The organism is Kitasatospora sp. NPDC056181 (assembly GCF_042266225.1).
Taxonomy (GTDB): Bacteria; Actinomycetota; Actinomycetes; order Streptomycetales; family Streptomycetaceae; genus Kitasatospora.
The window spans coordinates 1-55,944 of sequence record NZ_JBHJUK010000041.1; the positions used below are offsets into that span (position 1 = coordinate 1).

54 protein-coding genes (1 of these 54 only partly in view) are annotated in these 55,944 nt (G+C 72.8%); 31 read left to right on the plus strand and 23 right to left on the minus strand.

From position 1 onward, the window contains the following. Nucleotides 1-291, plus strand: a 291-nt coding sequence (locus tag ACFC1F_RS17590; protein WP_376159254.1) for an acetyl-CoA carboxylase biotin carboxyl carrier protein subunit, incomplete at its 5' end; no start/stop codon positions are given. A gap of 87 nt (nucleotides 292-378) precedes the next feature. Here the strand turns inward: ACFC1F_RS17590 and ACFC1F_RS17595 are convergent. Together ACFC1F_RS17595 and ACFC1F_RS17600 are read right to left on the minus strand one after the other, a co-directional pair. Further along, nucleotides 379-1,341: a DeoR/GlpR family DNA-binding transcription regulator gene (locus ACFC1F_RS17595; protein ID WP_376159321.1), complete on the minus strand. Its 963-nt coding sequence runs from the start codon at nucleotides 1,339-1,341 to the stop codon at nucleotides 379-381. A gap of 236 nt (nucleotides 1,342-1,577) precedes the next feature. Further along, nucleotides 1,578-3,032 (minus strand): NAD(P)H-quinone dehydrogenase, encoded by a 1,455-nt coding sequence (locus tag ACFC1F_RS17600; protein ID WP_209416739.1) that lies wholly within the window; start codon nucleotides 3,030-3,032, stop codon nucleotides 1,578-1,580. Nucleotides 3,033-3,110: 78 nt separating this feature from the next. Between ACFC1F_RS17600 and ACFC1F_RS17605 the strand changes: the two genes are divergently transcribed. Continuing rightward, nucleotides 3,111-3,548, plus strand: coding sequence for a gamma-glutamylcyclotransferase (locus ACFC1F_RS17605; protein WP_209416740.1), 438 nt, complete (start codon nucleotides 3,111-3,113; stop codon nucleotides 3,546-3,548). Between the two features lie 6 nt (nucleotides 3,549-3,554). On the opposite strand, the gene ACFC1F_RS17610 is transcribed toward ACFC1F_RS17605, so the two are convergent. Continuing rightward, nucleotides 3,555-4,526: a hypothetical protein gene (locus ACFC1F_RS17610; protein ID WP_376159257.1), complete on the minus strand. Its 972-nt coding sequence runs from the start codon at nucleotides 4,524-4,526 to the stop codon at nucleotides 3,555-3,557. A gap of 224 nt (nucleotides 4,527-4,750) precedes the next feature. On the opposite strand from ACFC1F_RS17610, the gene ACFC1F_RS17615 reads away from it, so the two are divergent. The 6 genes from ACFC1F_RS17615 to ACFC1F_RS17640 all read left to right on the plus strand — a co-directional run bounded on the left by ACFC1F_RS17615 (nucleotide 4,751) and on the right by ACFC1F_RS17640 (nucleotide 12,935). Continuing rightward, nucleotides 4,751-6,997, plus strand: a complete 2,247-nt coding sequence (locus ACFC1F_RS17615; protein WP_376159259.1) for a HAMP domain-containing protein — start codon at nucleotides 4,751-4,753, stop codon at nucleotides 6,995-6,997. Between the two features lie 13 nt (nucleotides 6,998-7,010). Then, on the plus strand, nucleotides 7,011-8,486 hold the full coding sequence (pgsB, locus tag ACFC1F_RS17620; protein WP_376159261.1) for a poly-gamma-glutamate synthase PgsB: 1,476 nt from the start codon (nucleotides 7,011-7,013) through the stop codon (nucleotides 8,484-8,486). Continuing rightward, nucleotides 8,483-8,965: a poly-gamma-glutamate biosynthesis protein PgsC/CapC gene (locus ACFC1F_RS17625; protein WP_063349074.1), complete on the plus strand. Its 483-nt coding sequence runs from the start codon at nucleotides 8,483-8,485 to the stop codon at nucleotides 8,963-8,965. Before pgsB ends, ACFC1F_RS17625 begins: the two co-directional genes overlap by 4 nt. A gap of 68 nt (nucleotides 8,966-9,033) precedes the next feature. After that, complete coding sequence (locus tag ACFC1F_RS17630) at nucleotides 9,034-10,131, plus strand: NlpC/P60 family protein (RefSeq protein ID WP_376159263.1); 1,098 nt, start codon at nucleotides 9,034-9,036, stop codon at nucleotides 10,129-10,131. A 127-nt stretch (nucleotides 10,132-10,258) separates the two neighbouring features. After that, entirely contained in the window at nucleotides 10,259-11,080 is an 822-nt protein-coding gene (locus ACFC1F_RS17635; protein WP_376159265.1) for a purine-nucleoside phosphorylase, read from the plus strand. A 130-nt stretch (nucleotides 11,081-11,210) separates the two neighbouring features. After that, nucleotides 11,211-12,935, plus strand: a complete 1,725-nt coding sequence (locus ACFC1F_RS17640; RefSeq protein WP_376159267.1) for a phospho-sugar mutase — start codon at nucleotides 11,211-11,213, stop codon at nucleotides 12,933-12,935. A gap of 79 nt (nucleotides 12,936-13,014) precedes the next feature. On the opposite strand, the gene ACFC1F_RS17645 is transcribed toward ACFC1F_RS17640, so the two are convergent. Continuing rightward, entirely contained in the window at nucleotides 13,015-13,692 is a 678-nt protein-coding gene (locus ACFC1F_RS17645) for a PH domain-containing protein (protein ID WP_209416745.1), read from the minus strand. 140 nt (nucleotides 13,693-13,832) lie between these two features. Here ACFC1F_RS17645 and deoC point away from each other — a divergent pair, with 140 nt between their 5' ends. The 5 genes from deoC to ACFC1F_RS17670 all read left to right on the plus strand — a co-directional run bounded on the left by deoC (nucleotide 13,833) and on the right by ACFC1F_RS17670 (nucleotide 18,513). Beyond that, nucleotides 13,833-14,819, plus strand: a complete 987-nt coding sequence (gene deoC, locus ACFC1F_RS17650; protein WP_209416746.1) for a deoxyribose-phosphate aldolase — start codon at nucleotides 13,833-13,835, stop codon at nucleotides 14,817-14,819. A gap of 5 nt (nucleotides 14,820-14,824) precedes the next feature. Next, the gene (locus ACFC1F_RS17655) at nucleotides 14,825-16,306 is read left to right on the plus strand and encodes an aldehyde dehydrogenase family protein (protein ID WP_209416747.1); all 1,482 of its coding nucleotides are present in this window, start codon (nucleotides 14,825-14,827) and stop codon (nucleotides 16,304-16,306) included. Continuing rightward, nucleotides 16,299-17,201 (plus strand): aldehyde dehydrogenase family protein, encoded by a 903-nt coding sequence (locus ACFC1F_RS17660; protein WP_376159269.1) that lies wholly within the window; start codon nucleotides 16,299-16,301, stop codon nucleotides 17,199-17,201. Before ACFC1F_RS17655 ends, ACFC1F_RS17660 begins: the two co-directional genes overlap by 8 nt. 218 nt (nucleotides 17,202-17,419) lie before the next feature. Beyond that, a complete protein-coding gene (locus ACFC1F_RS17665; protein WP_376159271.1) occupies nucleotides 17,420-17,830 on the plus strand; it encodes a hypothetical protein in 411 nt (136 codons plus the stop codon). A 47-nt stretch (nucleotides 17,831-17,877) separates the two neighbouring features. Further along, nucleotides 17,878-18,513, plus strand: coding sequence for an ATP-binding protein (locus ACFC1F_RS17670; RefSeq protein ID WP_376159273.1), 636 nt, complete (start codon nucleotides 17,878-17,880; stop codon nucleotides 18,511-18,513). A 247-nt stretch (nucleotides 18,514-18,760) separates the two neighbouring features. Here the strand turns inward: ACFC1F_RS17670 and ACFC1F_RS17675 are convergent, their stop codons facing one another. Beyond that, on the minus strand, nucleotides 18,761-19,744 hold the full coding sequence (locus ACFC1F_RS17675; RefSeq protein WP_374106187.1) for a SigE family RNA polymerase sigma factor: 984 nt from the start codon (nucleotides 19,742-19,744) through the stop codon (nucleotides 18,761-18,763). A 291-nt stretch (nucleotides 19,745-20,035) separates the two neighbouring features. On the opposite strand from ACFC1F_RS17675, the gene ACFC1F_RS17680 reads away from it, so the two are divergent. The 4 genes from ACFC1F_RS17680 (at nucleotide 20,036) to ACFC1F_RS17695 (ending at nucleotide 23,304) form a co-directional block, all read left to right on the plus strand. Then, the gene (locus ACFC1F_RS17680) at nucleotides 20,036-20,713 is read left to right on the plus strand and encodes a response regulator transcription factor (RefSeq protein WP_148644494.1); all 678 of its coding nucleotides are present in this window, start codon (nucleotides 20,036-20,038) and stop codon (nucleotides 20,711-20,713) included. 82 nt (nucleotides 20,714-20,795) lie between these two features. After that, the gene (locus tag ACFC1F_RS17685) at nucleotides 20,796-22,307 is read left to right on the plus strand and encodes a HAMP domain-containing sensor histidine kinase (RefSeq protein WP_209416751.1); all 1,512 of its coding nucleotides are present in this window, start codon (nucleotides 20,796-20,798) and stop codon (nucleotides 22,305-22,307) included. Further along, a complete protein-coding gene (locus tag ACFC1F_RS17690) occupies nucleotides 22,304-22,636 on the plus strand; it encodes a hypothetical protein (RefSeq protein WP_376159276.1) in 333 nt (110 codons plus the stop codon). The genes ACFC1F_RS17685 and ACFC1F_RS17690 overlap by 4 nt, the downstream gene beginning before the upstream one ends. A gap of 128 nt (nucleotides 22,637-22,764) precedes the next feature. After that, the gene (locus tag ACFC1F_RS17695; RefSeq protein ID WP_376159278.1) at nucleotides 22,765-23,304 is read left to right on the plus strand and encodes a VanZ family protein; all 540 of its coding nucleotides are present in this window, start codon (nucleotides 22,765-22,767) and stop codon (nucleotides 23,302-23,304) included. Nucleotides 23,305-23,397: 93 nt separating this feature from the next. Here ACFC1F_RS17695 and ACFC1F_RS17700 read toward each other — a convergent pair whose 3' ends face one another. The 3 genes from ACFC1F_RS17700 to ACFC1F_RS17710 all read right to left on the minus strand — a co-directional run bounded on the left by ACFC1F_RS17700 (nucleotide 23,398) and on the right by ACFC1F_RS17710 (nucleotide 26,131). Continuing rightward, on the minus strand, nucleotides 23,398-23,772 hold the full coding sequence (locus tag ACFC1F_RS17700; protein ID WP_376159280.1) for a ribosomal protein L7/L12: 375 nt from the start codon (nucleotides 23,770-23,772) through the stop codon (nucleotides 23,398-23,400). 55 nt (nucleotides 23,773-23,827) lie between these two features. Next, the gene (locus tag ACFC1F_RS17705) at nucleotides 23,828-25,270 is read right to left on the minus strand and encodes a hypothetical protein (protein ID WP_376159282.1); all 1,443 of its coding nucleotides are present in this window, start codon (nucleotides 25,268-25,270) and stop codon (nucleotides 23,828-23,830) included. 216 nt (nucleotides 25,271-25,486) lie between these two features. Beyond that, nucleotides 25,487-26,131: a PhzF family phenazine biosynthesis protein gene (locus ACFC1F_RS17710; RefSeq protein ID WP_376159284.1), complete on the minus strand. Its 645-nt coding sequence runs from the start codon at nucleotides 26,129-26,131 to the stop codon at nucleotides 25,487-25,489. A 148-nt stretch (nucleotides 26,132-26,279) separates the two neighbouring features. Here ACFC1F_RS17710 and ACFC1F_RS17715 point away from each other — a divergent pair, with 148 nt between their 5' ends. After that, nucleotides 26,280-26,798: a hypothetical protein gene (locus ACFC1F_RS17715; protein WP_376159286.1), complete on the plus strand. Its 519-nt coding sequence runs from the start codon at nucleotides 26,280-26,282 to the stop codon at nucleotides 26,796-26,798. Between the two features lie 144 nt (nucleotides 26,799-26,942). Here the strand turns inward: ACFC1F_RS17715 and aspS are convergent, their stop codons facing one another. Further along, nucleotides 26,943-28,223, minus strand: a complete 1,281-nt coding sequence (gene aspS / locus ACFC1F_RS17720; RefSeq protein WP_376159288.1) for an aspartate--tRNA(Asn) ligase — start codon at nucleotides 28,221-28,223, stop codon at nucleotides 26,943-26,945. Nucleotides 28,224-28,764: 541 nt separating this feature from the next. Here aspS and ACFC1F_RS17725 point away from each other — a divergent pair. After that, a complete protein-coding gene (locus ACFC1F_RS17725; RefSeq protein ID WP_376159290.1) occupies nucleotides 28,765-29,007 on the plus strand; it encodes an NAD-dependent epimerase/dehydratase family protein in 243 nt (80 codons plus the stop codon). A gap of 108 nt (nucleotides 29,008-29,115) precedes the next feature. Here ACFC1F_RS17725 and ACFC1F_RS17730 read toward each other — a convergent pair whose 3' ends face one another. Then, nucleotides 29,116-29,949, minus strand: a complete 834-nt coding sequence (locus tag ACFC1F_RS17730; protein ID WP_376159292.1) for a MerR family transcriptional regulator — start codon at nucleotides 29,947-29,949, stop codon at nucleotides 29,116-29,118. Nucleotides 29,950-30,266: 317 nt separating this feature from the next. Between ACFC1F_RS17730 and ACFC1F_RS17735 the strand changes: the two genes are divergently transcribed. Further along, nucleotides 30,267-30,449: a PspC domain-containing protein gene (locus ACFC1F_RS17735; protein WP_209416762.1), complete on the plus strand. Its 183-nt coding sequence runs from the start codon at nucleotides 30,267-30,269 to the stop codon at nucleotides 30,447-30,449. A gap of 126 nt (nucleotides 30,450-30,575) precedes the next feature. Here ACFC1F_RS17735 and ACFC1F_RS17740 read toward each other — a convergent pair whose 3' ends face one another. The 3 genes from ACFC1F_RS17740 to ACFC1F_RS17750 form a co-directional block, all read right to left on the minus strand. Further along, a complete protein-coding gene (locus ACFC1F_RS17740) occupies nucleotides 30,576-30,929 on the minus strand; it encodes a hypothetical protein (protein ID WP_376159294.1) in 354 nt (117 codons plus the stop codon). Between the two features lie 203 nt (nucleotides 30,930-31,132). Continuing rightward, a complete protein-coding gene (locus ACFC1F_RS17745) occupies nucleotides 31,133-32,281 on the minus strand; it encodes an adenosine deaminase (protein WP_209416764.1) in 1,149 nt (382 codons plus the stop codon). Between the two features lie 110 nt (nucleotides 32,282-32,391). Further along, a complete protein-coding gene (locus tag ACFC1F_RS17750; protein ID WP_148644483.1) occupies nucleotides 32,392-33,345 on the minus strand; it encodes a LysR family transcriptional regulator in 954 nt (317 codons plus the stop codon). 119 nt (nucleotides 33,346-33,464) lie between these two features. Between ACFC1F_RS17750 and ACFC1F_RS17755 the strand changes: the two genes are divergently transcribed. The 3 genes from ACFC1F_RS17755 to ACFC1F_RS17765 all read left to right on the plus strand — a co-directional run bounded on the left by ACFC1F_RS17755 (nucleotide 33,465) and on the right by ACFC1F_RS17765 (nucleotide 36,116). After that, on the plus strand, nucleotides 33,465-34,754 hold the full coding sequence (locus ACFC1F_RS17755) for an MFS transporter (protein WP_376159297.1): 1,290 nt from the start codon (nucleotides 33,465-33,467) through the stop codon (nucleotides 34,752-34,754). 90 nt (nucleotides 34,755-34,844) lie between these two features. Beyond that, nucleotides 34,845-35,519 (plus strand): alpha/beta fold hydrolase, encoded by a 675-nt coding sequence (locus ACFC1F_RS17760; RefSeq protein ID WP_209416766.1) that lies wholly within the window; start codon nucleotides 34,845-34,847, stop codon nucleotides 35,517-35,519. Between the two features lie 42 nt (nucleotides 35,520-35,561). Next, entirely contained in the window at nucleotides 35,562-36,116 is a 555-nt protein-coding gene (locus ACFC1F_RS17765; protein ID WP_376159299.1) for a Uma2 family endonuclease, read from the plus strand. A gap of 27 nt (nucleotides 36,117-36,143) precedes the next feature. Here the strand turns inward: ACFC1F_RS17765 and ACFC1F_RS17770 are convergent, their stop codons facing one another. The 8 genes from ACFC1F_RS17770 to ACFC1F_RS17805 form a co-directional block, all read right to left on the minus strand. Then, on the minus strand, nucleotides 36,144-37,421 hold the full coding sequence (locus ACFC1F_RS17770) for a thymidine phosphorylase (RefSeq protein ID WP_209416767.1): 1,278 nt from the start codon (nucleotides 37,419-37,421) through the stop codon (nucleotides 36,144-36,146). Nucleotides 37,422-37,549: 128 nt separating this feature from the next. Beyond that, nucleotides 37,550-37,945 (minus strand): cytidine deaminase, encoded by a 396-nt coding sequence (locus ACFC1F_RS17775; RefSeq protein ID WP_376159301.1) that lies wholly within the window; start codon nucleotides 37,943-37,945, stop codon nucleotides 37,550-37,552. Continuing rightward, nucleotides 37,942-39,207, minus strand: coding sequence for an ABC transporter permease (locus tag ACFC1F_RS17780; RefSeq protein ID WP_209416769.1), 1,266 nt, complete (start codon nucleotides 39,205-39,207; stop codon nucleotides 37,942-37,944). The genes ACFC1F_RS17775 and ACFC1F_RS17780 overlap by 4 nt, the downstream gene beginning before the upstream one ends. Beyond that, complete coding sequence (locus ACFC1F_RS17785; protein ID WP_376159304.1) at nucleotides 39,204-40,367, minus strand: ABC transporter permease; 1,164 nt, start codon at nucleotides 40,365-40,367, stop codon at nucleotides 39,204-39,206. Before ACFC1F_RS17785 ends, ACFC1F_RS17780 begins: the two co-directional genes overlap by 4 nt. 4 nt (nucleotides 40,368-40,371) lie before the next feature. Then, nucleotides 40,372-41,964 (minus strand): ABC transporter ATP-binding protein, encoded by a 1,593-nt coding sequence (locus tag ACFC1F_RS17790; protein ID WP_376159324.1) that lies wholly within the window; start codon nucleotides 41,962-41,964, stop codon nucleotides 40,372-40,374. A 284-nt stretch (nucleotides 41,965-42,248) separates the two neighbouring features. Then, on the minus strand, nucleotides 42,249-43,307 hold the full coding sequence (locus ACFC1F_RS17795) for a BMP family protein (protein ID WP_209416771.1): 1,059 nt from the start codon (nucleotides 43,305-43,307) through the stop codon (nucleotides 42,249-42,251). Between the two features lie 233 nt (nucleotides 43,308-43,540). Then, nucleotides 43,541-44,815: an amidohydrolase gene (locus ACFC1F_RS17800; protein WP_376159306.1), complete on the minus strand. Its 1,275-nt coding sequence runs from the start codon at nucleotides 44,813-44,815 to the stop codon at nucleotides 43,541-43,543. 191 nt (nucleotides 44,816-45,006) lie between these two features. Next, nucleotides 45,007-46,596 (minus strand): methylmalonyl-CoA mutase, encoded by a 1,590-nt coding sequence (locus tag ACFC1F_RS17805; RefSeq protein WP_376159308.1) that lies wholly within the window; start codon nucleotides 46,594-46,596, stop codon nucleotides 45,007-45,009. Between the two features lie 135 nt (nucleotides 46,597-46,731). Here ACFC1F_RS17805 and ACFC1F_RS17810 point away from each other — a divergent pair, with 135 nt between their 5' ends. From ACFC1F_RS17810 to ACFC1F_RS17820, 3 genes are all read left to right on the plus strand, one after another. Beyond that, entirely contained in the window at nucleotides 46,732-47,472 is a 741-nt protein-coding gene (locus tag ACFC1F_RS17810; protein ID WP_376159310.1) for an SDR family oxidoreductase, read from the plus strand. Between the two features lie 68 nt (nucleotides 47,473-47,540). Continuing rightward, nucleotides 47,541-49,190: an alpha/beta hydrolase gene (locus ACFC1F_RS17815; protein WP_209416775.1), complete on the plus strand. Its 1,650-nt coding sequence runs from the start codon at nucleotides 47,541-47,543 to the stop codon at nucleotides 49,188-49,190. Nucleotides 49,191-49,532: 342 nt separating this feature from the next. Next, on the plus strand, nucleotides 49,533-49,970 hold the full coding sequence (locus ACFC1F_RS17820; protein ID WP_374106189.1) for a 2-oxo-4-hydroxy-4-carboxy-5-ureidoimidazoline decarboxylase: 438 nt from the start codon (nucleotides 49,533-49,535) through the stop codon (nucleotides 49,968-49,970). Between the two features lie 7 nt (nucleotides 49,971-49,977). On the opposite strand, the gene ACFC1F_RS17825 is transcribed toward ACFC1F_RS17820, so the two are convergent. Beyond that, the gene (locus ACFC1F_RS17825) at nucleotides 49,978-50,742 is read right to left on the minus strand and encodes a hypothetical protein (RefSeq protein ID WP_376159312.1); all 765 of its coding nucleotides are present in this window, start codon (nucleotides 50,740-50,742) and stop codon (nucleotides 49,978-49,980) included. Nucleotides 50,743-50,995: 253 nt separating this feature from the next. Between ACFC1F_RS17825 and sdhC the strand changes: the two genes are divergently transcribed. The 4 genes from sdhC to ACFC1F_RS17845 are packed head-to-tail and all read left to right on the plus strand — an operon-like array spanning nucleotide 50,996 to nucleotide 54,445. Next, nucleotides 50,996-51,376, plus strand: a complete 381-nt coding sequence (gene sdhC, locus ACFC1F_RS17830; protein ID WP_148644469.1) for a succinate dehydrogenase, cytochrome b556 subunit — start codon at nucleotides 50,996-50,998, stop codon at nucleotides 51,374-51,376. Between the two features lie 8 nt (nucleotides 51,377-51,384). Then, the gene (locus tag ACFC1F_RS17835; RefSeq protein ID WP_148644468.1) at nucleotides 51,385-51,876 is read left to right on the plus strand and encodes a succinate dehydrogenase hydrophobic membrane anchor subunit; all 492 of its coding nucleotides are present in this window, start codon (nucleotides 51,385-51,387) and stop codon (nucleotides 51,874-51,876) included. 53 nt (nucleotides 51,877-51,929) lie between these two features. Next, nucleotides 51,930-53,672, plus strand: a complete 1,743-nt coding sequence (gene sdhA, locus ACFC1F_RS17840) for a succinate dehydrogenase flavoprotein subunit (RefSeq protein ID WP_209416778.1) — start codon at nucleotides 51,930-51,932, stop codon at nucleotides 53,670-53,672. Further along, nucleotides 53,672-54,445, plus strand: a complete 774-nt coding sequence (locus tag ACFC1F_RS17845; protein WP_209416779.1) for a succinate dehydrogenase iron-sulfur subunit — start codon at nucleotides 53,672-53,674, stop codon at nucleotides 54,443-54,445. The genes sdhA and ACFC1F_RS17845 overlap by 1 nt, the downstream gene beginning before the upstream one ends. A 73-nt stretch (nucleotides 54,446-54,518) precedes the next feature. Here the strand turns inward: ACFC1F_RS17845 and ACFC1F_RS17850 are convergent, their stop codons facing one another. Further along, a complete protein-coding gene (locus tag ACFC1F_RS17850) occupies nucleotides 54,519-54,776 on the minus strand; it encodes an SCO4848 family membrane protein (protein ID WP_209416780.1) in 258 nt (85 codons plus the stop codon). A 144-nt stretch (nucleotides 54,777-54,920) separates the two neighbouring features. Between ACFC1F_RS17850 and ACFC1F_RS17855 the strand changes: the two genes are divergently transcribed. Further along, nucleotides 54,921-55,944: the 5' portion of a D-alanyl-D-alanine carboxypeptidase family protein gene (locus ACFC1F_RS17855; RefSeq protein ID WP_376159315.1), read on the plus strand. The gene runs 203 nt beyond the window's last position; 1,024 of the gene's 1,227 nt are visible here — the first part of the coding sequence; it begins with the start codon at nucleotides 54,921-54,923; its stop codon lies off the right edge, out of view.

A 55,944-nucleotide genomic window follows, 5' to 3' on the forward strand; every position in this document is an offset into this window, starting at 1 on the left:
CCGGCGGCCGGCACGGGCGGCGCGGCCAAGGCCAAGCGCCGCGTCGGCACCAAGAAGGCCGGCTCCGCGGTCAGCGGCGACACCCTCGCCTCGCCGATGCAGGGCACCATCGTCAAGGTCGCCGTCGAGGAGGGCCAGGTCGTCGCCGAGGGCGAGCTGATCGTCGTCCTGGAGGCCATGAAGATGGAACAGCCCCTCAACGCCCACAAGGCCGGCACCATCGTCGGCCTCAAGGCCGAGGTCGGCGCCAGCGTCTCCAGCGGCGCCGCACTCTGCGAGATCAAGGACTGACGCAGTCCGCCCACCGGACCGGTCCGTACACCCACGGGGTGTGCGGACCGGTTCCGTTTCCGGCCCGGGGCCGCCGCGGCGGGCCGGCTACCGCACGCGCGGGATGGCGCCCAGCTCGGCGAGCCGGGCCGGCAGCGGGCCGCCGGGGCCCGCGGGGCCGCCGTGCGCGCCCGGGCGGCGCTGGCCGGGCAGCGGCGCGCCCCCGGGCGGCGGGGCGGCCCGGCGGGCCATCGGGCCGGGCTGGGTCTGGTGGACCGGCCCGCTGCCGGTGCCGTGCACCGGGGCGTCCCCGGCGGGGGCGGCGCCGAGCGGCGCGAGGTCGATCTGCACGCCGCAGTCGGCGAGCGCGTCCAGCTCGCGCGCGGTGCCGTCCTCGGAGGTGGCCTGCTCGTCCGTGACCAGCCGGGTGATGGTCTCGGTCGGCACGGTCTGGAACATGGTGTCCGCGCCGAGCTTGGTGTGGTCGGCGAGGACGATGACCTCGGCGGCCGACTGCACCAGAGCCCGGTCCACGCTCGCGGAGAGCATGTTCGTGGTCGACAGGCCGCGTTCGGCCGTCAGCCCGCTGCCGGAGATGAACGCCTTGGAGACCCGCAGCCCGTGCAGCGACTGCTCCGCCCCGCTGCCCACCAGGGCGTAGTTGGAGCCCCGCAGGGTCCCGCCGGTCATCACCACCTCCACCCGGTTGGCGTGCGCCAGCGCCTGGGCGACCAGCAAGGAGTTGGTGACCACCGTCAGCCCGGGCACCCGGGCCAGTCTGCGGGCCAGCTCCTGGGTGGTGGTACCGGCGCCGACCACCACGGCGTCACCCTCCTCCACCAGGCCCGCGGCGAGATCGGCGATGGCGCTCTTCTCGGCCGCGGAGAGGTGGGTCTTCTGCGGGTAGCCGGGTTCGCGGCTGAAGCCGCCGGGGAGCACCGCGCCGCCGTGCCGGCGGTCGAGGAGCCCTTCTGCCTCCAGTGCCCGTACGTCTCGGCGCACGGTCACTTCGGAGGTCTGGACGACGCGGGCCAGTTCACGGAGCGACACGGCTCCGTTGGCGCGCACCATTTCGAGGATCAACTGGCGACGTTCTGCTGCAAACACAGAACCGACGGTAACCTGCGTGACCGTCTGCTTTCAGGCGTTTGCAGCTGGTAGCCGGAATTGCTCACGCACGAGCGGCGCGTGACCGTACAATACGCGCCGTCAGCAAACCGGAACTGCGCCCGCCGTCCGGGTGAAACCCCTGCACGCGCGAAGGGCGGCCACCTGCCGGCAGCCGCCCTCAACTTCGCGTCGGGTGCTCAGTTTTCGCCCTCGGCCCGCTTCCTGATGTGGAGCTGGCGGGCGGCCTCGGCGGTCGAGCCGGAGACCGACGGGTAGACGGTGAAGGCGCTGGCCACCTGTTCGACCGTCAGATTGGCGTCCACCGCGAGCGAGATCGGGTGGATCAGTTCGCTGGCGCGCGGGGCGACCACCACACCGCCGACCACGATGCCGGTGCCCGGGCGGCAGAACAGCTTCACGAAGCCGTCCCGGATGCCCTGCATCTTGGCCCGCGGGTTGCCGCGCAGCGGAAGCTTGACCTCGACCGCGTCCATCTTGCCGCACTTCACGTCGGCGGCGGTGTAGCCGACGGTCGCGATCTCCGGGTCGGTGAAGACGTTGGAGGCCACGGTCTTCAGGTTCAGCGGCTGCACCGCGTCGCCGAGCGCGTGGTACATCGCGATCCGGCCCTGCATGGCCGCCACCGAGGCGAGCATGAAGACGCCGGTGCAGTCGCCGGCCGCGTACACGCCGGGGGCACTGGTGCGGGAGACCCGGTCGACCTGGATCTGGCCCCAGTCGTTGAGCTTGACCCCGGCCTCCTCCAGGCCCATGTCCGCGGTGTTCGGGATCGAGCCGACCGCCATCAGGCAGTGCGTGCCCTTGATCACCGTGCCGTCGGAGAGAGTCACCTCGACGTGGTCGCCCACGCGCTTGGCGCCCTCGGCGCGGGAGCGGCTCATCACGTTCATGCCGCGGCGGCGGAAGACCTCCTCCAGCACCTCGGCGGCGTCCGGGTCCTCGCCCGGCAGCACCCGGTCACGGCTGGAGACCAGGGTGACCTTGGAGCCGATCGCCTGGTAGGCGCCGGCGAACTCGGCGCCGGTGACGCCGGAGCCGACCACGATCAGCTCGCGCGGCAGCTCGTCCAGGTCGTACACCTGGGTCCAGGTCAGGATCCGCTCGCCGTCCGGCTGGGCGTCCGGCAGCTCGCGCGGGTGGGCCCCGGTGGCGATCAGCACCGCGTCGGCGCGCAGCGACTGGACGCTGCCGTCGGGCGCGTCCACCAGCACCTCGCGGGAGCCGTCCACGGCCTGCCCGCCGGCGCCGAGCCGGCCCCGGCCGCGCAGCACCGTCACGCCGGCACGGGTCACCGACTGGGTGATGTCGTGCGACTGCGCGATGGCGAGTCGCTTCACCCGTCGGTTGACCTTGCCCAGGTCCACGCCGACCACCCTGGCCTGCTGCTCCAGCGGCGGGGTGTCGTCGGCGACGATGATGCCCAGCTCCTCGTACGAGCTGTCGAAGGTCGTCATCACCTCCGCGGTCGCGATCAGGGTCTTCGACGGCACGCAGTCCGTGAGCACCGCCGATCCGCCCAGACCGTCGCGGTCGACGACGGTCACCTCCGCGCCGAGCTGAGCGGCGACGAGCGCCGCCTCGTAGCCGCCGGGTCCGCCACCGATGATCACGATCCGAGTCACGCTCACCATTGTCCCGTACGCCGGGAGCGCTGCCACGCCGGGGTCGGGGCTTCTGTGCAATCGCCCCGTGAACGTAGGCTTCCCCCCATGCCCCTTTACGCCGCGTATGCCACCAACCTCGATGCCCGGCAGATGACCCGCCGCGCGCCGCACTCCCCCCTGCGCGGCAGCGGGTGGCTGGACGGCTGGCGACTCACCTTCGGCGGCGAACAGCTCGGCTGGGAGGGCTCGCTGGCGACGGTGGTCGAGGACGAGAAGGACCAGGTCTTCGTCTCGCTGTACGACGTCGCGCCGATGGACGAGGAGGGCCTCGACCGCTGGGAGGGCGTCCAGCTCGGCATCTACCGCAAGATCAAGCTGCGCGCGCACACCCTGGACGGCGACATCCCGGTCTGGACGTACGTGCTCAACGACTACGAGGGCGGCCTGCCGGCCGCCCGCTACCTCGGGCTGATCGCGGACGCCGCGGAGAGCGCCGGCGCGCCGCACGACTACGTCCTGGACCTGCGCCGCCGCCCCTGCTGAGGCGCGTCAGGGCGTAGCCGGGCCGTGCCAGGAGACGGCGGTGGCGGCCAGGGCCGCCGCCACCGCGGCCCGCCGGGCCGGCTCGGTGCGCAGCGCGTTGGCCAGCTCGACGTGCAGCCACGGCACCGCGAGGCCCGCCGCGAAGCGGCCCTCGACGTTGGTGGTGCCCTCCAGCTGCCCGCACTTCTCCTGCCACGCCCGGCAGACCGCGAACCCGGCCCGCCCGAGCCCGGCCGCGGTCAGCTCGGCGGCCGGACCGGCCTGGCCCGCGCCGCTGGAGACCACCGTGTCCTGCCCGGGCAGGCTCCCCTCGTCGAAGCCGTGCACCTGGATGCCGGGCAGCCCGCGCGCGGTGAGCGCCTCGATCACGGCGGCGAACACGGTGTCGCTGCGGTGGGCCGGATCGGACGAGCCGTCCGCGCCCGCCCTGCGGTGCGCCCCGGCGAGCACCAGCACCCCGCCGGGCGCGGCCCGGAAGAGGTCCACCCCGAGCATTTCGGTGCGACTGTCGGAGACGGGGTGCGGCACCTGCACCGACCAGTAGTCCTTCGCCGAGAGGTCCAGGTAGACCCGGCCCCAGCCGCGCCGGTCCGCCGGGCCGTCCTCGGCGATCTCGGCCACCCGGCGCCCGCTGCCCGCCTCGGTGAACTCGCTGAGCCGGTAGCCCACCGGTGCGAGCGCCTGCCCGGCCTGCTCGGGCCGCCCGTCGAGCGCCGCCACCACGCCGTCCGCGACGGCCCGGCGCTGCACCGCGTCCGGGACCGTGTACGGGGTGCCCGCGGCGAAGCCGGCGGTGTACGCGTCCACCCGGGCCGCCAGGTCCACCGGCAGCGGGCCGGTCGGGCCCGCCGTGGCCGCCGCTCCCGGCCGCCCCGCGGAACCGCGGGCCGCGACCGTCAGCCCGACGGCCAGCGCCGCCAGCACCAGCAGCGCCGCCATCGGCAGCACGACCGCGCGGCGGGAACCCGCTCTCTTCACGGGCAGAGTCTCCATAGGGCGAGAACTTACCGTGCGCGCCTCTTTTTCCATGATCCACACAGGGCGTACCCAAAGATTCTCCGTTTCGATACTGAAACGTGACAGCATTTCGTGAACCACTTCGTACGCTTTTCAGGTTTTGACCAGGGCTTGACCACAGGTCGCGGCGCGGCTCCGGGGGGCGGCGGACACGCCGCAGCCCCCGAACCGATGACGAGGCCCTCGTGAGCACGGCAACCAACCCGCCGCGGCAGCACCGCTATCGCCGACGGGCCGACATGCCGCTGCTCGGGGGCATCCGACCGCCGATCGCGCTGCTGCTGATCCTGCTGCTGGCCGTCGCCGCGATCACCGCGCTCGCCGTCGGGGGCCTGCGGGTGGACGACACCCCGCAGGCCGTCCGCGAGTCCCACCAGTTCGCCGCCGAGGACACCGCCGGCTCGCTCCGCGCCGGACTCCACGAGAGCGCCACCGACCTGCGCCGCGCCGCCGCCCGCTACGACGGCGCCCCCGCCGAGCCCGCGGCCGTGCTGACCGCGCTCGGCCAGGCGTACCAGAAGTGGCGCGGCACGGTGATCGTCCGGCCCGACACCGGCCGGCTGCTCGCCGCCCGCGGCGAGACCGTCCCGCTGGCCGGCCTCGACCTCGCCAAGGTCACCGACACCGCACCCGCGCCGCTGCTGGTGCCCTCCACCGCCGGAACCCGGCTGCTCACCTTCGCCCTGGTGACCACCAAGGCGGACGGCCGGGCCCTGCTGGTCGCCTCCGACAACCTGCGGCTGCCCGGCATCGCCACCCGCAAGGAACAGACCATCCAGGTCCTCGACGCCACCGGCGCCGTCCTGGACTCCACCGGCGCCGCGCTCGCCGAGCCCGACAAGCGGCTGGTCGCCACCGCCCGGGAGCGCGCCGCCCGGCAGCGCCCCGCGCCCGGCGAGACCGCCTCCGGCAGCCTGGCCGGCAGCCCCGACGACAAGGGCGTGCGCCGGGTGGCCGGCTACGCGGTCGTCGCCACCCCCGGCGGGCACGACCCGGCCACCCCGCTCGGCCTCACCGTCGTCTCCACCAGCACGGTCGACGGCAAGCCCGGCAGCCTGCGCCACCCGGCCCTCGGCCTGGCCGCCGCCGGCGCGCTGCTGGTGGTCGCCCTGCTGCTGGCCTTCTTCCTGATCCGCACCCTCCAGCGCCCCCTGCTCCGGCTCTTCCTGGACGCCCGCCGGCTCACCCGCGGCGAGCTGGACCAGCCGGTCCGCGGGCCCAGGCGCGGCGAGGCCGGCCGGATCAACCGCGCCCTGGAGGAGCTGCGGCTCCAGCTGCTCGACCCGGCCCGCCCGCCGGCCGAGGCCCCGGCGGCGAAGCGCCGCCCCGGGATCGCGCTGCCGCTCGCCCTGTGCGCCGTCGTCATCCTCGGCTGGTCCGGCCCGCTGCTCCTGCTCGGCGGTTCCGACACCGAGGTCCGCGTCCCGACCCAGGTGGTGGCCGGCCAGCGGGACCGCACCGACACCGCCGCCGACCGGGTCCGCCAGGCGCTCAACGAGGGCTACGCCGACCTGCGCTCGCTCGCCCCCGCGCTCGCCGGCGCCTCCGTCGGCCAGGCCACGACCCTGCTCCGGGCCACCCTCGCGGAGCACGACCGCTACCGCTCGCTCTACGTCCTCGGCGCCGGCGGCGAGCTGCTCGCCCAGGCCGGCGACACCCCGCACCGCACCGGGCCGGAGGCGGTCGGCCCGAGCGGCGTCCTGCTGCTCAACACGTCCGGCAAGGAGCCGCGGATCGCCGCCCGCGCGGCGCTCACCGCCGCCCCCGCCGAGCCGGAGGGGGACGACGCCCAGGCGGCCAAGGGCCCGGTGGTGGTCGGCGAGTTCAAGACCGACTTCCTGAGCACCCTGCTCACCCGCCCGGGCCTCGGCCGGGTCTGGCTGATCGACGACCGGCAGCGCGTCCTCGCCGCCAACGAGGGCTACAGCTCGTTCGGCGACCTCCCCGAGGGCCGTGCCCGGGCCGTCCTGGACGACGCCAAGAAGGGCCCCGCCGCCGATGTCGTGCGGACCGGCGGCGACCCCTCCCTGGTCTCCGCCGCCCAGCTCGGCGGCAACGGCACCGTCGCCAAGCTCGGCTGGTCCGTGGTCACCGCCCACCCGGTGGCCTGGCTCCACCTCGACCAGAACCGGGCCGACCGGCGCGCCGTGCTGGCCGGCATGCTCGGCCTGGCCGCCGCCACGCTCTGCCTCGGCTGGCTCTTCATCGCCGTCGGCCTGCCGCTGCGCCGCCTCGCCGCGAGCGCCGAGGCGCTGGCCGCCGGGGACCGCCGCACCGTGCTCTACCCCGTCCACCACGACGAGGTCGGCGCCGTCGCCCGCAGCCTGGAGCTGATCCGCCAGGACCTCGGGTCCGCCGCCAAGGCCCCGCCCGGCCGCGGCGCGCCCACCGCCCCCGCGTCCACCACCGCCGCCTCCACCACCGCCCGCTGAGAGGACCTCCGACGTGCTCTTCCTCTACCTCGTGCTGCTGGTGTGCTGCGCCGTCCTGCTGGTGGCGGGCATCGTCGAGCAGCGCCGGCACTTCGCGGCGCTGGAGCAGATCCCCACCCGGGTGCTGGTCAACGGCATCCGCGGCAAGAGCTCGATCACCCGGCTCTGCGCCGGCGCGCTGCGCGGCGGCGACCTGGTCACCGTCGCCAAGACCACCGGTACCGCGGCCCGGTTCATCCACCCCGACGCGACGGAGGAGCCGGTCTACCGCAAGTTCGGCATCGCCAACGTGGTGGAGCAGATCGGCATCGTCCGCCGCGCCGCGACCTACCGCCCGGACGCCCTGGTGATCGAGTGCATGGCGGTGATGCCGGCGCTCCAGGAGGTCAACCAGACCAAGCTGATCCGCTCCACCATCGGCGTGCTCTGCAACGTCCGTGAGGACCACCTCGCCGAGATGGGCCCGACCCTGGACGACGTCGCCCGCTCGCTCTCCCGCTCGATGCCGGTCGGCGGCGTCTGCGTCACCGCCGAGCAGGAGCGCGCGCACATCCTGCGCGAGGAGGCGGCCCGGCGGAACTGCGAGCTGATCGTCGTCGACCCGGAGTCGGTGACCGACGAGGAGCTGCGCGGCTTCAGCTGGTTCACCTTCAAGGAGAACGTGGCCATCGCCCTCGCCGTCGCCGAGCTCCTCGGCGTGGAACGGCAGACGGCGCTCCAGGGCATGTGGCAGGCGCCGCCGGACCCGGGCGTCCTCTCGGTCGAGCGCTACCGCACCGAGGACGGCAAGCGGCTGCGGTTCGCCAACGTGTTCGCGGCCAACGATCCCGAGTCCACCCTGATGAACGTCCGCCAGCTGGAGGGCCTCGGCGCGATCAACCGCCCGCTGAACGTGGTGATCAACTGCCGCCCGGACCGCGTCGAGCGCAACGGCCAGATGGGCCAGATCGTGCCGGACCTCGACCCGGACACCGTCTTCCTGATCGGCCACCCCACCAAGAGCGCCCGGGACGGCATCCCGGCGGGCTGGTCGGGGCGGGTGGTCGACCTCGGCGGCGACAAGCGCGACCCGGCGGCGCTCACCGCGGAGCTGCTGGCCGGCCTCGGGCCGGACTCCTCGCTGGTCGCGATCGGCAACATCCACGGCCAGGGCGAGCTGTTCCTGGACGAGCTCGCCCGGCTGGCCCCCGACGACGAGCCGGACGCGGATCCGTACGAGGCGCCGTACGAGGAGCCGCACGGGGATCCGTACGAGGAGCCGGACGTGGTGACCGGGTACCGGCCGGACACGGGGTACCGCCCGTACGACGAGCCCGGGCCGGCGTACTACACGGAACCCGCGTACGCCCGGCCCGCCCACCCCGGACCCGCGTACGACGGTCCGGCCACCGCCCAGCCCGTGTACGTCCCGGAGCCGCTGCCCGACTCCTGGTTCGACCCGGCCCCCGCCCGCCCGCAGCGCCCCTTCCCGTACGGAGACCAGCAGTGATCCCCACCGAGCTCACCCCCGAGATCGCCGCCATCGGCATCGCGCTCGGCCTGGTCTTCTCGCTCGTCTGCTACCTGACCACCAACCTCTCCCCCGGCGGCATGATCACCCCCGGCTGGCTGGCCCTCACCCTGGTCGAGGACCTCCAGCGGGTGGCCATCGTGATCGGCGTGACGGTGCTGACCTACCTCGCCACCCGGGTCGTCCAGAAGCTGGTGATCCTGTACGGCAAGCGGCTGTTCGCCGCCGTGGTGCTGATCGGCGTGCTGCTCCAGGCCACCGTGATGCTGGTCCTCCAGCGCGAGCTGCCCACCCTGTACGCCAACCAGACGCTCGGCTTCATCGTCCCCGGCCTGATCGCCTACCAGCTGGTCCGCCAGCCGCGGGCCGCCACCCTGATGGCCACCAGCACGGTGACGCTCGCCAACTACGTCGTCCTCACCGCCGGCGTGCTGCTCGGCGCCCTCCCCGGCACGTAGGACCGACCGGTGGGCCGCCCCTGGTGCCCACCGGACCGGCCCCGTCCCGCCCCCTCCAGGAAGCGCCCATGCCAGTCACCCGGAAGTCCCTGCTCAGCGGCGGTCTCGCCGTCACCCTGCTGGCCGCCAGCGGGTACCTCACCGTCCAGTTGCGGGACCGTGACGGGCAGCCCGCCGCGGCCGGCGGCACCGCGCCGCTGATCGCCGCCACCGTCACGCCGAGCCCGGCCGCCGCCCAGGGCACCGCCCAGGCCGGCGCCGGCTACCGGTACGAGCGGCTGGCCGGGCCGGACCGCACGGTGGTCCGGGACTCCCGCGGCGGCGTGGTCGCCACCCTGACCGACGGCGCCCGCACCGCCGTCCTGGCCGGACCGAGCCGCACCTTCACCGAACCGGGCACCACCTCGGCCACCCTGGTCAGCGACAGCTGGGTCCGGCTGATGCCGCAGGCCTGGAAGGCCGGCGCGGAGAACGACGGCTGGTTCCGCACCTGGTTCCAGCAGTCGCTGGGCTCCACGGCGGACGACGTGCTGGCGATCGCCACCCAGTACCTGGCGGGCGCGCCGGAGGGCAAGGACGCCAAGGGCGTACGGATCAAGGGCGACGCCTCGTTCGGCCCGCTCAACCCGAACGGCTCGGCCGGCAACGACCTGCGGCTGGAGCAGACCGACTTCCTCGACTACCTCGGCACCGCGTACACCTTCGCCGACAAGGTCACCAAGCAGCCCGACAAGACCCGCTACGGCGCCTTCGACTGCTCCGGCTTCGTCCGGATGGTCTACGGCTACCGCTCCGGCTACCCGCTGCTCAGCAAGGACGTCGCCGGCAACGGCCTCCAGCGCACCGCCAACGGCCTGGCCCGGCTCGCGCCCGGCGTGCCGGTGCTGCCGCTGACCACCGCGCCCGGCTCTGACACCACCCTGCGGCCCGCCTCGATCGACCCGCTGCAACCCGGCGACCTGGTCTTCTTCGAGATCGACGCGCGCACCGGGGCCCGGCTCGACCACACCGGCATCTACCTCGGCCTGGACACCGACGGCCACCCCCGCTACGTCTCCAGCCGCGAGGAGGCCAACGGCCCGACCTTCGGCGACAAGGGCGGCACCGCGCGACTGGACGACAACGGCATGTACGCCAAGGGGCTGCGGAGCGCCAAGCGGCTGTAGGTTGCTCCCGTGCGGACGGGCGGAAAGGGGCCTGCGAGCTGTACTTTCACGCCATCCGGGTAACGATCCGGCACGTCGCGCCAGGATTTTCTACGCGCGTAGCCATTTCCCGTCTATCCTCGGACGTGTGAACGCATCTCCTCAGTCGGTCGTCTCCGCCGACCCCTACGCCGCCGCCCAGGCCGCCGCCGCGCGCCTGCGCGAGCTGACCGGTGCCGAGCGCCACGACGTCGCCCTGGTGATGGGCTCCGGCTGGGTGCCGGCCGCCGACGCCCTGGGCGAGACCGTGGCAGAGTTCCCGGTCACCGACCTCCCGGGCTTCCCCGCCCCCGCCGTGGCCGGCCACGCCGGCAAGATCCGCTCGGTGAAGATCGGCGACAAGCGCGCCCTGATCTTCCTCGGCCGCAACCACTACTACGAGGGCCACGGCGTGGCCACCGTGGTCCACGGCGTGCGCACCGCCGCCGCCGCGGGCTGCGGCATCATCGTGCTGACCAACGGCTGCGGCGGTCTGCGCGAGGGCTGGGTCCCCGGCCAGCCGGTCCTGATCAGCGACCACATCAACCTGACCGCGGACTCCCCGATCGTCGGCGCCAACTTCGTCGACCTGACGGACCTCTACTCCAAGCGCCTGCGCGACCTCTGCCGCGAGGTGGACTCCTCCCTCGACGAGGCCGTCTACGTGCAGTTCCGCGGCCCGCACTACGAGACCCCGGCCGAGGTCCACATGGCCCGGGTGATCGGCGGCGAGCTGGTCGGCATGTCCACCACGCTGGAGGCCATCGCCGCCCGCGAGGCCGGCTCCGAGGTGCTCGGCATCTCCCTGGTCACCAACCTCGCCGCCGGCATGACCGGCGAGCCGCTCAACCACGCCGAGGTCCTGGAGGCCGGCAAGGCCTCCGCCGAGCGCATGGGCGCGCTGCTGGCGAAGGTCCTTGAGCGGATCTGACCCGGATCTGGTTCACAATCGTGAGCGACGGGGTCCGCGGACGGCTGTGATCAGCGGATCACAGCCGCCTGCGGGCCCCGTCCGCATGCGCACACCCACCCACTTGCGGAACTTCCCAACGGAGCTGGCCTTGACGCAGGCACCCACCACCGATCTCCTCACCCGGGCCCGGGCCTGGCTGGCCGAGGACCCCGACCCGCAGACCCGCGAGGAGCTGACCTCGCTGCTGGCCGTGGCCGAGGGCCCGGAGGCCGAGGCGGACAGCAAGCTCGCCTGGTCCCAGCTGGCCGAGCGGTTCTCCGGCCGGCTCCAGTTCGGCACCGCCGGCCTGCGCGGCGAGCTGGGCGCGGGCCCGATGCGGATGAACCGCGCCGTGGTGATCCGGGCCGCCGCCGGGCTGGTCGCCTACGTGAAGAAGGAACAGCTCGGCGACCTCGTCGTGATCGGTTACGACGCCCGCCACAAGTCGTACGACTTCGCCCGCGACACCGCCGCCGTGGTGGTCGGCGCGGGCCTGCGCGCCGCGCTGCTGCCGCACGCCCTGCCCACCCCGGTGCTCGCCTTCGCCGTCCGCCACCTCGGCGCGGCCGCCGGCGTCACCGTCACCGCCAGCCACAACCCGCCGCAGGACAACGGCTACAAGGTCTACCTGGGCGACGGCTCGCAGATCGTCCCGCCGGCCGACGCCGGGATCGCCGCCGAGATCGACGCGATCGGCTCGCTCGCCGAGGTCCCGCTCGCCGAGGACGGCTGGGAGGTCGTCGGCGATGACGTCGTCGAGGCGTACCTGGCCCGCGCCGTCTCGATCGTGGACCCGCACAGCCCGCGCGACCTCGACGTCGTCTACACCCCGATGCACGGCGTCGGCCGCGACACCCTGGTCGCCGCCTTCCGCCGGGCCGGCTTCCCCGCGCCCACCGTGGTCGCCGAGCAGGCCGAGCCCGACCCGGACTTCCCGACCGTGGCCTTCCCCAACCCGGAGGAGCCGGGGGCGATGGACCTCGCCTTCCGCACCGCCGCCTCGGTCGGCCCGGACATCGTCATCGCCAACGACCCGGACGCCGACCGCTGCGCGGTGGCCGTCCCCGCCAACGGCAACGCCGCAGGCGGCCCCGGTCAGGGCAGCGGCTGGCGGATGCTCCGCGGCGACGACGTCGGCGCGCTGCTCGGCGCCGCGCTGGTCGCCAAGAAGGCCGCCGGCACCTTCGCCACCACCATCGTCTCCTCCACGCTGCTCGGCCGGATCGCCGAGGCGGCGGGCCTCGGGTACGCCGAGACGCTCACCGGCTTCAAGTGGATCGCCCGCGCCGACGGCCTGCGCTACGGCTACGAGGAGGCGCTCGGCTACTGCGTCGACCCGCAGGGCGTGCGCGACAAGGACGGCATCACCGCCGCCCTGCTGGTCGCCGAACTGGCCGCCACGCTCAAGCAGTCCGGCCGCACCCTGGCCGACCTGCTGGACGACCTGGCGCTGGAGCACGGCCTGCACGCCACCGACCAGCTCTCCGTCCGTGTCCAGGACCTCTCGCTGATCGCCGACGCGATGCGGCGCCTGCGCGAGCAGCCGCCGACCGCGCTGGCCGGCCTGAAGGTCACCCAGGCGGACGACCTGACCGCCGGCTCCGCCGACCTGCCGCCGACCGACGGCCTGCGCTACTACCTGGCCGGCGAGGCCGTCCGCTCGGCCCGGATCGTCGTCCGGCCGTCCGGCACCGAACCCAAGCTGAAGTGCTACCTGGAGGTCGTCCTCCCGGTGGCCTCCGCCGCCGACCTGGCCGGCGCCCGCGAGCGCGCCGCCGGGCTGCTCGACGGGATCAAGCGCGACCTGGCCGCGGCCGCCGGGATCGACGCCTGACGCACCCCGCAGGCGCCTGACGCACCCGCAGACGACGAAGGGCCCGCCGAGACCGGCGGGCCCTTCGTCGTCGTGGTTCCTAGGCCGCGATCGCGGCGATCAGCGCGACCAGGCCGGCCAGCGTCGGCGCGATGATCCACCAGCACCAGCGGACGGTCACCGGCCCGGCCGCGTCGGGGCTCGACGCGTTCCGCTCGGCCATCTCCTGGAGCACCGCGACCACCTGGTCGGACCAGGCCCTGGTCGAGTCCGGCGAGCCGAGGACCTCGGGGACGGGCTGGCGCCCCACGACCATCCCCAGCCGGGAGGTGTGCTCGACGCCGCCGCCGCGCTGCTGGGCCCGGTTGGCCCGCTTGCGCTGGCGCAGCGACACCGGCACCGCCCACACCTGGAACTTGCGGCCGTCCGCCAGCAGCTCCACCGAGTACCCGGCCCGCAGCGCGTCCACCGACGCCCACGGCGCCGTGATCGTCCGCAGCGGGTTGCGCACCACCAGCCGCCGGTCGTTGGCCAGCACGGCCGGCCGCAGCGTGTAGGCGATCACCGGGAAGGCGAACACCGGTACCGCGGCCAGAGCCACGTACGGTGTCTTCCCCGTCCCGTTGAGCGCCGCGTCCCCGATCAGCCACCCGGCCACGGCCAACAACAGCACGCCGGAGATCACACCGGGAATGGAGCGGTACACGCGGTCGGCGTACACGGGCTCCCCGTCGGAGCCGGCCGGGCCCTGGTGGGGCTTGCCGTCGGATTCGGTCATGCCGACGATTCTGCCGCATGGCCCCCGCGATCTACAGGGGTGACCAGCGGGGCGGACGGGGTTCGGAGGTCTCGGTCCGGCATCGAAAAGGTCCGGGCCTAGCGCAATGTTACGCGCGTAGATATGCTGGTCTGGTGACTATGTCCACTCTTGCAGCCAATGCCCCCGGCGTTGCGGGCAGCGGTCTCCAGGACGTTGCGGCGTCCGAGGCCTCGCTCCGCCGCTTCCTGCACGGCCTGCCCGGCGTCGACCAGGTCGGCCTGGAGGCGCGCGCCGCCACTCTCGGTACCCGCTCGATCAAGACCACGGCGAAGGCCTATGCCATCGACCTCGCCATCTCGATGATCGACCTGACCACGCTCGAAGGCGCGGACACGGTCGGCAAGGTGCGCGCGCTCTGCGCGAAGGGCCGGACCCCCGACCCCACCGACCCGGCCACCCCCCGGGTCGCCGCGATCTGTGTCTACCCGGACATGGTCGCCACCGCGAAGGCCGCGCTGCAGGGCACCGACATCCAGGTCGCCTCCGTCGCCACCGCCTTCCCCGCCGGGCGCGCCGCGCTCCCGGTGAAGCTGGCCGACACCGCCGACGCGGTCGCGGCCGGCGCCGACGAGATCGACATGGTGATCGACCGGGGCGCCTTCCTCTCCGGCCGGTACATGGACGTCTTCAACGAGATCGTCGCCGTCAAGGAGGCGTGCAGGCGCCCGGACGGCACCTCCGCCCACCTCAAGGTGATCTTCGAGACCGGCGAGCTGCAGACGTACGACAACGTGCGCCGCGTCTCGTGGCTGGCGATGCTGGCCGGTGCCGACTTCATCAAGACCTCGACCGGCAAGGTCGCCGTCAACGCGACCCCGCCGGTCACCCTGCTGATGCTGGAGGCGGTCCGCGACTTCAAGGCGCAGACCGGCGTCCAGGTCGGCGTCAAGCCCGCCGGCGGCATCAAGACCACCAAGGACGCCATGAAGTACCTGGTGATGGTCAACGAGACGCTCGGCGACGACTGGCTGACCCCGCACTGGTTCCGCTTCGGCGCCTCCAGCCTGCTCAACGACCTGCTGATGCAGCGTCAGAAGCTGACCACCGGACGGTACTCCGGCCCCGACTACGTGACGGTGGACTGATCACCATGGCCAAGAAGAACACCATCGAGGAGCCCGTGGCCCCCAAGCGCGGCGGCCTCTTCGAGTACGCCCCGGCCCCCGAGTCGCCCGCCGCCGCGGGTGACATCGCCACCTCCTACGGCCACTTCATCGGCGGCGAGTTCGTCGACTCCTCCGGCAGCGAGGCCCTGAAGACGGTCAACCCGGCCACCGAGCAGGTGCTCGCCGAGTTCGCCCAGGGCACCGACGAGGACGTGGACCGCGCCGTCGCCGCCGCCCGCAAGGCCTTCACCGGCTGGTCGGCGCTGCCCGGCAGCGAGCGCGCCAAGTACCTGTTCCGGATCGCCCGGATCATCCAGGAGCGCAGCCGCGAGCTGGCCGTCCTGGAGTCGATCGACAACGGCAAGCCGATCCGCGAGACCCGCGACGTCGACCTGCCGCTGGTCGCCGCGCACTTCTTCTACTACGCGGGCTGGGCGGACAAGCTCGACTACGCCGGCTTCGGCGCCGCCCCGAAGCCGCTGGGCGTGGCCGGCCAGGTCATCCCGTGGAACTTCCCGCTGCTGATGCTGGCGTGGAAGATCGCCCCGGCGCTGGCCACCGGCAACACGGTCGTGCTCAAGCCGGCCGAGACCACCCCGCTGACCGCGCTCCGCTTCGCCGACATCTGCCGCCAGGCCGGTCTGCCGAAGGGCGTCGTCAACATCGTCACCGGTGACGGCCGCACCGGCGCCGCGCTCACCGCGCACCCGGACGTCAACAAGGTCGCCTTCACCGGCTCCACCCCGGTCGGCCGGGCGATCGCCAAGCAGCTGGCGGGCACCCGCAAGAAGCTGTCGCTGGAGCTGGGCGGCAAGGCCGCCAACATCGTCTTCGACGACGCGGCGATCGACCAGGCCGTCGAGGGCATCGTCAACGGCATCTTCTTCAACCAGGGCCACGTCTGCTGCGCGGGTTCGCGCCTGCTGGTCCAGGAGTCGGTCCAGGACGAGCTGCTGGACGCGCTGAAGCGCCGGATGGCCACCCTGCGGGTCGGCGACCCGCTGGACAAGAACACCGACATCGGTGCCATCAACTCGGCCGAGCAGCTGGCCCGGATCACCGCGCTGACCGACGCCGGCGAGGCCGAGGGCGCCGAGCGCTGGTCGCCCGCCTGCGAGCTTCCGGGCACCGGCTTCTGGTTCAAGCCGACCGTCTTCACCGGCGTCAGCCAGGCCCACCGGATCGCCCAGGAGGAGATCTTCGGCCCGGTCCTGTCGGTGCTGTCCTTCCGCACCCCCGAAGAGGCGGTCGCGAAGGCCAACAACACCCCGTACGGCCTCTCCGCCGGCATCTGGACGGAGAAGGGCTCGCGCATCCTCTGGATGGCCAGCAAGCTCAAGGCCGGCGTGGTCTGGGCCAACACCTTCAACAAGTTCGACCCGACCTCGCCGTTCGGCGGTTACAAGGAGTCGGGCTACGGCCGCGAGGGTGGCCGCCACGGTCTGGAGGCCTACCTCGATGTCTGATGTCGTGAGCCGTCTTGATGTCCTCAAGACCTACAAGCTGTACGTCGGCGGGAAGTTCCCGCGCTCCGAGAGTGGGCGGGTGTACGAGGTGACCGACTCCAAGGGCGAGTGGCTCGCCAACGCCCCGCTCGGCACCCGCAAGGACGCCCGCGACGCGGTCGTGGCCGCCCGTGCGGCGGTCAAGGGCTGGGCCGGCACCACCGCGTACAACCGCGGCCAGGTGCTGTACCGGGTCGCCGAGATGCTCCAGGGCCGGCGCGAGCAGTTCGCCACCGAGGTTGCGCTCTCCGAGGGCGTCGGCCCGAAGAAGGCCGCCGCCCTGGTGGACGCGGCGATCGACCGCTGGGTCTGGTACGCGGGCTGGACCGACAAGGTCGCCCAGATCGCGGGCGGCGCCAACCCGGTCGCCGGGCCGTACTTCAACCTCTCCACCCCGGAGCCGACCGGTGTGGTCGGGATCGTCGCCCCGCAGGCCGGCTACGGGCACTCGCTGCTCGGCCTGGTCTCGGTGATCGCCCCGGCCATCGCGACCGGCAACACGGTGGTGGTCGCGGCCGCGGCCGACGCCCCGCTGCCGGCCCTGTCGCTGGGCGAGGTGCTGGCCACCTCGGACGTCCCGGGCGGCGTCGTCAACATCGTCTCGGGCCGGACCGCCGACATCGCGCCCACCCTGGCCTCGCACCAGGACGTCAACGCGGTGGACCTCACCGGGGCGATCGCGGCCGACGGTCCCGGCGCGGCGGGCGCGCTGGAGGCCGCCGCCGCGGATACCCTGAAGAGGGTGGTCCGTCCGGAGCTGGACCCGTTCGCCCAGGACTGGACCAATGCTCCCGGTACCGACCGGCTACTCTCGTTCCTGGAGACGAAGACGGTCTGGCACCCGATGGGGATCTGACCTCCCCGTCGGCCACCGGTAACAACTCCACAAGCTGGCCGTCCCCAGTGCCCTCTCCCCCCCAGGGCCCGGACGGTCATAGGACGGACCCGCGCCTCTCCCCCCCTGGCGCGGGTCCGTCGACTTTCGTCTCCGGACGGTTCCGCCTTTCGGCGCTCCCGGCGCCGGTCCGGGCCGGACAGAATCGTCCGTACCGGAAACGACCGAGGGGGGACGCCGTGGGAGAGATCGTCGGCGAGCTGATGACACTGTTCGCGGACGGGTTCCTGCGCAGGCTGCACGTGGCCCGCACCCGCCGCCGGCTGGCCGCGGGCCGGCCCGTCCGGGTGCCCTGCTCGGCCCGGTCCGACCGGCCCGGCTGGCAGCGCGCGTACGTCAACGGCCGGCTGCACATCACCCCGGGGGCCTCCGTCGCCGGCTTCGGCTCCCGTGTCCTCGGCCACAACGAACTGGCCGCCGGCGGCAGCTTCCACGAACCCGAGCCGGACACCTGGTACAGCCAGGACTGGGCCGCCACCACGTACCGGCCGCCCGGCGGCGGCCCGCCGGTCCACCTCCAGGTCGACAGCCGGTACCTGCCGCTCGTCCAGGCCGCGCTCACCGATCCCCGGTCCGTGCGGAAAGGCTGATCCGACCGGTTTCGGCATCGGGCCCGGATGCGTCAGACTGGTGTCTCGTGAGTGACTCCCCGCTGAACCCTGTGCCGATAGCCCGCGCCCGGGTGGTCCTGCTGTCCGGGCCCTCCGGATCGGGGAAGTCCTCGCTGGCCGAGCGCAGCGGCCTGCCGGTGCTCCAGCTCGACGACTTCTACAAGGACGGGGACGACCCCACCCTGCCGCTGCTGCCCGACGGCGCGGTCGACTGGGACTCCCCGCTCGCCTGGCACCGCGACCAGGCCGTCGCCGCGATCCGCAGCCTGCACGAGACCGGCCGTGCCGACGTCCCGGTGTACTCGATCCCGGACAACGGCCGCGTCTCCACCCGGGTGCTGGACCTGGCCGGCGCCCCCGCGTTCATCGCCGAGGGCATCTTCGCCGCCGAGATCACCTCCGACTGCGCCGCCGAGGGCGTCCTGGGCGATGCGCTCTGCCTGCGCAACGGCGCGCTGACCACCGCCTGGCGCCGGCTGCGCCGGGACGTCCGCGAGGGCCGCAAGTCGCTGCCGGTGCTGCTGCGCCGCGGCTGGCGGCTGATGCGGGCCGAGCGCTCGATCGTCGGCCGCCAGGTGGGCCTGGGCGCCCACCCGTGCACCGGCGCCGAGGCGGACCGGCGGATCCGCGCGGCGGCCTCGCGCGAGCTGTCGGCGGTCTGAGCCGCCGGGACGCAGCGGCCCGTCGTCGGCCACGCCCAGCAGGGCGCCGCCGAGCGGCAGGCACGGACGAACGAACGACGGGCCCGGTGCGTCTCCCCCGCACCGGGCCCGTCGCCTTCCCGGACGGCCGTCGGACTCCCCCGGCGGCGCCGCTCCCCCGAGCCGGCGCCACCAGTCCCGTGACCGTCCTCACCCGTCCCCCGACGGGAGTCCTCAATGTGTCGTACGCCGTTACGGCCTGCGGCCGTTACGCGACCAGCTCGCCGAACGCGCGGACGGTGTCGCCCGACTTGTTCAGGTGCTCGTCGTCGCGCAGCCGGCGCAGCGCGCGCCAGATGCTGCTCTTGACCGTGCCGACGCTGATGCCGAGCACGTCGGCGATCTCCGGGTCGGTCTTGCCCTCGTAGTACCGCAGGACCAGCATGGTCCGCTGGTTCTCGGGCAGCTTGGCCAGCGCCTGCCAGAGCACGGCGCGCAGCTCGGTGCCGCCCATCGCGTCGGTGTCGCCGGCCGTCTCCGGCAGCTCCTCGGTCGGGTACTCGCTGACCTTGCGGCGCCGCCAGGCGGAGATGTGCAGGTTGGTCATGGTGCGGCGGAGGTAGCCCCCGACCGCGGCCTTGTCGGTGATCCGGCCCCAGGCCCGGTAGGTGCTGAAGAGCGCGCTCTGCAGCAGGTCCTCGGCCTCGTAGCGGTCACCGGTGAGGTGGTACGCCGTGGCGTACAGGGAGGCGCGGCGCTCGCGCACGTACGCGGTGAACTCCTTGGTGTGGTCCTCCGCGACGGCCGAGTGCTCCCCCTGCGCGCCTCCCTGTCCCGCTTCGGTGGTGCGGGCTGCTGCGGGGTTCAGTCGCAGCAGCGTCGCACCGGCGGCCTCGCGGCCGGCCGACTCCCCCGAGTCGGCCTTCCGCAGGCCGGTCCCCCCGATCCCCCTGGTTCCCCCGTTACCCCCCAGGGCGTCCTTGCCCTCGACGCGGACGGGGAGGATCCCCCGCAGCGTGAGGGTGTTGGCGGAGTCGGCCGCACTCCCCATCCGGCCGATCCCGTACAGCTCCCCCTGCCTGCCGCCGCCGCTCACCCGGCGCGCGGCAGTGTTTCCACCGGTGCCGTGTGCGCACCCCCGTACGGTGACGGCACCGGAGGTCTCATCGGTCCTGACCTCGTACCGGGTCCGGTGGGTGGTCGCTGAGGAACGCGCGGTGCGGTCAGCCGGGTTGGTCCGGGCCTGAAGCATGGCGTTCATCGTGCGCCCCCTTGATCGGTACGAGCGGTTCCTGTTGCCGCCTTCCAGCCGGCCTGTTGGCCCGCTGTCCTGCGGCGACATGGAAAATCCTGCCCGCCGGTTGTGATGGCGCTGTCCGCCGACTGTCACAGGGGTGTCACAGGGGCGGGCCTTTCGTCCCGCACCCCCACCTGCCGTCACGGACGCCGGTAGCGCACATTCCGGTTCCCGCGCGGCCGGGGGCCGACGGGACGGTCCGGGCCGGGGGGTGATTCGGCGCCCCGGGTGGGCCAGAATGAGGCCGTGCCTTTCCTCCTTCTGATCGAGGACGACGACGCCATCCGGACCGGCCTCGAACTCGCCCTCACCCGCCAGGGCCACAAAGTGGCCACCGCCGCCTCCGGCGAGGACGGTCTGAGGCTCTTCAAGGAGCAGCGGCCGGACCTGATCGTGCTGGACGTCATGCTGCCCGGAATCGACGGCTTCGAGGTCTGCCGCCGCATCCGCCGCACCGACCAGCTGCCGATCATCCTGCTCACCGCCCGGTCCGACGACATCGACGTGGTCGTCGGTCTGGAGTCGGGTGCGGACGACTACGTGGTCAAGCCGGTGCAGCCGCGCGTCCTGGACGCCCGGATCCGGGCCGTGCTGCGCCGCGGCGAGCGGGAGAGCTCGGACTCCTCGGCGTACGGCAGCGTGGTGATCGACCGCGCGGCGATGACCGTCACCAAGGACGGAGAGGACCTCCAACTCACCCCGACCGAGCTGCGGCTGCTGCTGGAGCTCAGCCGCCGGCCCGGTCAGGCGCTCTCCCGGCAGCAGCTGCTGCGGCTGGTCTGGGAGCACGACTACCTCGGTGACTCCCGGCTGGTGGACGCGTGCGTGCAGCGGCTGCGGGCCAAGGTCGAGGACGTCCCCTCGGCGCCGACGCTGATCCGCACCGTGCGCGGGGTCGGCTACCGGCTGGACCCGCCGGCGTGACCGCGCCGGCCCGCCGGGTCCTCCCGCTCCCCTCGATATCCCTCTGATCCACCGATCCTCCGGTACGCGACGACAGGCTCCCGTGACTGACCATCAGACGACGACCCGCCGGTTCTCCTCGGGCCCGTGGCGACGGCTGCGCTCCCTTAGGGTGCGGCTGATCGCCGTGTTCGCCGCGGTCGCGCTGCTCACCGCCGTCTCGGCCTCCGGCATCGCCTACTGGCTGAACCGGGACGCGGTGCTCAAGCGCGCCCAGGACACCGCGCTCAACGACTTCCGGGTCTCGCTCAGCCGCAACGTCTCCGAGCTGCCGCTGAACGCCACCTGCGCCGAACTGGCCCAGCTCGCCTCCACCGTCGCCAGCTCCGGGCTCAGTTACGAGGTGGTGGTCACCGACGCCGCCCACCCGGACTGCACCGCCTCCTCGGACCCGTCGCGCTACACGCTCGCCAACGTCCCGGCCAAGCTCCAGGACATCGTCGCCAAGCAGCGCGACGTCACCGAGAGCAACCCGTACGCGTACCACCTGTACTGGCAGCGGCAGAACCTGGAGGGCCGCCCGTACGTCATCGGCGGCACCAAGGTGGTGCCGACCGGCCCGACCGCGTACATGTTCAAGTCGCTGGAGAACGAGCGGGCCGACCTCAACACGCTCGGCTGGTCGCTGGCCATCGCCACCCTGCTGGCGCTGATCGGCTCGGCGCTGCTCGCCCAGGCCGCCTCGGCGACGGTGCTGCGCCCGGTCAAGCGCCTCGGCGACGCCGCCCGGCGGCTCGGCGAGGGCCATCTGGACACCCGCCTGGAGGTCGACGGCTCGGACGAACTCGCCGACCTGGCAAGGACGTTCAACCGCACCGCGGAGTCGCTGCACGAGCAGGTCGAGGAGCTCAGCGCACGCGAGGCACAGAGCCGGCGGTTCGTCGCCGACATGTCGCACGAGCTGCGCACGCCGCTCACCGCGATGACCGCCGTCACGGACATCCTGGAGGACGAGGCCGAGTCGCTGGACCCGATGATCGAACCGGCGGTGCGGCTGGTGGTCAGTGAGACCCGGCGCCTGTCCGACCTGGTGGAGAACCTGATGGAGGTGACCCGCTTCGACGCCGGCACCGCCAAGCTGGTCGCCGACGAGGTGGACATCGCCGACCTGATCATGTCCTGCATCGACGGCCGGGCCTGGTACGACGCCGTCGAGCTGGACGCCCCGCGCGGCGTCCGGGCCGTCGTCGACCCGCGCCGGCTGGACGTCGTCTTCGCCAACCTCATCGGCAACGCGCTCAAGCACGGCGGCTCGCCGGTGCGGGTGAAGGTCCGTGAGACCGAGGACGCCATCACGGTGGAGGTCTCGGACAGCGGTCCCGGCATCCCCGAGGACGTGCTGCCGCACGTCTTCGACCGGTTCTACAAGGCGGACAAGGGGCGGGCCCGCTCGGAGGGCAGCGGGCTGGGGCTGTCGATCGCGATGGCCAACGCGCAGATCCACGGGGGGACGATCACGGCCGCCAACGGGGAGGTGGGGGCGGTGTTCACGCTGACGCTGCCGTTGACCCCGCCGTCTCCACCGGCCGCCGCTTCCGAGGAGAGTGCGCAGTGAGCGCCCGTTCGTTCCGTCTGCCCGCCGCCGCCACCGGCGCGGTGCTGATGCTCGCGCTCGCCACGGGCTGCGGGATCCGGCCGACCCCCGTCCCGGTGGACGCGGGCGCCCCGGCCAGCCGGACCGCCTGCCCGACGGCGCCGCAGATTCCCACCGCGCTGTCCACCCCCTCGCCCACCGGCCCGACGGCCCCCACCGCCCACACCTCGCCGAAGCCGGGCGCGAAGCCCTCGCCGTCGCCGGCCGTCGTCTCGCCCAGCGCCGCTGCGGACAACCCGTTCAGCGCGCTGCCGACGCCGTCCGCAGCGGCGTCCGCGACCTGCCGGTGACCGGCGCGGCCGGGCTCGCGGGCGTGCACCGGAATGTTCACGCCTCGCGTGGAACCGCCGTGCCACCGGCTCACGTCCTTCCCCGCGTGCAGCGAGATGGCACCAGGACACGCGACGAGCGTTCCGGCGTGCGGACCGAGACCGGGCCGGCGACGGCCGTCCGCCGTTCCCTCCGCATGGCGGGCCTCGTCGGACTCACCCTCCATCTGGTGCTGGCCGGCTGGCTGGTGCTGCGGCCACTGCCGGTGGCCTGGGTCTACGACGCCAACCTGACGCCGCTGGCGTCGCTCCGCTTCTCCACCGCCGGACAGCTCCTCGGCGAACTGCTGCTGCTGGCCCCGCTCGGCGTGCTGCTCCCGCTGGCCGGCGGCCGCCTCCGGGCCCCCTGGCTGCCGTCCTTCCTCCGCACCACCGGCGCCTCGGCCCTGCTGGCCACCGCGCTGGAGTTCCTCTCCTCCTGGACCCCGGGGCACGTCCTCGACGTCGACCACATCCTGTTCGCCGTCGTCGGCGTGGCCGCCGCCCACCTGGCCCTGGTCCCCGCCTCCCGTTCGCTGGCCCTCCACGCCGCCCGCCGCCACCCGGCCGCACCCCCGGCGACCCCGCGCCCGGCCCCGGCCGCGCCCGCCGCCGTCTACGCGGAGCCGGTCTCCTCCCCCGTCCGCTGAGGGGGGCGGCACCGCTGAGGGGGTGACCGCTGGTCGGGCACGGCTGGTCGGGCACGGCTCGTCGGTCACGGCTCGTCGGTCACGGCTCGTCGGTCACGGCTCGTCGGGCAGTTCCACGAAGTACCCGTCCACCACTCCCCACCGAGGGGGTGTGCGGCTCGCCGGGCAGTAGGAGGCCCACGGGGCCGACGCGTCGCACGGCCCGGGATCGATCAGCGTCCCGTCCTGCGGCGCGTCCCGCCCACACGAACGGCACCGCGCCATGGCGTGCGCACCCGCTTCCCGCAGCCGGGCCAGGGCGCCGTCCAGGTCACGCAGGCACCCCGCCCCGACGGTGGCCGGAAGCTCCTCCAGCAGCAGGCTGCTCTGCCAGGGGCCGAGACCGGTGAGGGAGCGGACGGCCCGGATCACCTCGATCCGCTGCTCCCCCGCGTCGGTCAGCACGACGACGAACTCGGGCTCCTCCACGCTCCCCCCGCTGTGGCGCTCGATCGGCGGGCCGCGGTGCCACGGCCCGGGACCGTCAGTTCCGGGACGACCGCGTGGCCCGGCGCCCCGCCACCACCAGGAGGCCCACGCCCATCGCCACCGCGGTGGCACCGGTGATCGCCATCGGCTCCGCCTTCGTCCCGCCGCCGGTCGACGCGAGCTTGGTGTCCTGGGGAGCGGCCGCCACGGCCGCCGGGCCCGCCACCGAGCCGGTGGACCGGGACACCGGGACGACCGCGGCACCCGACGAGGCCGGGGTCTCCGACCGGGCCCCGGCCGGGGCGGCCGGGCCGGCGGCGGGCGGCACCGGGGTGGACGACCTGCCGGGGGCGGCCGCGGCGGCGATGCCGAAGTCGGCCGCCGGGCCCGAGTGACGGACCTCCGTACCGCCCGGGGCGAGCGGGATGCTGGAGCCGGTGAACAGCACCTGGGCGGTGCTGTTCGGGACGTCCGCGGTGAAGGAGAGCCGGACGTTCACCGTCCGCGACTCGCCGTCGTGCAGGGCGATGACGGTGAGGTCCTGGCCGCCCGCCCGGAGCGTCAGCCGCAGTTGGCCGGGCTCACTCTGCCCCTCGTCGCTGGCGGCCAGCCACTCGCCCGCGGGCGTCTGGAAGTCGAGCCGGGTCGTCGCCGCGGTCAGCGCGTCGTTGCCCTGGAACGCGACCTGCGGGAGGAAGCGGATGTCCCTGCCGCTGTGGTTGGCGATCGTCAGCCCGAACGGCTGGGCGGCCGCTCCCCCGGTGAACATGGCCGGCACCCCGTCCATGCCGAGCGTCGGGGCACCGGGCACCGGGACCGGAGCCGGGGGCGGCGTGGTCGGGGTCCCGACGGGGGCGATGGTGAAGGAGCCGAGCGGGCTGATGGCGTAGGACGGCTGCTGCCACGCGGGCAGCCCGGGGTCCGAGACCGTGCTGCGGAAGAGCGCGCTCGCCCTGCCGCCACGGGCGTCGGCGGTCACGGCGAGGCGCAGCCGGTAGGTGACCGAGGCTCCCGCCGGCAGGTGCGGCTCGCCGCCGAACGCCTCCAGGTCCCACATGGCACCGACGTTGGCGCCGGCGTGGAGCCGGGGCGTCCTCCACTCCGTGCTGCCGGGTGCCTGGAACTCCAGCCTGAGCTGGGTCTCCCTGATCCCCGCGTCGACGTCCGCCACCGTGAACCCGCTCTGCGTGGCGACCTCGTGGTCGGCGGAGTTCCTGAGGGTGGCGGTGAACTCGACCGCCGGGGCTCCGGCGGTGAGCGTGCCGGGGAACCCGTCCAGCGTGATCAGCACCGGGTCGTTCTGGTTCTGGGTGCTCCCGACGGCCCGGGTGGCCCCGGGGGTCTGGGTGGATCCGACGGCCTGGGGGGTCCCGGGGGCCTGGGTCGCGCCGGCGGACACCGGAGCCGCGGGCGCGCCCTGGGCGGCGGCCAGGCCCGTGCCGGAGGCCACGGCGGTCGCCGCGGCCAGGGCAAGGAATCTGCGGTGCTGAGTACGCAATGGGACCTCACGGAAGAAGACGGGCAGTACCCGGGAGAAGGTGGGTCCCGGGGTGTGAGGGGCCGCCGATCGCCATTTCCCCTGCTGCTGCTTCGCCCCCAAACCCTGAGCAACGACGGCATGTTATCGGACGGTGTGATCCATCCGTGAAGGGGTTTCCGTCCCGGGAGAAGAACGGGAGACGTCGGGTGGGGGCGGGGCCCGCGCCCGCCCCCGCTATCCGGCCGCGCGGACCCTGCCGCCCACCTCGATCAGGCCCCCGGCCCGCAGCCCCGTGACGATCTGCGAGCCGCGCCCCTGGCTGATCGTCAGGTCGCGGCGCAGCTCGGCGGTCAGCAGCAGGGCGGCGGCGCCGGTGGCCTCGTCCTCGTCGATCCCGTCGCCGCGGCCGGGGAAGGCCCGCGCCCGGACGGTGCCGGCCGCCTCGTCCTGCCAGGCCCAGGCGTAGATCCACTCGCCCGGCGGCGGGACGTCCAGGGCCTCCACCTCCGCGGCCGAGCCGTACTGCTTCGTCGTCCGCCCGGGCGCCCACTCCGGGCGCGCCGAGATCCGGGTGAACTCGCCGTCGTGGCGCACACCGACGGCGCCGGCGGCGGTGACCAGCCGGTCCACCCCGAGCAGCCAGGCCGCGCCGACGCACGGGTGGCCGGCGAAGGGGAGGCGGACGCTGGGCGTGTAGATGTCGACGGCGCCGCGCACCGCATCGTCCACGAAGACGGTCTCGCTGAAGCCGAGTTCGCGGGCGAGCGCCAACCGGTCCGTCTCACTGGGGAGGGCGGCACCGTCGCGGACCACGCCGAGTTCGTTGCCGTGCGCACCGTCGGGGCCGCAGAAGACGCGAAGGACCTCATAGTCAGTCATCCGCCCAGCCAACCACGGCCGTGGCACGGACCGGTCATTGATCCGTGATGAAAAGGCGGGGGCGAATGTCGGCGGGCTCCAGTACTGTGCGCACTCGTTCCCCATCAGCAGTCGCTCCTCACCCCCCTCTCCCCACAGGAATGCCTCCGTGAATCTCGACTTCAGCGCCGAACCCCTTTTCTCCTGGTATGTCGTCCTGCTGGCGATCAGCGGCATCGCCATGGTCGTCCTCGGCGCCATCAATCTCGGTGGTGGGCTGAGCGGTGGCTGGCGCGCCGTCAACGTGCTCGCCGGCATGGCGTTCGCGGGCTACGCGTACTACCTCGCGTTCGTCTTCGAGGGCGGCGAGTACCGGATGTTCTTCCAGGCGTTCGTCCTGCCGCTGCTGCTGATAGCCAACGCGGTGAAGGCGCTGCTGGCGCGCGGCAACACGCCCGCCCCGCAGCCGGTCCCGGGCGCGGCGCCGTACAACCCGAACGCGCCGTACGACCCGAACGCGCAGTTCGGCCCCGGCGCGGCGTACAACCCGGGTGCTCCGCAGCACCCCGGTGCGCAGTACAACCCGTACGCCCAGTCGGCGCCCGTCCCGCCGCAGGGCGCCCCGGCCGCTCCGGCTCCGGCCGCTCCGCCCGTCCAGCCGCAGGCCCCGCAGCCGCCGGCCGTCTGATCCGCCGGGCCGGCACGGAGAACCCGGACCGGGCGCCGCGCTCCCCCTGGTGACGGTCGCGCCCGGCGGGCATCGGGCGCGACCGTACCGGCCGGGGTCCCGGCCGTCCGCCCGTCGCGGATGTGCGACGGGCGGACGGGCCGGTCACGGCGTGAGCCGGTGCAGGTCCCGGGGGAAGAGCGTGGTGCGGCGGACGTTGTCCGCCCCCGTCAGCCGCGCCGTCCACCGTTCCAGCCCGAGGGCGAAGCCGCCGTGCGGGGGCATGCCGTGGGCGAAGGAGCGCAGGTAGGCGGCGTACGGCTCCGGTGACTCGCCCCGGGCGGCGAGCGCGGCGAGGTAGTCCTCGTACCGGTGCAGCCGCTGGCCGCCGGTGACCAGCTCCAGTCCGCGGAAGAGCAGGTCGAAGCTGTTGGAGTACTCCGGCCGGCCCGGCTCGGGGTGCGTGTAGAACGGCCGCTTGCGCATCGGGTAGCCGACCACGAAGAGGAACTCGCTGCCGTGCTCGCGCAGCGCCCACTCACCGAGCCACCGCTCGTGCGCGGGTGCGAGGTCCGGCTCGTCGGCGCCCAGCAGCCGCATCGCGTCGGCGAAGTGGATCTGCGGGATCTCCGCCGGGACGACGGGCAGCTCCGCCCCGAGCAGCTCCACGGCGCCGGCGGCCCGGGTCCTCACCGACTCCAGCATCCCGGCGACGGCCTCGCGGACGACGGCCATCACCTCACGGTGGTCGGTGACGAAGCCGAGTTCGGCGTCGAGGCTGGTGTACTGGGCCAGGTGGCGGGCGGTGTCGTGCGGTTCGGCGCGGAAGACCGGCCCGGTCTCGTAGACGCGCTCGAAGACGCCGACCATGGCCTGCTTGAAGAACTGCGGCGACTGGGCGAGGTACGCGGGCCGGCCGAACCAGTCGAGGCCGAACACGTTGGCACCGGACTCGGTCGCCGAGGAGACCACCTTCGGCGTCTGGATCTCGGTGAAGCCGAGGCCGTCGAGCGCCGCGCGGAACCCGGCCACCGAGGCGGCGGAGATCCGGTGCGGGGCGGCGAGCCGCGGGTGCCGCAGCGTGACGGGCGCGCCGTCGAGGATGACGGGAAGGGTGGCCCGGACGTCCGGGCGGTAGAGGCTGAACGGCGGCGCCTCGGCGAGGCCGGACAGCACCTCGACGGTGGGGGCGGTCAGCTCGACGCCGTTCGGCGCCTGGGGGTTGGCGGTCACGGTGCCTCGGACCCGCAGCACCGTCTCCTCGGGGAAGTCGGCCTCCCCCTCGGGGGCGACCACCTGGGCGAGCCCGGAGCGGTCCCGCAGGACGAGGAAGGTGACGGACTTCAGTGCGCGGCGGCGGTGCAGCCAGCCGCAGAGTTCGATGGACTCGCCGATGTGGCCGGGTAGTCCGGCGGCCAGGACACGGGCGGTCGTCGGGTGGATCATCGCGGCCCTCCGGGGGCGTCGTGGTGATCCCTTGGAAGTGCGGGCGAGAAGGGGACTCGCGGTACCACCGCACCTTCGCCACCGCCCGAGGAGGACGGCGGCCTCGTTGCTGGCCCGGTGACGGGGGCCGGCCGGCGGGGCATTTCCTCCCCGCACTCAGGAGTGTCTTCCCTCCCGGACGCGAGGCCGCCTTCACAGCTGGTGGCGGCTCTCTCGGCTCGCGGGCCCCGGAGGTACTCGTCTCCCTCGACGCGTTGCAGGGAGAGTAGGCATCGCGTCACCGCCCGCGCAAGGCAAAATGCGCGCGGGCGGCCGGTGCGCCCGCCCGCCCCGTGCGCGGACGCGGAGCGGGCGTGAAGGGGAGACGAGCGGCCCACCCCGGAGTGGGAGGTCGGCCCCTCCGACTTCCTGCTCCCCCGCACACCCCCGCCACGGAATGTGGCCCGGATCACTCCCGCGCGTGTCACGTCCACCCCGCCCTCCTGTCCCATGGACGACTCCGGAACGCGGAGCCGAACACCGGAGGAAAGCGGGAACGGCCATGAAGGTACTGCTGGCGGGGGCGAGCGGTCTGCTGGGTCGGAAGATCACCCGGGAGCTGCGCGCGGCGGGACACGAGGTCGCCGGGCTCGGCCGCGGCGAGGGCAGCACCGTCCGCGCGGACCTGCTGGACCGCGAGGCCGTGCTGCGCGCGGTCGGCGCGCTCGCCTACGACGTCGCCGAGGGCCGGATCCACCACCTGCGCTTCCAGGTCAACCCGGAGAAGCTCCGCGGTCTCGCCTGATCGCACGGGCCGCCCGCCCCACGGGGCCGGACCGCCATCGGTCCGGCCCCGGACGAACGGACCCCGGCCGCGCCAGGATCAGGCCCGTCAGGATCAGGCCCGCCGGGGTCAGGCCGCCCCGCCCGCCGGGACGAACACCCCGGCGACGTCCGCCACGTGCTCGCCCTCCTCCGCCGTCCCCCAGTTCGGGTAGTACACCTCGCGCGAGCCGCCCACCCGGACGTACCCCTGCTCGGCGATCCAGCTGAGCACCGAGTCGTGCAGGGCGGCCATCGTCGCGAAGTCCCGGGGCCTCTTCGCCAGGGCCGTGTACGCCTCGCGGTGCGCGGGCTCGATCCGCACCCCGATCGGCCCCGCGGGCTCGACCGTGTTCGTCGTCGGGACGCAGACCTCGACCGGGCCGTCCGAGTCGTCGGTCACCAGGCCGTGGTACACGGTGAAGACCGGGCCGGACGGGCAGGCGCCGGTCGACCGCATGTGGTCGAAGATCGCCTCGGTGGCCCCGCCGAGGAAGTCCGGCAGACCTCCGGCGGTGACGTGGCGCCGGACGAACAGCACCTTCTGCTCGGGTACGTCGCGCTCGGCCATCTCGTACATGCGCGGAATCCTTCCGGCCAGAACCTCTCGGGCGTAGCCCACCGCCTCCCGGCGGGCCTCGTGCACGGACTGCTCCTTGCGCCAGTAGACGTCGAGCAGCCGGACGGACTCGGCCCCGCCCGGGTCCAGCACCCCGGCGATCAGGGCCAGCGGCATCCCGACGGCGCGCAGCAGCGCGATGCGCCGGGCCCGCTCGACCTGGTCCGGGCCGTAGCGGCGGAACCCGGTCCGCGGGTCGACGTGCGCGGGCGGCAGCAGCCCCCGGTCCCCGTACAGCCGCAGCGCCTTGTGGCTCAGCCCGGTCCTGGCCGCGAGCTCACCGATGCCGATCAAGTCCTCGTTCACGCCCCCACTCTTGCCCCTGCCCCAGGGGCAGAGGCAAGCGCCTGTGCCTGGAGCGGACGCCGCCCGGGGCGCCGCCCGGCCCGGTCTCCCGCCGAACCCGCGCGGTCCGGAAGCGGCGCTCCCACGGCGGCGGTCCTCCGGCGGCGGGCCTCCGGGGCGCCCCTGAGGTGAACCCCGAGAGTCCGTCCGCCTTGCAGGGGACGGAGGTCCGGGACGGGATCGCCATCCAGGCTGAGGATCCGGCGGCCGCCGCGGCGGAGCATGGAAGTACGCCGACCGGAGGGACCGGGCCAGGCGCGAAGACCAGGGAGACCGCCATGAGCCGCCTCGCCCGCCCCCGTCACCACCGCGTCATCGCCGGCGTCTGCGCCGGGATCGCCGAGCGCTTCGGCCTGACGCCGTGGACCGTCCGGATCATCTTCCTGGCGTCCTGCCTGCTGCCCGGCCCGCAGTTCCTGATCTACCTGGCGCTCTGGCTGCTGCTCCCCCAGGAGCCGTGACCGCGGGGGGCGGCGGGCGCCCCGCGGAACCGGAGCCCCCGGAGCACCGCGAGCCCCGGAACACCGCAGGGCCGCCCACGCCCCGGGATCACCGGGGTGCGGACGGCCCTCCGTACGACGGTCGGGTCAGCCGCCGAGGCCGGGCAGCGGCAGGGTCTGGGTCAGCCCGCCGAGCGGGGTGCTGCTCAGGCCGGGAACGCTCGGGACGGCGGCGCGGGGTGCGGCGTCGGCCGCCGGGGCGACGGCCTGGCCGGCGCTCGGGGCGAGGGTGCCGAGGGTGCCGGCCACCTTGTCACCGCCGGGCAGCTTGCCGGCGGTGTCGACGACGGCACCGGTGACGGCCGGGTTGGTCACCGCACCGGTGGGAAGCCCGAGGCCACCGGCCGCAGCGGGGTCGGCGGACGCGCTGCCGGCGCCGACCGCCGCAATGGCGATGCCGAGCACGGCGGTACCGGCGGCCTTGAGAGTGGCCTGCTTCATGTTCGTCCCCTTGGATCCTCGTCGGTGGCCGACATTCACGGCAGGCAGCGGGTTCCGCCGCCACGGCCGGTCGGCGTTGACTGGCACACCGTAGTGATTGGATCGCACGAGGATCAAAGGCGGTTAACCCACACGAGTGGGTAGTCAGATGAACGCCAACGCCCTTACGGGACAAAGGCGTTCATCCGACCACGCCGCCGCCCTCAGGAGCCGGCGCTGAACAGCCACTCCGCCTTGAGCTCGGCGTAGCCCGGCTTGATCACGTCGCTGATCATCGCCAGCCGCTCGTCGAACGGCAGGAACGCCGACTTCATCGCGTTCACCGTGAACCACTCCATGTCGCCCAGCGTGTAGCCGAACGCCTCCACCAGGTGCTCGAACTCGCGGCTCATGCTGGTGCCGCTCATCAGGCGGTTGTCGGTGTTGACCGTCACCCGGAACTTCAGTCGGCTGAGCAGCCCGATCGGGTGCTCGGCGTACGAAGTGGCCGCCGCCGTCTGGAGGTTCGAGGTCGGGCACATCTCCAGCGGGATGCGCTTGTCGCGCACGTACGCGGCCAGCCGGCCGAGCTCGACGCTGCCGTCCTCGTTCACCGTGATGTCGTCGACGATGCGGACGCCGTGGCCGAGCCGGTCGGCGCCGCAGCACTGCAGGGCCTCCCAGATCGACGGCAGGCCGAAGGCCTCGCCCGCGTGGATGGTGAAGTGGTTGTTCTCGCCCTTGAGGTAGTCGAAGGCGGCCTGGTGGCGGGTGGGGGGGTACCCGGCCTCGGCGCCGGCGATGTCGAAGCCGACGACGCCCGAGTCGCGGTGGCGGTTGGCCAGCTCGGCGATCTCGGAGGAGCGGGCGGCGTGGCGCATCGCGGTGATCAGGGTGCCGATGCGGATGCGGTGGCCGGCGGCGCGGGCGTTCGCCTCGCCGAGGCGGAAGCCCTCCTGGACGGCCTCGACGACCTCGTCGAGGGTCAGGCCGCCCTCCAGGTGCTGCTCGGGGGCGTAGCGGACCTCGGCGTAGACGACGCCGTCGGCGGCCAGGTCCTCGGCGCAGTCGGCGGCGACCTTGATCAGCGCCTCGCGGGTCTGCATCACGGCGCAGGTGTGCGCGAAGGTCTCCAGGTAGCGGACCAGCGAGCCGGAGTCGGCGGCCTCGCGGAACCACTCGCCGAGTGCCTTCGGGTCCTTGGTGGGGAGGCCCTCGTAGCCGACCGCGGCGGCCAGCTCGACGATGGTCTCCGGGCGCAGCCCGCCGTCGAGGTGGTCGTGCAGGAGCACCTTGGGGGCGCGGGCGATCTGGTCGGGGGTGGGAATCCGGGGGCCGGTGCCCGCGGTGGTGACAGGGATCTGGTTCTCCATTGCGGGAGTGTAGCTCCTACGCGCGTAGACAGGCCACACCCCACACTCCGGTTCGGCCGATGTGCACCTGGAATTCCACCGACTGGACGATCGGCGGCCCCGGGGAGGCCTCAGTCGTGCTGCAACAACCGCCCCCGCCGCGACAGCACGAAGTCCCGGAACGCCGCCACCGGCGGGGTCAGCGGCCGGCCCGCCGCCCACGCCAGCCCGATCGCCCGCCTGGTCCGCGGCGCCGTCACCTCCAGCTCCACCACCCCCGGCCGCGGCACCAGCGCGGGCGGCAGCAGCGCCACCCCCAGCCCGGCCGCGACCAGGCCGCGCAGCGTCTCCGCCTCCTCCCCCTCGAACGCGATCCGGGGCACGAAGCCGGCCTCCGCGCAGAACCCGTCGGTGATCGCGCGCAGCCCGTAGCCGCGCTCCAGCCCGACGAACGGGTCCTCGGCGACCTCGGCCAGCCGGATCCGGCGCCGCCCGGCGAGCCGGTGGTCGGCCGGGACGACCAGGTTCAGTCGCTGCTCGTCCAGCCGCCGCGCCACCAGCGCCGGGTCGTCGTCGGGCACCGGGGCGACCAGGCAGAGGTCCAGCTCGCCGGCGCGCAGCCGCTCCAGCATCGCGCCGACGTAGTCCTGCACCAGCTGGAAGCGCACCTGCGGGTGCGCCGCCCGGAACCCCCGCAGGAGCGCCGGGACGGCGTCCGTCCCCATGGTGTGGAGGAAGCCGAACGCGACCCGCCCGGCCGCCGGGTCCGCCTCCGCCCGGGCCGCCTCGGCGCCGCGCTCGACCTCGGCCAGGGCGCGCTCCACCGAGGCCAGCAGCAGCCGCCCGGCCCGGGTCAGCCGGACCGTCCGGCCCTGACGGGCCAGCAGGTCCACGCCCAGCTCCGCCTCCAGCCGGGCCACCGCCCGGGACAGCGTCGGCTGCGGCACGCCCAGCAGCGCGGCCGCCTGCGTCACGTGCTCCAGCCGGGCCACCGCCGCGAACTGGGCCAGCCGGGGCGCGAGCAGGGCGGCCGGCTCCTCCGGCCCCAACTCGGCGAGCCGGTGCGGCAGCCCGGGTTCCGCCATGCCGTCCGTCACCTCTGCGCCACCTTCACCACGACGACCTCGACTCATGCTCTGACGTATGGATTATCGGCCGATCATGCATTGGACGCATCAGCTGGGGCGGGCCTAACGTCGACGTCATGCAGCCCTCCAGTACCGGGGCATCCGTGGCCACTCCGGATGCCCTCGCCCAGCCGTCCCTCCGCACCGCAACCGCGGACGACCGCCACCGCCCCGGGCAGCGCGCCTTCCGACGCGCCAACCTCGCCCTCTTCGCCGCCGGTGTCGCGACCTTCGTCCTGCTCTACTCGACCCAGGGCCTGCTGCCGGTCCTGTCGGCCGACCTCGACCTCACCCCCGGCCAGGCCAGCTGGACGGCGTCGGCCGCCACCCTCGGCCTCGCCCTCGCCCTGCTCCCGGCCAGCGCGCTCTCCGACCGGTACGGGCGCACCGCGGTGATGACGGCCTCCACCCTGGCCGCCTCCGCCCTCGCCCTCGCCCTGCCGTTCGCCCCGGACCTCACCACCCTGGTCGTCCTGCGCGTCCTCCAGGGCGCCGCCCTCGCCGGACTGCCCGCCACCGCGATGGCCTACCTCGCCGAGGAGGTCCACCCCAGCGCCCTCGCCTCCGCGATGGGCCTGTACGTGGCCGGCAACAGCATCGGCGGCATGGGTGGCCGGCTGCTCTCCGGCTGGGTCGCGGCCGGCTTCGGCTGGCGCTGGGGCCTGGCCGCCTCCGCCGCCCTCGCGCTGCTCGCGGCGCTCGCCTTCCGGCTGCTGATCCCCGCCGCCCGCCACTTCACCCCGGTGCCGGTGGACGCCCGCGCCCTCGCCCGCACCGTCGGCCGGCACCTGCGCAACCCGCTGCTGGTCCGGCTGTACGCGCTCGGGCTGCTCTTCATGGCCGTGTTCGGCGCTGTCTACAACACCGTCGGCTACCGCCTGGTCTCCGCGCCGTTCCACCTGCCGGAGTCGGTCGCCGCCTCGATCTTCGTGGTCTACCTGGTCGGCACCGGCACCTCGGCCGCCGCCGGACGCCTCTCCGGCCGCCTCGGCCGCCGCGGCGCCCTCTACGTCGCCATCGGCGTGACCGCCGCCGGCCTGCTGCTCTCCCTCGCCGGCTCGCTGGTCTGCGCCCTGCTCGGCCTGGTCCTGATCACCGCCGGCTTCTTCGCCGGCCACGCCACCGCCTCCTCGGCCGTCGGCCGCACCGCCACCGAGGGCCGCGCCCAGGCCTCCGCGCTCTACCTGATCGCCTACTACCTGGGCAACAGCATCGGAGGCACCGTCGGCGCCGACGCCTACCACTCCACCGGCTGGTCCGGCGCCGCCGCCGTCGGCCTCACCGCCATGACCCTCGCCGCCGCCGTCACCCTCTACGCCACCCGCCAGGCCCACACCGCCCGCCGCGGCGTCCGGGCCGCCCACTGACCGCGCCTCACGGCGGATACCTGACGCAGGGTGTCAGGTATCCGCCATAGCGTTCCCCTCGTCCCGCCGGCCCGACCAGAGGAAAGCACCATGGCGACCTTCGTTCTCATCCCCGGCATGCTGCACGGCGCCTGGTGGTACCGGCCGCTCACCGACGGCCTGCGGGCCGCCGGGCACGAGGTGTACCCGCTGACGCTGACCGGGGTGAGCGAGCGCGGGCACCTGAACAACGCGGCGGTCAACCTGGACACGCACATCCAGGACGTGCTGGGGACGCTGGAGGCCGAGCAGCTCACCGACGTCGTACTGGTCGGGCACAGCTACGGAGGGATGGTCGCCTCCGGGGTGGCCGACCGGGCGCCGGAGCGGATCGGGGCGCTGGTCTACGCGGACGCCTTCGTCCCGCGTGACGGCGAGTCGGCCTACCAGATCGTCAACGAGGTCTGGAAGCAGCGCTACCTGGCCGGCGCCGCCGCGGGCGACGGCTCCACCGTGGTAGGCCTCAGCCCGTTCCTCGACCCGCGTGCCACGGTCCACCCGCTGGCCAGCCTGTTCCAGCCGGTCACCCTCACCGGTGCGGCCGACGCCGTCACCCGCCGCACCTACATCCACGCCGAGCGCTTCCCGGACACCCCGTTCCTGGAGACGGTCGCCCGCGTCCGCAACGACCCCGCCTGGACCGTCCACACCCTCCCCGTCGGCCACGACCTGGTCCGCGAGGCGCCGGACGAGTTCCTCAAGATCACCCTCGCCGCCGCCGGGTGACGACCGCCCCGGCTGTCGGCGGCCGCCGGTACGCTCCGGGCCGTGAGCATCGACCCTGCCGCGTACGCCCGGTTGCGTGAGATCGCGGACCGGCTTCCACAGGTACCGGGGATCGGGAAGGTCGAGATCGCCGACGGCGCGATCGTGGTGACGGCGTCGCCGGTCAAGCGGCACGAGCTCGCCGTCATCCGCATCGCCCGGCAGCTGAACGCCCAGCTTCCCCAGACACATCCCGGCCGCATCGCTCACGGCGGCGCCGACCTGGAGGACGCCGGGCTCGGCCGACTGCGGAATCCCGACCTGATGGTGTTCTCCGAGAAGGCTCTCGAAGGCGACCAGCCCGCGCTCCTGCCGCACGAGGTCCTGCTGGTCGTCGAGATCGTCTCGAAGTCCAATCCCGAGACCGACTACCGCAACAAGGTCCGCGACTACGCGGCCATGGGCATCCCGCTCTACCTGCTCGTGGACCCGCGCAAGGGCACCGGCATCATCCACGACGAACCCGGCTACACCTCGCGCAAGGAGTTCGCCTTCGGCGACACCGTCACCGTCGGCCCGTGGACCCTCGACACCAGCGGTCTGCTCACGTACGCCTGATCAGGCGTACGTGAGCAGACGTGCGGCTCACGCAATACGGTCCAGCACGATCGGGTTCGGGGTGAACGGCGTGCCGGCCGGGGCGACCTCGATGCCGCCGGCGAGCGCCTCGACGGCGTAGTCGTAGCGCTCGGGGGTGTCGGTGTGCAGGGTCAGCAGGGGCTGGCCGGCCACCACGGTGTCGCCGGGCTTGGCGTGCATCTCGACGCCGGCGCCGGCCTGCACCGGGTCCTCCTTGCGGGCGCGGCCCGCGCCGAGGCGCCAGGCGCAGACGCCGACGGCGTACGCGTCCAGCGTGGTGAGGACGCCCGAGGCCGGGGCGGTGATGACGTGCTGCTCGCGGGCGACGGGCAGCGGGGCGTCGACGTCGCCGCCCTGGGCGGCGATCATGCGGCGCCAGTGGTCCATCGCGGAGCCGTCGCGCAGCGCGTCGGCCGGGTCCTTGCCGTGCACGCCGGCCGCGGCGAGCATCTCGCGGGCCAGCGCGATGGTCAGCTCGACGACGTCGGCGGGGCCGCCGCCGGCCAGCACCTCGACCGACTCGCGGACCTCCAGCGCGTTGCCCGCGGTGAGGCCGAGCGGGGTGGACATGTCGGTGAGCAGGGCGACGGTGTTGACGCCGGCCGAGGTGCCGAGGCCGACCATGGTGCGGGCCAGCTCACGGGCGTCGTCGAGGTTCTTCATGAAGGCGCCGGAGCCGACCTTGACGTCCAGCACCAGGGCACCGGTGCCCTCGGCGATCTTCTTGGACATGATCGAGGAGGCGATCAGCGGGATCGCCTCGACGGTGCCGGTGACGTCGCGCAGGGCGTACAGCTTCTTGTCGGCGGGGGCGAGGCCGTCGCCGGCCGCACAGATCACCGCGCCGGCGTCGCGCAGCACCTGGAGCATCTCCTCGTTGGAGAGCAGGGCGCGCCAGCCGGGGATGGACTCCAGCTTGTCGAGGGTCCCGCCGGTGTGGCCGAGGCCGCGGCCGGAGAGCTGCGGGACGGCGGCGCCGCAGGCGGCGACCAGCGGGGCGAGCGGCAGGGTGATCTTGTCGCCGACGCCGCCGGTGGAGTGCTTGTCGCTGGTCGGCTGCGCCAGCGAGGAGAAGTCCATCCGGACGCCGGAGCGGATCATCGCGTCGGTCCAGCGGCTGATCTCCCGCAGGTTCATGCCGTTGAGCAGGATGGCCATGGCGAGGGCGGACATCTGCTCGTCGGCGACGTCGCCGCGGGTGTAGGCGTCGATGACCCAGTCGATCTGAGCGTCGCTCAGCTCTCCGCGGTCGCGCTTGGTCCTGATGACGGAGATGGCGTCCATGGCTGCTCCATTGCTACCGGAGGGGTTCGAAAGCTGTGATTCGAAAGGCTGTGAAAAGCGAAGAGTGTCGCGAGGTGGCCGGATTGCGGCCCACTCGCGACACTCTACGCGCGTAACAAAGGCAAAGACTAGAGCCGCTCCGGCCCGAACGCGTCGGGCAAGACGTCACTCATCGGCTTCACGCCGGACGGCAGCTCGATCAGCATTTCCGGACCGCCGTGCTCGTACAGCAGCTGGCGGCAACGACCGCACGGCATCAGCAGCTGACCGCCCCCGTCCACACAGGTGAACGCGGTCAGCCGGCCGCCGCCGCTCGCGTACAGCGCGGAGACCAGGCCGCACTCGGCGCAGAGGCCGAGCCCGTACGAGGCGTTCTCCACGTTGCAGCCGGTGACCAGCCGCCCGTCGTCCACCAGCGCCGCCGCGCCGACCGGGAACTTGCTGTACGGGGCGTAGGCGTGGCCCATCGCCTCGCGCGCGGCCGCGCGCAGCGCCTCCCAGTCGACCGCCGGGGCGGGCGTCACTTGCCCTCGCCCTTGCGGTAGATCTGGCCGTCGGCCTTCGGCGGACGCAGCCGCTGCGAGGCCAGCGAGAGCACCACCAGGGTGATCACGTACGGCGTGGCGACGATCAGCGGACGCTGCACCTCGTCGGTGGTCGCGTACCAGGCGAACAGGCCGCCGGAGACCACGAAGGTGATCACCGCGCTGGTCATCTTGCGGCGGTACACGTGCCAGAGCGCCAGCAGGAACATCGCGATCGCGACCGTCAGGATCAGCACGTGCACCGACTCCGGGTCACGGAGCTGGAGGCTGTCGGTGAAGCCGAACAGGCCGGCGCCCATGGCGAGGCCGCCCGGCAGCCAGTTGCCGAAGATCATCGCCGCGAGGCCGATGAAGCCCCGGCCGAGGGTCTGGCCGTCCTTGTAGAAGTGCGCGGCGACCAGCGAGAGGTACGCACCGCCGAGACCCGCGAAGGCACCGGAGGCGACGACCGCGTAGTACTTGTACTTGTAGACGTTGACGCCCAGCGACTCGGCCGCGGTCGGGTTCTCGCCGCAGGAGCGCAGGCGCAGGCCGAACACCGTGCGCCAGAGGATGAAGTAGGTGGCCACGATCAGCGCACCGGCCAGCGGCACCACCACGGAGATGTTGGTGACCAGGCCGCCGAGCACGCCCGCCACGTCCGACACCAGGAACCAGTGGTTGGTCTCGATGTCCTTCAGCCACGAGGAGAGGCCGGGGATGGTGATGTACGGCAGCGGATCGGCCGGCGGGGACTGGTTCGCACCGGCGCCGACGGAGATGTAGTCCTTGTAGTAGATCCGGTTGACGTACGCACAGATGCCGGGGATCAGCAGGTTGATGCCGACGCCGGAGACGATGTGGTCGACGCCGAAGGTGACGGTGATGACGGCGTGCAGCAGGCCGCCGAGCGCGCCGCCGAGCATGCCGGCCAGCAGACCGACCCACGGGTTGTACAGGTAACCGGCCCAGGCGCCGCAGAAGGTGCCGGCGACCATCATGCCTTCGAGGCCGATGTTGACCACGCCGGCCCGCTCGGACCAGAGACCGCCCAGACCGGCCATGCCGATCGGCACGGCGGCGCTCAGCGCGGCGGTGACCTGACCGGAGGAGGTCAGCGAGTGGTTGCCGGTGGCCATGCCCACGGCGGAGAAGAGGACCAGGGCGCCGGCGATCAGCAGCAGTACCACGGGCCAGGACATCTTGCGCTTCTTGGCGGGGGCGCCCGGCGCCTTCGCACGGGCAGCGGTGGCGGTACTCATGCCGACACCTCCTTCTTCTCGTTGGCGGCGGCCTGGGCGGCGAGTTCGGCGCCGACCTTCTGCTGCTGGCGCTTGAGGCCGTAACGACGCACCAGCTCGTACGCGACGACGACGCAGATGACGATGGTGCCCTGCATGACCGGGACGATCTCCTGCGGGAACCCGCCCTGGTTCGGCAGCAGCGCGCCGGTGGTGTCCAGGAAGGAGAAGAGCAGCGCCGAGAAGGCCATGCCGATCGGGCTGTTGCGGCCCAGCAGCGCGACCGAGATGCCCAGGAAGCCGAGGCCGGGCTGGAAGCTCTGGCCGAAGTAGTACGAGTTCTGCAGCAGCTCGGGCAGGCCGATCAGGCCGGCCAGCGCACCGGAGACCAGCATCGAGATGACGATCATGCGCTTGACGTTCACGCCGGACGCGGTGGCCGCGGACTCCGAGCGGCCGGTGGCCCGCAGGTCGAAGCCGAAGCGGGTGCGGGTCAGGGTGAACTGGAACGCCACGCCGACCAGGATCGCGATGAAGAGGAAGCCGTAGAGCGGGCCGCCGTTGGTGTCCAGCGCGAAGAAGTGGCTGGACTCCGAGACCGGGGCGGTCTGGATCGCGTTGGTGGTGCCGCCCTTCTCCGGCGCGAAGATGCCGGGGACGAGCAGCAGACCGACGATGGCGATCGCGATCGCGTTCAGCATGATGGTCGAGATGACCTCGCTGACGCCGCGGAAGACCTTCAGCAGACCGGCGATGCTCGCGTACAGGCCGCCGACCAGCATGGCGGTGATCAGCAGCAGCGGGATCTGGATGAACGACGGCAGGTCGAGCCGGCTGCCGACGTACGCCGCGAACAGCGCCGCGACCTTGTACTGGCCCTCGACACCGATGTTGAAGAGGTTCATCCGGAAGCCGAACGCGGCGGCCGCGGCGGCCAGGTAGTACGTGGTGGCCCGGTTCAGGATCAGCACCTGGCCGTCGGCCTTGGTGCCGAACGTGACCATCACGTCCCAGGCGTCGAACGGGTTCTTGCCCGAGGTCGCCAGCAGGACCGAGCAGATCGCCACCGACAGCACGACGGCGAGTACCGGCGCCGCGAGGGCGAGCACGATCTTCTCGACGCTGAACCGCTGCGCCAGCGAGCTCTTGGCCGCGGGGGCGGCGGGGTTGGGACTGGTCATGTGGCTACTCCCCCGCCTGCGGGTCGGCGGTGTCGGTGGGGGTCTCGGACGGGGCGTCGTCCCCTGCGGCGGCCTCGGTGCCCTCGGCCAGGGTCGCGTGGAACTCCTCCACGGCGTCCGCCTCGGACTCGATGTGGCCGCGGGCCGCACCGGTCATGGCGGTACCCAGGTCCTCGGCGGTGACCGTGGCCGGGTCGGCGTCGGCGACCAGACGGCCGCGGTAGATCACCCGGATGGTGTCGGAGAGGCCGATCAGCTCGTCCAGGTCGGCGGAGATCAGCAGCACCGCGAGGCCGGCCCGCTGGGCGGTGCGGATGTGCTCCCAGATCTGCGCCTGCGCGCCGACGTCCACACCGCGGGTGGGGTGGGCGGCGATCAGCAGCTTGGGCTGGTGGCTCATCTCGCGGCCGATGATCAGCTTCTGCTGGTTGCCGCCGGAGAGGGAGGCCGCGGTGACCTCGATGCCGGGGGTGCGGACGTCGTACTCGTCGACGATCCGCTGGGTGTCCCTGCGGGCGGCGGCCGGGTCGAGCAGCACGCCCCTGGAGTTCGGGCTCTCGGTGACGTGGCCGAGGATCCGGTTCTCCCAGAGCGGGGCCTCCAGCAGCAGGCCGTGCCGGTGGCGGTCCTCGGGGATGTACCCGATGCCGGCCTCGCGGCGGGAGCGGGTGAGCGAGCCGGAGAGGTCCTTGCCGTCCAGGGTGACCGTCCCGCCGTCCAGCGGGAGCATGCCCATGATGGCCTCGACCAGTTCGGCCTGGCCGTTGCCCTCGACGCCGGCGATGCCGAGGATCTCGCCCTTGTGGATGCGCAGCGAGATGTCGTCCAGCACCACGCGCTCGATGCCCTCGGCGTCGGTCTTGGCGATCCGCAGGCCCTGGACGTCGAGCATCTCGTTGGTGGTGACGGTCGACTCGCGGCTCTCCGGGGAGGGCAGCTCGGCGCCGACCATCAGCTCGGCGAGCTGGCGCGCCGTGACGGTGCGCGGGTCCGCGTCGCCGACCGTGGTGCCGCGCCGGATGACGCTGATCGCGTCCGCCACCGCCAGCACCTCGTGCAGCTTGTGCGAGATGAAGATGACGGTGACGCCCTCGGCCTTGAGCTCGCGCAGGTTGTCGAAGAGCGCGTCGACCTCCTGCGGGACGAGCACCGCGGTGGGCTCGTCGAGGATGAGGATCTTGGCGCCGCGGTAGAGCACCTTGAGGATCTCGACCCGCTGGCGGTCGGCCACGCCGAGGTCCTCGAGCAGGGCGTCCGGGCGCACGCCCAGCCCGTACTGGTCGGAGATCTCCTTGATCTTCGCCTTGGCCTTGGCGCCGATGCCGTAGAGCTTCTCGCCGCCGAGGACGACGTTCTCCCAGACGGTCAGGTTGTCGGCGAGCATGAAGTGCTGGTGCACCATGCCGATGCCGCGCGCGATGGCCTCGCCCGGGGTGTTGAACTCGCACAGCTCGCCGTTGATGGCGATGGTGCCCTCGTCCGGCTTCTGCATGCCGTAGAGGATCTTCATCAGCGTCGACTTGCCGGCGCCGTTCTCACCCATGAGGGCGTGCACGGTGCCGGTGCGGACGGTGAGGTTGATGTCGTGGTTGGCCACGACGCCGGGGAAGCGCTTGGTGATGCCGCGCAGTTCGACGGCCGGTGTCGCCGTCCCCGCGCTGGGGGTACCGCCCTTGCTGAGGGCGGGGTCGGATGCGGTGATGGCGATCTCCTGGTGGTCTGGAGGCGCGTCGTTGCGCTGGAGGGCCAAGAAAAAACGATGAGGTACAGGAGGGGCCCGGGGGTGCGCACTGAGCGCACCCTGCCGGGCCCCTCCCTGATGCCGTGTCAATCATTGCGCTGCCGGGCAGGTGGCAGCGGCAGCGACGTCCCGCCGCGTCCTTACTTGGACGGGTCGGTGGGGACGGTGGTGGCGCCGCTCTTGATGGCGGTGGCGGCGTCGTTGAGCTTGCCCTGGATGTCGTCGATCTTGCCGCCGGTGGTGGCGAGCGAGACGCCGTCGGCCTTCAGGTCGAAGTTCTTCACGCCGGTGAAGGGGGAGCCCTTCTTGGCGGACTCGATGTAGGCGTAGACGGCCTTGTCGACGTTCTTCACCATCGAGGTGAGGATGCTGTTCTTGTACTTCGCCAGGGCCGGCTGGGCGGCCTGGTCGGAGTCGACGCCGATGGCCAGCTTGCCGGCGTTGGCGACGGCCTCGATGGAGCCGTTGCCGGAGGAGCCGGCCGCGGAGTAGATGACGTCCGCGCCCTTGTCCAGCTGGCCCTGCGCGGCCTCCTTGCCCTTGTCGGGCGAGTTGAAGCCGGAGAAGTCCGGGGGCGTGGTGAGGTAGGTGGTCTCGATCGCGATGTCCGGGGTGACGGACTTCGCGCCGGCCTTGTAGCCCGCCTCGAACTTCTTGATCAGCTCGGACTGCACGCCGCCGATGAAGCCGATGTGCTTGGTCTTGCTCTTCAGGGCGGCGGCAACGCCGGCCAGGTACGAGCCCTCCTGCTCCGAGAACGTCAGCGAGGTGACGTTGCTCGGCTGGGTGTCGGAGGCCGAGTCGATGATCGCGAACTTGGTGTTCGGGTTCTCCTTGGCGACCTTCTCGACCGCGGCCTGGTACACGAAGCCGACCGCGATGATCGGGTTGTACCCGGAGGTGACCAGGTTCTTGAGACGGGTCTCCTTGTCGGCCTCGGCCTCGCCGGTCTTGGCGTCGGCCTCGGTGACGGAGACGCCGAGGTCGGCCTTGGCCTTGTCGAGGCCACGGGCGGCGGAGTCGTTGAACGACTGGTCGCCACGGCCGCCGATGTCGTAGGCCATGCCGACCTTCAGGCCGCCCTCGGAGGAGCCGGAGGAAGCGTTGGTGTCGTTGCTCTTTGCGCCGCAAGCGGCGAGCGAGGCAATGCCCAGGGAACCCGAGAGCACAACCGCGGCGAGCTTAGTTGAACGGCGCAAGGGAATATCTCCTTCTCACACGCACCCGATTAGCGTGGTCGGACGCCACCGTAACGCGCGTAGAACACGGTTGTGTTACGGGCCGCCGGAGCATTCGGGTTGTTATCAAACCGTGGTCTGACAACCATCCCGGCTCCCCTCTCCCCTGGCGGACGGTGGCTGGAACTGACTCGGCCCAGTTTACGTAACCGGACATAAAGCCAGAATTTACGCAAACCGGACTGCCGCGAGCCCTACGCCCCGTCCACCTGCCGCCCGTCGGGCCCCCCGTCCAGCGCCAGCGCCGCGAACAGCTCCACGCCGATCCCGATCGCCCGCTCGTCCACGTCGAAACGGCCCTGGTGCAGGTCGCGCACGGTGGTGTCGCCGGGGGCGCGGACGCCCAGCCGGGCCAGCGCACCCGGGGCGTGCTCCAGGTACCAGGAGAAGTCCTCGCCGCCGAGGCTCTGCTCGGTGTCCTCCACCACCTGGCGGCCGTCCTGGCCGAACCGGGCCGTCATGGCGGCCTCCAGCAGGCCCACCGAGACCGCCTCGTTGACCACCGGCGGCACCCCGCGGTGGTAGTCGAGCGTCCACTTCGCCCGGTAGGTCTCGGCCAGCTTGGCGATCAGCTCGTGCAGCTGGTCCGGCGCCTCGCGCCAGCCGGCCAGGTCCAGGCAGCGGACGGTGCCCTCCAGCTCGGCGTGCTGCGGGATCACGTTGGGCGCCGAGCCGGAGGCGATCCGGCCCCAGACCAGGCTGACGCCCCAGCGCGGGTCCATCCGGCGGCCCAGCGCGGCCGGCAGGTCGGCGGCCATCCGGGCGATCGCCGTCACCAGGTCGGTGGTCAGGTGCGGGCGGGCGGTGTGGCCGCCCGGGCCGTCCAGGTGCAGCACCAGCCGGTCGCAGGCCGAGGTGATCGCCCCGGTGCGCAGCCCGATCCGCCCGGCCTCCACCTTGGGGTCGCAGTGCACCGCGAAGATCCGGCCGACGCCGTCCATCCCGCCGGCGTTGATCACGTCCAGCGCCCCGCCCGGCATGACCTCCTCGGCCGGCTGGAAGACCAGCCGGACGGGCCGGCGCAGCTCGCCGGTGCGGGCGGCCTCCGCCAGCACCAGGGCGGTGCCCAGCACCACGGAGGTGTGCACGTCGTGGCCGCAGGCGTGGGCCCGGCCGGGGACGGTCGAGCGGTACGGGACGTCCGTCTTGGCGTCGTCGATCGGCAGCGCGTCGATGTCGGCGCGGAACGCCAGGAACTCGGCGCCGCGCGGGGTCCCGTCCGGGACGATGTCGACGGTCATCCCGGTGCCGCCGGGCAGCACCCGGGGGGCCAGGCCCGCCGCCGTCAGCCGGTCGCGCAGCAGGCCGGTGGTGCGGAACTCCTGGCGTCCCAGCTCCGGGTGCCGGTGCAGGTCGCGGCGGAAGGCGATCAGCTCCGGCTCCAGCGCCCTGACCCGGCCGCGCAGGTCTGCGGAGGGGCGGGCAGTGGTGAGCGTGACGGCCGACTGGGCGGACTCAGGACGGTTCATCTCAACAAGAGTAGGCCTGTTGGGGGGATTTGGCCCGACTTCCCCGAAAGTAGTCCCCGGATGGGCGCATACCGGCCGAGCAGGTGGGTATGACATCTCGTTTTAGCCGCCTTCCCCGGGTTGCGTGTCCTGTGCAACGACCGCCCGCGCCGGCGGTCACGGCCCCCGTGCCGCGGCGGTGTGACGATCCTTCAGAACCGCTCGTCCGGCGTGTACGTCCCCCACACCTCGCGCAGCGCGTCGCAGACCTCGCCGAGCGTGGCCCGGGCGGCCAGCGCCTCCTTCATCGGGTACAGCACGTTGTCCCGTCCCCCGGCCGCGCGGCGCAGGGCGCCGAGCGAGCGGGCGACCACCGAGGAGTCCCGCCCGGCCCGCAACCGGGCCAGCCGCCCGGCCTGCTGCTCCTCGATCGCGGGGTCCACCCGCAGCGGCTGGTACGGCTCCTCGGCGTCCAGCCGGAAGCGGTTGACGCCGACCACCGTCCGCTCGCCCGAGTCGGTCTCCTGCTGGACGCGGTAGGCCGTGCGCTCGATCTCGGCCTTCTGGTAGCCGGCCTCGATCGCGGCCACCGCGCCGCCCAGCTCCTCGACCCGGGCCATCAGGGCGAGGGCGGCGGCCTCCACCTCGTCGGTCAGCGACTCGACCACGTACGAGCCCGCGAAGGGGTCGACGGTGGCGGTGACGTCGGTCTCGTGGGCGAGTACCTGCTGGGTGCGCAGCGCCAGCCGGGCGGACTTCTCGGTGGGCAGCGCGATCGCCTCGTCGAAGCCGTTGGTGTGCAGCGACTGGGTGCCGCCGAGCACCGCTGCCAGCGCCTGGACCGCGACCCGGACGAGGTTGACCTCGGGCTGCTGCGCCGTCAGCTGCACCCCCGCGGTCTGGGTGTGGAAGCGGAGCATCTGCGAGCGCGGGTTCTGCGCGCCGAACTCCTCGCGCATGACGCGGGCCCAGATCCGGCGGGCGGCGCGGAACTTGGCCACCTCCTCCAGCAGGGTGGTGCGGGCCACGAAGAAGAAGGAGAGCCGGGGCGCGAAGTCGTCGACCGCCATGCCGGCCGCGACGGCGGTGCGCACGTACGCGATGCCGTTGGCGAGGGTGAAGGCGATCTCCTGCGCGGGGCCCGCCCCGGCCTCGGCCATGTGGTAGCCCGAGATCGAGATGGTGTTCCAGCGGGGGATCTCGGCCCGGCAGTACCGGAACACGTCCGCGGCCAGCCGCAGCGAGGGCTTCGGCGGGAAGATGTAGGTGCCGCGGGCGATGTACTCCTTCAGCACGTCGTTCTGCACGGTGCCGGTCAGCCGGTCCGGTGCGACGCCCTGGGCCTCGCCGACCAGCTGGTACAGGAGCAGCAGCAGGCCGGCGGGCGCGTTGATGGTCATCGAGGTGGAGACCTCGCCCAGCGGGATGCCGTCGAACAGGACGCCCATGTCCTCGACGCTGTCGATCGCCACCCCGACCTTGCCGACCTCGCCGGCCGCGATCCGGGCGTCCGAGTCGTAGCCCATCTGGGTGGGCAGGTCGAAGGCGACCGAGAGGCCGGTGCCGCCGCCGGCGATCAGCTGGCGGTAGCGGGCGTTGGACTCGGCGGCGGTGCCGAAGCCGGCGTACTGGCGCATCGTCCACGGCCGGCCGGTGTACATCGTCGGGTGGACGCCCCGGGTGTACGGGTACTCCCCCGGGTTTCCGAGGCGTTCCCGCGGATCCCAGCCGGCCAGGTCCCCGGGGCCGTAGAGCGGTGCGAACGGGAAGCCCGACTCGGTGCGGCGCGGCTCGGCTGCCATGGTGTCCTCCGCGGGGTCGGCGGGACGGTGCACTCGTCCCTTCGAATCTAGGCGGTGACGGGCGGCGCCGACACCGTTGAGATGATCGGGTGAGCGACCGAATCGCTTCCGACCCCACGCTTCCGAGGAGTGGCAATGACCGAACAGAAGGTGGCCGTGGTCACCGGTGCGAGCAGCGGGATCGGCGCCGCGACCGCCCGCCGGCTCGCCGCCGAGGGCTTCGACGTGGTGCTGACCGCCCGCCGGACCGACCGGATCGAGGCCCTGGCCAAGGAGACCGGCGGCCGTGCCTACACCCTGGACGTCACCGACCGGGCGGCCGTGGACGCCTTCGCGGCCGCGATCGGCCGGGTGGACGTGCTGGTCAACAACGCCGGCGGGGCGATCGGCGCCGAGTCGGTGGAGGCCGGCGACCCGGCCGACTGGCTGGCGATGTACGAGGTCAACGTGCTCGGCGTGCTGCACATGACGCAGGCCCTGCTGCCGGCGCTGCGGGCGAGCGGCGACGGCACCGTCCTCGTCCTCTCCTCCACCGCCGCGCTGGCCGCCTACGAGGGCGGCGGCGGCTACGTGGCGGCCAAGCACGCGGCGCACACCATCGCGGCGACGCTGCGGCTGGAGCTGTGCGGCGAGCCGATCCGGGTGATCGAGATCGCGCCCGGCATGGTGAAGTCCGAGGGCTTCGCGGTGACCCGCTTCCGGGGTGACGAGGACAAGGCGGCGGCCGTGTACGCGGGCGTCGCCGAGCCGCTGACCTCGGAGGACGTCGCGGACACCGTCGCCTGGGCGGTCACCCGGCCCCCGCACGTCAACATCGACCTGCTGGTGGTCCGCCCGCGCGCCCAGGCCGCCAACCACAAGGTGCACCGGGCCTGACGCGGGACGGGCGGGCAGCCCGGGGGGTAGTGATCGGACGTGTCACCTCAGAGTGGTACATACGTGCGATGAAATCTCTCCGGGCCTCCCGCCCGCGGGTTCTGCTGACCGCACTCGCGGCCGGCACCCTGCTCCTCAGCTCCGCCTGCAACGACAGCACCAAGCCCGCCCAGGACCAGGCCGCCGGGGCCCCCTCCACGGCCGCCGCCACCCCGACGGCGACCCCGACCCCGACGCCGAAGCCCACCGGGGCGGACGACCCGGCGCTCAAGCCCTTCTACGGCCAGCAGATCGCCTGGGCCGCCTGCCCCGCCGACCCCCAGGCCGAGCAGGCCAAGATCGACATATCCGGGATGCTCTGCGGCAAGCTGCACGTCCCGCTCGACTACACCCACCCCGCCGCCGACGCCCTCGACCTCGCGATGATCAAGCTGCCGGCCGCCAAGCCGGACCAGAAGGTCGGTTCGCTGATGGTCAACCCGGGCGGCCCGGGCGCCTCGGGCATCGAGATGGTCAAGTACGGCGCCAAGGACTTCGACGGCGGCCTGCACAACCGCTTCGACGTGATCGGCTTCGACCCCCGCGGCACCGGCGACAGCTCGCCGGTCGTCTGCTTCGACGACAAGCAGAAGGACGCCCGCAACGAGGCCGACGACCCGCTCGACCCTGCGGTCCGCAAGGCCGAGCACGTCAAGAACGCCACCGAGCACGCCGCGGCCTGCCAGGCCAAGTCCGGCAAGCTGCTGCCCTTCGTCGGCACCCGCAACACCGCCCGGGACCTGGACGTGCTGCGCGCGGCCGTCGGCGACAAGAAGCTGAACTACCTCGGCGTCTCCTACGGCACCTACCTCGGCGCGGTCTACGCCGAGGAGTTCCCGAAGAACGCCGGCCGGCTCATCCTGGACGGCGCCGTCGACCCCGCCCAGGACCAGCTGGACCACGGCATCGACCAGCAGGTCGGCTTCGAGAAGTCCTTCGAGCGCTTCGCCGCCGACTGCGTGCAGAACCACGCCGCCGAGTGCCCGCTCGGCAAGGACCCGGCCAAGGCCGCCAAGAAGGCCGCCGACTTCCTCGACGGCCTGCACGACCACCCGATGACCGCCAAGGACGGCCGCAAGCTCGGCCGGGACCTCGCCTGGACCGGCACCACCCAGCTGCTGTACGGCGACGAGAAGACGACCTGGCAGTACCTGCGCAACGCGCTCGGCTGGGCCATGGTCGGCAACAAGCCCGACCCCCTGCTGGCGTTCGCGGACGAGTACAACGGCCGTGACGCGAAGGGCCACTACAACGCGATGGAGGAGGCGAACGGCGCGATCAGGTGCGCCGACAACGCCGCCCCGGCCCCGACCCCCGAGAAGGCCCAGCAGGCCGTGGCCAGGCTCCAGGCCGAGGCCCCGCTGTTCTCCAAGGGCGTCACGGTGGACGACTACAGCGAGCCGGGCTGCGCGTACTGGCCGTTCAAGACCCCGGAGAAGGCGCACACGATCCGCGCCGAGGGCGCCGACCCGATCCTGGTCGTCGGCTCCACCGGCGACCCGGCCACCCCGTACGCCTCCGCCGAGGCGCTGGCCAAGGGCTTCGCCGCCGCCACCCTGCTGACCCGGGTGGGCGAGGGCCACGGCGCGTTCGGCAAGGGGAACACCTGCATCGACTCCGCACTGGAGGCCTACCTGGTCGACGGCAAGCTGCCGGCGGCCGGGACGCGTTGTTCCTGAGGTGCCGGCGTTATTAGCAGATGAGGATGGGGAGGGCGCTGACACCGAGGTGTCAACGTCACAACTTGATAGCTCGATCGGATGAATTCCGCGTGCGCCCTCCCCAACTGATGACTGCTCAACTACCGTTGAGTCACTGCCCGGCGGGCGCTGGACGCCGCCCCGCAGTCCGATACTTCACCTGCTCCACCTCCCCTTTCACCGGCACCTTCCCGCCCTCACGAGGAGGACCCGCTGGCCAGCGACATCCCGCCGCAGCGGCTCGATCCCAGCTCCGAGCCGACCCTCCTCGGACTGCACCGCTTCAACGAGGCCGACGCCGGCGCCGCCGAGGAGGCCCTCCTGGCCTGCTGCGGCAGCCACCGCTGGGCCCTGCGCCTCACCGCACACCGGCCCTACCCCGACATAGAGTCCCTGCTGGCCGCCGCCAGCGAGGCCTCCTACGACCTGCGCCCGGCGGACCTCGCCGAGGCACTGGCGGACGAGAGCTGGATGCCGCAGCCGCTCCTCGGCATGCGCGCCCCCGGCAGCCAGGCCGCGCACACCGCGCTGCGGGCGGCCCACGCCGCGTACGAGGCGCGCTTCGGGCACGTCTTCGTGGTCTGCCTGGAGGGCGTCGCCCCCGAGGAGATGCTCGACACCGTGCTCACCTCCATCCGCACCCGGCTGGCCAACGACCCGGACGAGGAGCGGCTGATCGCCTCGGACGAACTGCGCCGGATCGCCCTGACCCGGCTGGAACACCTGGTCGCGACCCACTCGGAGGCCGGCGCGCGCTGAACCCGCCTCACCGCTTCGCCTGCGCGGCGCGGAGCTTCGCCACCTGCTGCCGGACGATCCGCTCGTCCGGCGCCGTGGCCGGCTCCGCGCCGACGCCCACCGTGCTGAAGACCGCCAGCGCCGGGCCGACCCGGACCAGGACCGCACGCTGGGAGAGCACCACCGAACCCGATTCATTCGTCAGGGTGAACCCGGTCACCGCGTCGGCTCCCCCTGGCGTGGGCGTGTCGTCCCGGCTCAACCGGTGCCTGGTCCGCACGCCCTTCCGCGCCTTGTCCACCGGCGGCGGCGGCGCGGTGGAGGTGAACGAGGCGCACGGGCCGAACAGCCTCTCCAGCTCCGCCTGGAGCTGCGCCGCCCGCCCGGTCCGGTAGCCGAGCAGCCCCCCGTACACGCCGCCCTGCGGGTCGGCCGCGCGCGCCACCCCCAGGTCGGTCTCCGCGTACGGGGCCCCCGGCCCGGGCGAGGCCGAGGCGGCGCCCGGCGGAGCGGCCGGGGCCACCGCGTCCAGCAGCGGCTGGCAGGCCGGCAGGTCGGAGACCTCCCGCGCACCGCCCGACCCGGTCTCGCCGTGCCCCGGCGTCATCACCGTCACCGTGTAGCCGGGCCCCAGGTCGGCGTCGGCCACCGCGGCCGCCCGCAGTTCGGCGGCGGACAGCTCGCGCCCCGGCCCGGCCCGGTCGGCGGAGCCGCCGACCGTGGTGCAGCCCGCCGCGAGCAGCAGGGCGCAGACGACGACGGAGGCGGACGGGCGGGGCTGGCGGAGCGGCACGGCGGCCTCGGCAGGGTGTCGGCGCGGGAGGGGCCGCCACCGTAGCGCAACCGGACGGTCACCCTGGGTCCCCGAACGGGGCGGAGTTCCCGCCCGACTAGGCCAGTCGTGCCTGATTGATCACACCTCGGGCCCCCGGAGGCGGTTACCGAGACGGCGTCGATAGGATGCTCGCGGCCGGTGGACCGTACCCGGCCGGGCTGACCGACACCGAAGCCGGCCGAGCCCCCAATCGCTTCCGGAGGGTTTTTCCGTGCCGGCTGGAACGTTGTACCGCGGCCGGGAAGGCATGTGGAGCTGGGTGGCTCATCGAGTCACCGGCGTCCTCATCTTCTTCTTCCTGTTCGCTCATGTCCTGGACACCGCGCTGGTGCGAGTGTCGCCCGAGGCGTACGACTCCGTCATTCAGACGTACAAGACGCCGCTGGTGAACCTGATGGAGTACGGCCTGGTGGCCGCCATCCTGTTCCACGCTCTCAACGGCCTGCGGGTCGTCGCCGTCGACTTCTGGTCGAAGGGCCCGAAGTACCAGAAGCAGATGCTCTGGACCGTGGTCGGGGTGTGGGTCGTCCTGCTGGCCGGCTCCTTCTACAACATCCTCGAACACACCCTGCTCACCTGGTTCGGGAAGTGATCTGAGACATGTCCACGGAAATCTCCGACGCCCTGGTGGTCCCCTCCGTCCAGGCGCACACCGGCAAGGGTCTCGGCACCGGCAACCCGGCGGACGAGTTCGTCATCGAGCCGGCCCGCCAGCGGACCAAGAAGACCCCGCGCCGCACCCGCACCAACTTCGAGATGCTGGCCTGGCTCTTCATGCGCCTGTCCGGCATCGTCCTCGTGGTGCTGATCCTCGGCCACCTGCTGATCATGCTGGTGCTCGACGGCGGCGTCTCGAAGATCGGCTTCGCCTTCGTGGCCGGCCGCTGGGCCTCGCCGTTCTGGCAGGGCTGGGACCTCCTGATGCTCTGGCTCGCCATGCTGCACGGCGCCAACGGCATGCGGACGGTCATCAACGACTACGCCGAGAAGGACTCCACCCGGCTCTGGCTGAAGGGCCTCATGGGTGCCGCCACGGTCTTCACCGTGCTGCTCGGCACCCTGGTGATCTTCACCTTCGACCCCAACATCTGACGACTCAGCATTTAATCGGCAATCGGCAGAGGCCAGAGGCGAGTTAACCCCCCATGCAGATTCACCAGTACGACACCGTCATCGTCGGCGCCGGCGGCGCCGGCATGCGCGCGGCCATCGAGTCGACCCAGCGCAGCCGCACCGCGGTGCTGACCAAGCTCTACCCCACCCGGTCCCACACCGGCGCGGCCCAGGGCGGCATGTGCGCCGCCCTCGCCAACGTCGAGGAGGACAACTGGGAGTGGCACACCTTCGACACGGTCAAGGGTGGTGACTACCTGGTCGACCAGGACGCCGCCGAGATCATGTGCAAGGAGGCCATCGACGCCGTCCTCGACCTGGAGAAGATGGGCCTGCCCTTCTCCCGCACCGAGCAGGGCCGGATCGACCAGCGCCGCTTCGGCGGCCACTCCCGCAACCACGGCGAGGCCCCGGTCCGCCGTTCCTGCTACGCGGCCGACCGCACCGGTCACATGATCCTCCAGACGCTGTTCCAGAACTGCGTCAAGCACGGTGTCGAGTTCTTCAACGAGTTCTACGTCCTCGACCTGCTGATCAACGAGGGCAAGACGGCCGGCGTCGTCGCCTACGAGCTGGCCACCGGCGAGATCCACGTCTTCCAGGCCAAGTCGGTCGTGTTCGCCTCCGGCGGCACCGGCAAGTTCTTCAAGGTCTCCTCCAACGCCCACACCCTCACCGGTGACGGCCAGGCCCTGGTCTACCGCCGCGGCCTGCCGCTGGAGGACATGGAGTTCTTCCAGTTCCACCCGACGGGCATCTGGCGCATGGGCATCCTGCTCACCGAGGGCGCCCGCGGCGAGGGCGGCATCCTGCGCAACAAGGACGGCGAGCGCTTCATGGAGCGCTACGCCCCCGTCATGAAGGACCTCGCGTCCCGTGACGTCTGCTCCCGCGCGATCTACACCGAGATCCGCGAAGGCCGCGGCTGCGGTCCGGACGGCGACCACGTCTACCTGGACCTCACCCACCTGCCGCCGGAGCAGCTGGACGCCAAGCTCCCGGACATCACCGAGTTCGCGCGCACCTACCTCGGCATCGAGCCCTACACGGACCCGATCCCGATCCAGCCCACCGCGCACTACGCCATGGGCGGCATCCCGACCAACGTCGAGGGTGAGGTCCTGCGCAACAACACCGACATCGTCCCGGGCCTGTACGCGGCCGGCGAGGTCGCCTGCGTGTCCGTGCACGGCGCCAACCGCCTGGGCACCAACTCGCTGCTGGACATCAACGTCTTCGGCAAGCGGGCCGGCATCGCCGCCGCCGACTACGCGCAGACGGTGGACTTCACCGAGCTGCCCGAGAACCCGGCCGAGAAGGTGCAGGCGCTGGTCGACGGCCTGCGCGAGTCCACCGGCACCGAGTCCGTGGCGCAGATCCGCAAGGAGCTGCAGGAGACCATGGACACCAACGCCATGGTCTACCGCACCGGCGCCACGCTGAAGCAGGCGGTCGAGGACATCGCCGCGCTGCGTGAGCGGTACAAGAACGTCGCCATCCAGGACAAGGGCTTCCGTTACAACACGGACCTGCTGGAGGCCGTCGAGCTGGGCAACCTGCTCGACCTGGCCGAGGTGCTGGCGGTCTCCGCGCTGGCCCGCGAGGAGTCGCGCGGCGGCCACTACCGCGAGGACTTCCCGACCCGTGACGACGTGAAGTTCATGCAGCACACCATGGCGTACCAGGAGGTTGCCGAGGACGGCACCACCTCCATCCGCCTCGACTACAAGCCGGTCGTCACGACCCGCTACCAGCCGATGGAGCGTAAGTACTGATGAGCACTCCGACTGTGGAGAAGCACTCGGCCGCTCTGGACGCGGCCGAGGCGGGCGGTGTCGAGCTGATCACCGTCACCTTCCGGATCCGCCGGTTCAACCCGGAGGAGCACCCGGACCCGGTGTGGGTCGACTACCAGCTGACCCTGGACCCGAAGGAGCGCGTCCTGGACGCGCTCAACAAGATCAAGTGGGAGCAGGACGGCACCCTCACCTACCGCCGTTCCTGCGCGCACGGCATCTGCGGCTCCGACGCGATGCGGATCAACGGCCGCAACCGGCTGGCGTGCAAGACCCTGATCAAGGACGTCAACCCGGAGAAGCCGATCACGATCGAGGCCATCAAGGGCCTCACGGTCCTCAAGGACCTGGTCGTGGACATGGACCCGTTCTTCCAGGCGTACAAGGACGTCATGCCGTTCCTCATCACCAAGGGGAACGACCCGACGCGTGAGCGCCTGCAGTCCGCCGAGGACCGCGAGCGCTTCGACGACACCACCAAGTGCATCCTGTGCGCCGCGTGCACGTCGTCCTGCCCGGTCTTCTGGAACGACGGCCAGTACTTCGGCCCGGCCGCGATCGTCAACGCGCACCGCTTCATCTTCGACTCGCGCGACGAGGGTGCCGAGCAGCGGCTGGAGATCCTCAACGACCGTGAGGGCGTCTGGCGCTGCCGGACCACCTTCAACTGCTCCGAGGCCTGCCCGCGTGGCATCGAGGTCACCAAGGCGATCCAGGAAGTGAAGCGGGCGCTGGTCACCCGCCGCTTCTGATCCACCGCCGAACACCGAGGGCCCGTCCGATCCTGTGATCGGACGGGCCCTCGGTCGTTCCCGGCGGCCGGCGTCAGCCGGCGGCCGGCTCGCGGCGGGTTGCGCGCAGGCCGCGGACGCCGACGGCACCGACGGCGACGCCGAGGACGAAGGAGGTCACGGCGAGCAGGAGGTGGATCCAGAAGAAGGCGGTGGGCTGGGAGTGGTCGCCGTTGGTGAAGGCCTGGCCGCCGGAGTCCTTCCAGAGGTTCTTGACGAAGGTGGTCCAGATGATCATGGACCAGACGCCGAAGGCGGTCAGGAACCAGGAGGTGCGGCGGCTGAGCTTCATGGGGGTCCTCAACGGGCGGTGGCGTGAAGAAGGTGTGCCCTCCCAGTATGCGCAGGCGTCCGTTCGGCGTACGGTGACCCCCTCCTGCGGATTACCGGCCCGGAGGGGCGGACGACGGGGGTCCTGACTGGGTACGGTCTGCTGGTGCCCAAACGCCCTAAGCTCGCACACCTGCTCGCCGCCTACGCCGCGGCCCTCCCGCTCCTCGCCGCCCCGGCGGCCGTCGCGGCCCCGCACGAGCCGCCGCCCCCGGCGGTGGCGATCGGCGGCGAGCGGCTGGGACTCTCCGGTGTCCAGGTCGCACCCCAGGCAGGCGCCCCGGCACTGCCGGCGGGACTCACCGGACAGTCCTGGGTGGTCGCCGACGCCACGTCAGGGGAGGTGCTGGCGGCCAGCAACCCGCACAAGCGGCTCGCACCGGCCAGCACGTTGAAGATCCTCTTCGCGGACACCGTGCTGCCCAAGTTCGACCGCAACCTGGTGCACAAGGTCGCGGACGCCGAGATCCAGGGGATCGGCGCCGGCAGCAGCCTCGTCGGCATCAAGGAGGATCTGGAGTACAAGGTCGAGGACCTCTGGCGCGGGGTGTTCCTCAGCTCGGGCAACGACGCGGTGCACGTCCTGTCGCACATGAACGGCGGGGTCCCGCAGACCGTCGCCGAGATGCAGGCCCGTGCGGACGCGCTCCAGGCCAGGGACACCAAGGTGGTGTCGCCGGACGGCTACGACATGGACGGCCAGCTCTCCTCGGCGTACGACCTGACGCTGTTCGCCCGGGCCGGGCTGCGCAACCCCGACTTCCGGATGTACTGCGCCACCCGGGACGCCCTGTTCCCCGGCGCGGTGGACAAGAACACGGGCCAGCGCGGCAGCTTCGGGATCGCCAACACCGACCGGCTGCTGGGCAAGTACCCGGGCCTGATCGGCGTGAAGAACGGTTTCACCACCGAGGCCGGCTCGACCTTCGTCGGCGCCGCCGAACGGGACGGCCGCACCCTGCTGGTGACGGTGATGCACCCGTCGACGTATCAGAAGGTGTACGACGAGACGGCGGCGCTGCTCGACTGGGGGTTCGCGGCCGCCGACAAGGTCACCCCGGTCGGACGGCTGGTGGACGAGGCCCCCGCCGGGGGCGCCGAGCCGGCGCCGACCGGGCAGGCGGGCGGCA

Coding starts and splice junctions, on each gene's coding strand:
- ACFC1F_RS17815 (WP_209416775.1), top strand. CDS start 47,541: ATGAAATCTCTCCGGGCCTCCCGCCCGCGGGTTCTGCTGACCGCACTC.
- sdhA (WP_209416778.1), top strand. CDS start 51,930: ATGCAGATTCACCAGTACGACACCGTCATCGTCGGCGCCGGCGGCGCC.
- ACFC1F_RS17660 (WP_376159269.1), top strand. CDS start 16,299: ATGTCTGATGTCGTGAGCCGTCTTGATGTCCTCAAGACCTACAAGCTG.
- aspS (WP_376159288.1), bottom strand. CDS start 28,223: ATGATCCACCCGACGACCGCCCGTGTCCTGGCCGCCGGACTACCCGGC.
- ACFC1F_RS17630 (WP_376159263.1), top strand. CDS start 9,034: ATGCCAGTCACCCGGAAGTCCCTGCTCAGCGGCGGTCTCGCCGTCACC.
- ACFC1F_RS17605 (WP_209416740.1), top strand. CDS start 3,111: ATGCCCCTTTACGCCGCGTATGCCACCAACCTCGATGCCCGGCAGATG.
- ACFC1F_RS17750 (WP_148644483.1), bottom strand. CDS start 33,345: ATGGCGGAACCCGGGCTGCCGCACCGGCTCGCCGAGTTGGGGCCGGAG.
- ACFC1F_RS17645 (WP_209416745.1), bottom strand. CDS start 13,692: ATGACCGAATCCGACGGCAAGCCCCACCAGGGCCCGGCCGGCTCCGAC.
- ACFC1F_RS17655 (WP_209416747.1), top strand. CDS start 14,825: ATGGCCAAGAAGAACACCATCGAGGAGCCCGTGGCCCCCAAGCGCGGC.
- ACFC1F_RS17760 (WP_209416766.1), top strand. CDS start 34,845: ATGGCGACCTTCGTTCTCATCCCCGGCATGCTGCACGGCGCCTGGTGG.
- ACFC1F_RS17595 (WP_376159321.1), bottom strand. CDS start 1,341: ATGGTGCGCGCCAACGGAGCCGTGTCGCTCCGTGAACTGGCCCGCGTC.
- ACFC1F_RS17725 (WP_376159290.1), top strand. CDS start 28,765: ATGAAGGTACTGCTGGCGGGGGCGAGCGGTCTGCTGGGTCGGAAGATC.
- ACFC1F_RS17785 (WP_376159304.1), bottom strand. CDS start 40,367: ATGACCAGTCCCAACCCCGCCGCCCCCGCGGCCAAGAGCTCGCTGGCG.
- ACFC1F_RS17805 (WP_376159308.1), bottom strand. CDS start 46,596: ATGGCAGCCGAGCCGCGCCGCACCGAGTCGGGCTTCCCGTTCGCACCG.
- ACFC1F_RS17745 (WP_209416764.1), bottom strand. CDS start 32,281: ATGGAGAACCAGATCCCTGTCACCACCGCGGGCACCGGCCCCCGGATT.
- ACFC1F_RS17810 (WP_376159310.1), top strand. CDS start 46,732: ATGACCGAACAGAAGGTGGCCGTGGTCACCGGTGCGAGCAGCGGGATC.
- ACFC1F_RS17740 (WP_376159294.1), bottom strand. CDS start 30,929: ATGAAGCAGGCCACTCTCAAGGCCGCCGGTACCGCCGTGCTCGGCATC.
- deoC (WP_209416746.1), top strand. CDS start 13,833: ATGTCCACTCTTGCAGCCAATGCCCCCGGCGTTGCGGGCAGCGGTCTC.
- ACFC1F_RS17770 (WP_209416767.1), bottom strand. CDS start 37,421: ATGGACGCCATCTCCGTCATCAGGACCAAGCGCGACCGCGGAGAGCTG.
- ACFC1F_RS17735 (WP_209416762.1), top strand. CDS start 30,267: ATGAGCCGCCTCGCCCGCCCCCGTCACCACCGCGTCATCGCCGGCGTC.
- ACFC1F_RS17600 (WP_209416739.1), bottom strand. CDS start 3,032: ATGGTGAGCGTGACTCGGATCGTGATCATCGGTGGCGGACCCGGCGGC.
- ACFC1F_RS17800 (WP_376159306.1), bottom strand. CDS start 44,815: ATGAACCGTCCTGAGTCCGCCCAGTCGGCCGTCACGCTCACCACTGCC.
- ACFC1F_RS17850 (WP_209416780.1), bottom strand. CDS start 54,776: ATGAAGCTCAGCCGCCGCACCTCCTGGTTCCTGACCGCCTTCGGCGTC.
- ACFC1F_RS17780 (WP_209416769.1), bottom strand. CDS start 39,207: ATGAGTACCGCCACCGCTGCCCGTGCGAAGGCGCCGGGCGCCCCCGCC.
- ACFC1F_RS17835 (WP_148644468.1), top strand. CDS start 51,385: ATGTCCACGGAAATCTCCGACGCCCTGGTGGTCCCCTCCGTCCAGGCG.
- ACFC1F_RS17675 (WP_374106187.1), bottom strand. CDS start 19,744: ATGCTTCAGGCCCGGACCAACCCGGCTGACCGCACCGCGCGTTCCTCA.
- ACFC1F_RS17755 (WP_376159297.1), top strand. CDS start 33,465: ATGCAGCCCTCCAGTACCGGGGCATCCGTGGCCACTCCGGATGCCCTC.
- ACFC1F_RS17710 (WP_376159284.1), bottom strand. CDS start 26,131: ATGACTGACTATGAGGTCCTTCGCGTCTTCTGCGGCCCCGACGGTGCG.
- ACFC1F_RS17845 (WP_209416779.1), top strand. CDS start 53,672: ATGAGCACTCCGACTGTGGAGAAGCACTCGGCCGCTCTGGACGCGGCC.